Here is a 56,577-nt window from a genome sequence, read left to right as displayed (position 1 = left end):
AATCAATTCAACCACTTCACCCGCACCCACACCCGTCGTATCGATGGTGACGTGGGCAAATGAATAGGCATCCTTGCGTTCCTCCATGATCTTCCGCACCCGGCCTTCCACATCTCCTGCCAGCAGCGGTCTGTCCGCTGATGATCTGACGCGCTCCACGATGCTTTCCGCCCGGGCCGACAAGGCCACGACATAGCCGTTATTGAGCATTGCGCGGCAATTTCCCTCTCTCAGCACGACACCGCCTCCGGTCGCAACAACCTGGCCGTTACCTTCCAGTACCTTGTGCAGCACGGCGGTCTCCGCATCCCTGAAGTAGGCTTCACCTTCATTGGAGAAGATATCAGGTATGGTTCGACCCTCCCGGCGCTCCAGCTCCGTATCCAGATCCACCATGCGGTACCCCAGCTTGGCGGCAAGAAGAGCCCCAACGGTAGACTTTCCCGTTCCCATCATGCCGATCAGAATGAGGTTCCGGTTCTGAGCCGCATTTTCCACGTATGACACCCCTCTGATCGCTCCATAAATTATATAAAATAAAAATATGTAATAATCATAACACAGCGCTGAAACTTTAGACAATCCGGGTATACGAGCAAAATAAAGACCCGATGCGGCCTCTGCCTGTCAGGCTGCATCGGGTCTTGGTCAGAACATGGAGCTTAGAACCACTGATGGTGGAAGACGCCTTCCTTATCTACACGCTGGAATGTATGGGCACCGAAATAATCACGCTGCGCCTGCAGCAGGTTTGCCGGGAGGCGCTCTGTACGGTAGCTGTCATAATAAGCCAGCGCGCTGGAGAATCCAGGAACCGGAATGCCGTGCGCAACAGCAGCAGAGATAACCTTGCGCCATGCGTCCTGGTACGTTTCCACGATATTTTTGAAATACGGATCAAGCAGCAGGTTTTTCAGTCCAGAGTCTCGGTCATAGGCATCCTTGATGTTTTGCAGGAACTGGGAGCGGATAATGCAGCCGCCACGGAAAATCATGGCAATATTTCCGTATTTCAGATCCCAGCCATACTCATCGGAAGCTGCGCGCATTTGGGCGAAGCCTTGGGCATAAGATACGATCTTGCTTGCGAACAGCGCCTTGCGCACGTTCTCAATAAAATCCTTCTTATCGCCATCGAAGGCAGCTGTCTCTGGACCGCTGAGCACCTTGCTGGCGGCGACACGCTCTTCCTTCATGGCCGACAGGAAGCGGGAGAATACGGATTCGGTAATCATGGACAGCGGCACGCCCAGATCCAGCGCGCTTTGGCTTGTCCATTTGCCTGTACCCTTTTGGCCGGCAGAATCCAGAATGACATCCACCATCGGTTTGCCGGTTTCTTCATCGTATTTCGAGAAGATGTCGGCCGTTATTTCGATCAGGTAGCTGTCGAGCTCCCCTTTATTCCATTCCGTGAAAATTTCGTGCAGTTCCTCCGCGCCCACATTCAGCACGGATTTCAGCAAATGATACGCCTCGCAGATCAGCTGCATGTCGCCGTACTCAATGCCGTTGTGCACCATTTTCACATAATGTCCTGCACCGTCAGGACCGATATATGTACAGCATGGGTCCCCGTTTACTTTTGCCGAAATGGCCGTCAAAATCGGTTTTACCAGCTCATAAGCACTTTCCTGTCCCCCCGGCATAATGGACGGACCCTTCAAGGCTCCTTCTTCACCGCCGGATACGCCCGTGCCGATGAAACGCAGGCCCTTCTCCTCCAGCATTTTACTGCGGCGCTGTGTATCAGGGAAATAGGCGTTGCCGCCGTCAATAATGATGTCGCCTTCATCCAGATGAGGAATAAGCTGTTCAATGGTTGCATCTGTCGCTTTACCCGCCTGAACCATGATCAGAATTTTGCGGGGCGATTCCAGGGAAGCTACGAATTCCTCAATGGAAAAGGTTCCTGTCAGGTTCTTTCCTTCCGCTTCTTTTAACAGATCATGCGTTTTCTCGGGCGAGCGGTTGTATACCGAGACACTGAAACCTCTGCTCTCAATGTTAAGGGCCAGGTTTTTGCCCATTACGGCCAGACCAATCACACCAATTTGCTGTTTTGCCATCTGGTTCCTCATCCTTTGCAACATTATTTTGTGAAATCACGTACAACTATATTTTACCGTTTTTGCGCAAAGAAGTGAACCCCCGCTTCTGTGCAGAGGAAAACACCCCATTTGCATGAGGTGTAGTAAACTGCTGCTCATCCCTCCAGCATCAGCAGCTGTCTGGACAGTTCCTTCAGCCGGCTGCGGCAAATGTCAGCCTTTTCTTTGTTTCCGGCCTGTATCGCAGACCATAACTGCTCCAATTCGTCATCCACCTCCATCCTGGCCAGCTGAAGCCGCAATTCTCCCTCTTTTGAAGCGAGCAACTCCTCAAGCTTCTCGGTCGACAGCTGTACCCCTTTCTGAAACAGAACGCGCTGCCTGAACCCGTTCACTTCCACAAGCCGGATCACCTCGCCGAATAAAATATTTTTCACCAGGATGTGCTGATCCTTGATGCGCTTGACAATGGCATGACCGCGTGTAACCCCAATCAGATTTTCCAGCCATTCCGCCAGCTTCTCATCCTTGATCAAATAATCCCCCGCTAATTTGTAGTGACCGGTGCGCAGCAGCTGAAAACGGAGCTTCACCAGCTTGCGTCCCGTACGGACTGACAAAATAAGACTTTCCTCATCCTCGCTCCAATATAAAGAGTAGCCTTCCTGAATGAGGTCCTTGATCAGATTGTGGATATGCCGGCGGCTAAACCGGAGCTCCAAATTGCAGTATTCCACTTCGCAGCTCTTATTCACGGCATTCCCTCCTTTGTGAGATCCGGATCAAGACTGCGCGGCAGGAAACGGCTGCGCCGTATGATCTTTTCCTTACTCTATTTTATACTTCATATTATGTAAGGGTACTTGGTTATTTGACTAAATTTGCTTACCCATGCCCGGCTCATTTTTATGATACGGCCAAGCCCCCGGCTGTATGCTATAATCAGGATTGTTCCGGCTAAAAATAAGCGGAACCGGGTAAGACAGGAGGAGAAAGAATGACGTTCACCGGTTTTAACGAACAGGATTTCGACGTATTTGAAGTGCCCGGCCTGGAGGCCAGAATGGAAGTGCTGATCCGCAACGTGCGGCCGAAGCTGGAAGCCATCGGAGAAGAATTGGCCCCCTATATGACCGGCCTGTGCGGCGAAGAGATGTTCCCCCATGTCGCCAAGCATGCGCGCCGGACGGTAAATCCGCCCAAGGATACCTGGGTTGCATGGGCTCCGAGCAAGCGGGGGTATAAAGCGTATCCTCATTTTGAAGTAGGCATGTTCGCTTCCCACCTCTTCATTGTGTTCGCTATTATATATGAAAGCCCGAACAAGGAAGTGTTCGCCAAGCAGCTGGACAAGCAGCTCGGGGCCATCCGCAGCCGCTTGCCGGGCAATTATTACTGGTCCATGGATCATATGGCGCCGCAGGGCACTGCTCATACAGATATGACGGAGGAGCAATTCCAGACCTTGATCCACAAGCTCGCCAATGTTAAAAAATCCGAAGTGGTGTGTGGTCTCCGGCTTGAACGGGATGACCCTCGTGTACAGAACGGAGAACAGCTGCTGAAGCTGGTCCGCTCCACTTTCGAGCAGTTGCTGCCTCTGTACAAAATGGCTAACCATCCGGAATAACCCCGGGTACATACCGCAGCAACAAAAGAAGCGTTCTTTCCTGCCGGAAAATGAACGCTTCTTTTGTTTTGTCAGTTAGGAAGCCGTACTCTTGCCCCGGTATGGACGGCGCTCAAGCAGCAGATGGCAGATGAACAGCAGCAGCATTACAATGCCACTCGTGATGAAAGGGACTGTATGCCCGACATGGTCCCACAGCGTGCCGGAGACAATCGGTCCGACAACCAGCCCCGAGCCCTGCAGTGTAAGAAAAAAGCCCCATACCGTGCCGCGTTCGTTTCCCGGAACCAAACCTGCGAGAAACGTATTCCACGCCGGGAGAATCAGGGCATAACTAAAGCCGACTACACACACGGCCAGAAATATCATGGGAATCGTGGAAATACCCGCAAAGGTAAACAGCGTAAGGCCCGCAAGAGCAAAACCGATATGCAGAAAATAGCGCGGTCCGAACCGGTCCACCAGTTTGCCCAGCGGAATGAGCGCAAGTACGGTTATACCGCCGCCAGCAACGAGCAGTGCGCTGTACATATTGGGCGAAATGCCCAGATCTGTTCTGGCATAGAGAGTAAGCACCGGGCTAAGCAGCCCGAGGACAAAGGACTGCAAGAACAGCGCCGGATAAATAAGCGGGTTGACCTTCAGATTGGTTTTGATAAAATCCAGCGTGTTCTTCATGTTGTCCATGATTTGCTGCAGCTTTCCGCGCAGTGGCAAAGCCGAACTCTCCGGATTGGCCGTTTTTCCGTGTACGGCTGCTACCTTCGTCGGCTTGCGTCCAGGAAGCAGCAGCGCCACCAGGAGCATCAGAATGGAACAACCGGTCAAAACCATAAACACAATGCCGTACTCTTGCCCTGTGCTGGCTGTGACGAAGTTCATGACGATGGGTCCAAGCCCTGTTCCGCCCAGCACAGCAATTTCAAGTGTGCCCATCGCCCTTCCGTTGCTGTTGCTCGGCCCCGAGATCTCCGTTGTCCCGGTCATGGCGCAAGGCCAAAGCGGAGAGGTGCCGATTCCCAGCAGCAGACAGGCCAGTACCAGCCAGAAGGAGCTTGAAAAAAAACTCATCATCAGCACAGCCGCAATCGTCACGATGAGGGCCGCCGCCATCGTTCCCCTGTACCCCAGCCGCTCGGCCAGCCATCCCGCCGGCACGCGGAACAGATTATCGCCGAGATACTGCAGCGAGAAGGCAAGGCCGATCACCCCGGCGGAAAGGCCCAATGTGTCGCCCATATATACAGGCAATATGGAAACGAGCAGCGATCCCTTCAAAAACTCAACCAAAAAAACGAGTACCCATAGAGCTATAAAAAAGGGCGACAGCAGCCGCCCAGCTGCTTGTTTACTGATATTTTCCATCTTCTTCACATCCTGCTCCAGTTGTTCTATAATCCGCAAAAAGCATTTGCTTGCATTCCCGGTTCATTTTGCTATACTCAATTTTGTTTATAAACCGCGTATCGCTCCAAAATACGATACAAAAAGACAATAACAAGACGACGTGCCGCAAGCAAGCTTCAGGCACGCGTTCATAAGAAAGGTTGTGACAAAATCTGATGGACCACCGCCAGACACCGCTGTTTACTGCCTTAAAAAAGCATGCAGACAGCAATCCGATTCAATTTCACATCCCCGGTCATAAAAAGGGAATGGGAACCGACCGGGAATTCCGCGAGTTTATCGGGGATAACGCCCTTTCCATAGATTTGATCAATATCGCGCCGCTGGATGATCTGCATCAGCCGACCGGCGTCATTGAGCAATCACAGATTTTGGCTGCCGATGCGTTCGGCGCGGATTATACGTACTTCAGCGTGCAGGGCACCAGCGGTGCGATCATGACCATGATCCTGTCCGTCTGCTCGCCGGGCGATAAAATTATCGTGCCGCGCAATATTCATAAATCGATCATGTCCGCGATTATTTTCTCGGGCGCAAAGCCTGTCTTCGTCTCCCCTGCCAGAGATGAAAATCTCGGCATTGATCACGGCATTACGACAAGTTCGGTCCGCCGCGCCCTGGAACGCCATCCGGATGCCAAAGGCGTGCTGGTTATTAATCCGACCTATTTCGGCGTGTGTGCCAATCTTAAGGAAATTGTCGATCTTGCCCATAGCTTTGATGTGCCTGTGCTCGTAGACGAGGCCCACGGCGTGTTGATCCATTTCCACCCTGATCTGCCGATGTCGGCCATGCAGGCCGGAGCCGATATGGCAGCAACGAGTGTACACAAGCTTGGCGGCTCCATGACGCAGAGCTCCGTGCTGAATCTGAACACGAAAAACGGTTATGTGAACCCGCAGCGTGTGCAGACGATCATCAGTATGCTGACAACCACTTCTACGTCTTATATTTTGCTCGCATCCCTCGATACGTCACGGCGCAATCTGGCCCTGAACGGACACCAGATGGCGCAGCATGCCATCGACCTGGCCCAGTTCGCGCGCGGCGAAATCAATAAAATTCCGGGCTTGTACTGCTTCGGTGATGACATTCTCGGCGGAGAAGCGACCTTTGATTACGATCCGACGAAGGTGACCATCCACGTCCGTCATCTCGGCATCACCGGATATGAGACGGAAAACTGGCTGCGGGAGCATTACAATATCGAAGTCGAGCTTAGCGATATGTATAACATTCTCTGCCTGATTACTCCAGGTGATACACAGGAATCCGTTCAAACGCTGCTGAAAGCTCTTAAGGAACTGTCCTCCCAATACTACATGGATGGGCAGGCCCATGAGCTGATTGTAAAAATTCCGGAAATTCCACAGCTGTCTCTCATCCCTCGCGATGCATTTTATGCGGATACCGAGGTTATTCCTTTTAAAGAATCGGCTGGACGCATTATTGCCGAATTTATCTATGTGTATCCGCCGGGCATTCCGATTCTGCTGCCAGGGGAAGTAATTTCACAGGAAAATATCGACTACATTGTGGAGCACGTCGATGTCGGCCTTCCCGTTAAAGGCCCGGAAGACCGCTACATTAATCAGGTCAAAGTCATCGTTGAAGCCGATCCGATCTTCTGACCTTAAATTTAGAAAGAGCCAAGCCTGCGGGCTTGGCTCTTTGTGTAGCCGGCTTGTCTCCCGCGTGGTGCAGCGCGGGGTGGCGGCTTATGAAAAGAGGCCCCTTCACGGGGCCCCATCAGGCCGTACGGCCTGGTGCTGAATTAGTCGTTGTACTCCTGAACCAGCTCGTTAAACACTTCTTCAACACGCTTCCATTCTGCTTCGTCTTCAATATTATAAAACACCATCTCTTCGTTCTCTTCCTCAACACGAAGAATGATGCCATCCGCTTCAGGGTTTCCTCGTTCAAGCAAGAGAGCATAAAGCTGATCGTCGACATCAAACGTCTCAACCAGTACAACTTCCACGTCGTTGCCGTTCTCATCCGTCACGGTAAGAATCAGTTCTTCATGCTCGTGGTCATGATCATGGTCGTGGTCGTGATGATGTCCGTCATGCTCATGTTTGTGATCAGTCATCCATATACCTACCTTCAGTTGGTTTGTTCTTCCTTCCGTATCGTAACATGATCCGGGTGGGAAGGTCAATTTTACCATACTCCTCGAAGCTGTTCAGGAATCCAGTGCCGTAATGACCTTTTCGGAAATCAGCTTGAAGCTGCTAGTCGGCGTTTCTTTAATATAAAAGCCTACTCTGTATTTACCGGCCTTGTTGAAATCATACGTAAAGTCATTCGTACGGAACCAAAAGTTATCCTTCTGCTTGCCCGTAATCTCCTGGGACTGAATATCCTTCACGTTGCCATCCGGGTCTGTAATCGCGATTTTGACAGCTACAATATCGGTGGTCAGGCTGTCAATCTGGGAAAATACGTTAAATTTCAGTTTCCCCTTGTTCACATTCCCGAATACAGTATCTCCCTTAAACAGGAAAATATGAACGTTAGGCTGTTCAAATTGGACTTTGCCGGTAGATGAGTCGTAGCTTACCAAACCGTTAAAATCCCGGATCGGCACATAAGTTGTGCCGTCGATCACATATCCGCCCTCTCTGACTTCCTGTCCGTTTATAATTAATTTGACTGGCTCCTGACTACTAGCTTCGGCGGACAAGACAGATCCTCCCAATGTAGAAAAGGCCATAACCAAAACCAAAACTTTTGTCCACTTCATTTCCTTCATGTCCCTCCATCCATCTTCTGTTGTAAATTTATACTTTGCAAAACTCTACAAGTTGCGCTGTTCCGCTCACAAAATTGCCACTTTTGTCATGGATGGTTTTGCCTGTACCTGTAACCATGTTAATATAACAGGTAGTCCCGAATACCCGGATTGCCCGGATTTCGGTTAACAGAACGACAAGGAGGCTTACGGATGACATTAAAGCTGCAGATGCTGGGTACAGGCAGTGCCTTTGCCAAAACGTATTATAATAACAATGCGCTGCTGGACAGCGGTGAAGCGAAGCTGTTGATCGACTGCGGAATCACCGCCCCGCTCGCTCTACATCAGATGGGACTGCCGCTTACGGAGCTGGATGCCATTCTTATCACTCATATTCATGCCGATCATGTTGGAGGGCTTGAAGAAATGGGCTTTCGCATGAGCCTTATCTACGGTCGCAAGCCGGTACTGTATTTGGCGGAAGAGCTCGTCGAACCGCTCTGGGAGAATACCCTGAAGGGCGGGATGCTGCAAAAAGGCATGATTGAACGGATGGAGGACGTGTTCGAAATCAGGCCGCTCGTGCCGGAGCAGACTGTCGACCTTGTTCCGGGAATCCGGGCCGAGCTCATCCCCACCCGGCATATTCCCGGCAAGGACAGCTACTCCCTGTACATTAATGAGCGATTGTTCTACAGCGCGGATATGACCTTCAATCCGGGGCTGCTGAATAAGCTGGTACAGGAACGCAACTGCAAAGCGATACTGCATGAGGTGCAGCTGCTGGGCGAAGGTGTTGTACACACCACCCTGGACGAGCTGCTCAGCCTGCCGCCGGAACTGCAGCGAATGATTCATCTTATGCACTACAGCGATGAAATAGAGACGTTCCGGGGACGCACGGGTGAGATGAAAATTTTGGAGCAGCAGCGAGTTTATGATGTGGAGAAAGAGCTGGAAGTATAGTCGGGATGGAATTGTAATTGGGATTGTAGTGTGGTGGTCGGGATGATGATGGAAAGCCGCAGAAACGGTTCGTTTTCTGCGGCTTTCGTATTATTAGGTGGGATGAAGATTTCTTCCCCGAGCTGGGTTACAGCTTTTTACGCATCCGTACGTGCGGGATTCCCGCATCATCGAATGGATCGTCGGAGATCGTTTCATAACCGAGCTTCTTGTAGAACACCTCCGCCTGGCACTGGGCGTCCAGCAGCGAATAATGAAGACCAAGCTCCCGCGCCCTCTCCTCCATGGCGAGCAGCAGCACCCGTCCGTAGCCTTTAGAGCGGTAGTCCTGCAGAACGGCAATACGCTGCATTTTAGCCGTCTCGTCGTCATAAATCGTCACTCTTCCGGTCGCAACCATCTCCCCTTCGTCCTGAATCAGAAAATGGTGCGCAGTCCCGGTAAGGCGATCATGTTGGTCAATCTCCTCTTCCACCGGCACATTCTGTTCCTCGACGAACACCTTAGTGCGAATAGCCAGAGCCTGTTCGAGCTGCTCCTCGGTCGTTACAGTTACAATTTCAGCCGCCATGATTTTATCCTCCTACTGTCTATGTATGTATAGCATTAAACCGCGTAAGCTGAATTATAATACAAAACCGGCGGGGAAGGTAATGGTGTAATTTCATGGTTACCGCGGCGAAAGTGAATACAGAATTGCCTCGCATCTATATTAATCTGTTTGGGAAAATGAAATTTATTCAGATAGACTGTTGACACTTGGCAAGCTTTCGAGTAATATCAATCTTACCGCGATAAATAATTTGATCTGTTAGCTCAGCTGGGAGAGCACCATCTTGACAGGGTGGGGGTCAGTGGTTCGAGCCCACTACAGATCATACTTCTCAAAACGATAAAATCCCTTGCCCAGCAAGGGATTTTTTATTATTGACTTTAGCCAATAATAAAAGGATTGTCTTAAACAAGATATACACAATTAATTTCCCATCATCATCTTCAATTACTCTTCTACACAGCGCCCGTATATAAAGAGCCAAGCTATCGTAACCATCAAGCCGACAGATAAAGGTTTTATGACACAGGGAGGAGCGACTTGGACCAAGATTGAGTAGCGACAAGACCTTAGCAAAACAAGCCCCGGGCAGATCGGGGCTTGTTGAACATCTTCCTTATTCAGCTATTTCATCCGCCAATAGCTGTAGCCGTGAACACAATTGGTCCAATAACACGAGCTCTGGAGAAACGGTCTAGATTTTGAACAACAAGTTGATAGTTTTGAACACCAAGCGGTGCACCTTCAACCATTAAAACATTAATAATGTCGAAATCATTAAACACATTCTCTAATTCCACCAGCCCGTAGTATATTTCTTTTCCAGCCCTCAAGATACGAACCAGGATTTCAGGGGTACCTTCAAGTGCTTCTACCCCGATACTACCTTTAATTTCAACTCTATTTGAGAAAGAAGCCGGATTAGCCGGATCAATGAATACCGATACAGCAGCGATCTGCTGCCCTCCTTGAACTGGTATTGGGATATTTACACCGTTTGTAATAGGAGTTACAACTGTTGCACCATAGTTAATTACGGTTGCCATGCCTTTACAACCCCTTTCAATGTTATAGTTCATTCTATGTAGTAATTTAAATAGAGGCGTAGACTTAATACTCAGTGGTTTAGTACAAATTTTTAACGTTTAGAGCTCTCATAATAGTGCAATTTAGGAGTTTTACTTATAAAATACAGTTCTCTTTCAAAAAAAAGCCGCTTCGCAGCGACTTAATCTTTGCAGGCGGTCTTGATTTAACAAGAGTTGCTCTTTTCAGTTTGTCTCTTCTCCCGCATGCTCTCCAATCAATAGATTCACCTGATGAAACTCAACATACCCATATCTAATTGGTGCTGCAGGGGCATTTCCCCCGGAATTACTTTGAATGCCTTACCTAATAATTTATTATGTAACTGATCAAATCCATTTGAAGTGAGGTCGATTATGATGAAAAAGATAAAATGGCCTGGAAGAGCCAGGTTGGAAAACTCGGCAAACATCCTCACACTGGTGTCCGAAAGTATACAATATATCCCTTATTGGATCATCAAACTTTTTAAGTTAGGCAGTTTACTTCTGCATTACTTCAATTGTCAGGGAGATCATGGCCAATTAACATTATTGCCTCCGCATCTGTTACAAACTTATCATAATCGGTTTCTGATAACAGTAGCTTTTCGGAATCAAACAATAAATATGTAGGGCATTTGCTTATATCATATTTTTCTATCAGATTTTTCACTTCTGGTGATGAAGCCTTTAGTGCACCTAACACAGATATTTTCAGCGCATGCTCATTAAAAAACTAATTCTATATGTCTCATCAAGCCAGTCTTCGTCCTTTACTACCGAAATAACCGAAAATGTCTCTGGCCCCAAGGAGTAGAATTCTCGGACTTCTGGTACTCTTTGATTCTGGCACCCTGTTAATAAAATTAGGCCAATAAATGCCCATATTAATGGATGACTAATTTTCATCACAGCTCAGCCCTTTATTGGGAAATGGATTTTTCCTTTTCTTATGTAACAGCACAAAGACGTGCCCGGGCTGATCGCTTACACCGACCAGGGATTCCGGCACACGTCCCACGCTAACACAAAATGCAATTTATGGTCGACACTCCCCACTACTTCTCAAGCAATTACTACTTCTCAACTGTTTACTGATTATCCATCGCATATGCCTGCGCTGCATGCAGCGCCGACTGCCAGTCTCCGCAGGAGTATACCCAACGGTTCATGCTTGTGCCCGACAGCAGCTGCGTCACATCCAACGCATCGGTTACAACAAAGTCGCAGGCGTTGCCTTCCAGAATCCCGTAACCTTCACTGCCCACGATGCCGCCAGGTATGTCCGTAATCATCCGCAGAAGCTGCCGTAAATCCTCCGCGCCTCCCATATGGGCCGCATACGATGTAATCTGGGCGATCTGCATCAAGTCCCCGCGGCCAAACGGGTGAAACGGGTCCTGGATGTTGTCGGAAGCCGCGGCCAGGGGAATGCCGGCAGCGAGCAGTTCGCGGATTCGTGTGGTTCCCCGCCGAATCAGCCCGCGGTCCTCCCTTCCCTGCAGATACAGGTTAACGGCAGGCAGCGTGACCGCGTTCAGGCACGATTCTTTCATCTTCGTAATTACATACTGTGCGTCCTTTTCATCCATCGCGGATAGTGAACAAAGATGATCTGCCGTCACCCGCCCCTGATAAGCGTAACGAATCGTATGCTCCGTAATGCTCAGCACGGTCCTTTTTCCCGGATCATCACTTTCATCCGCATGCAGATCAACCGGTACGCCGTATTGTTCCGCCAGCCGGAAAATGCGGCTGATTTCGCCTTCCGGATCGGCCGCCAAATGTGGAGCGCCGCCAAGTACGTCGATGCCCATACGCAGCGCTTCTTCGACAGCTTCATCGACAGCGGCCTGGTCGCCGCGGAATGGAACCATCAGTGAATATTGGATGTTCATGCTGCCGCTCAGCTTCTCCCGCACCTCCAAAGCCGCTTCAATCGTTCGAAAAGCCACCTCTCTGCCCAAATGGACGGGGAAATCGAGGTGGCTTCTTATCATTGTCGTCCCGTGGCTCAAGGCCAGCCTGGCGGCCGCAAACATGCGGCCTGCCAGCTGCTCCTTGCTGAAGCTCGGTACTGCCTGGTTGTAGTTGTATATGGCTTCCTGAAGCGTGCCAGAACGGTTGGATACCTGCCCGAGCGAAAAGGCTTTATCCAGATGCATATGGCAGTCCACCAGGCCAGGCAGCATGATCCCGCCCTGCAGATCGATGCATTCCGCTTCGGCCAGCTTTTTCAGATCGGCCCCGGCCAACGCCGGAGCCATCGGCAGTGTCAATCCGGCGTCTGCAGCATCAAGAAACCCATTCTGCTGCCGGATGCTGACCCATTTGCCGCCCTCCGCCTTCAGTTCATACAATTGGTTGTCTTCCCTTAGCGGGAGGCGTACATTAATGAAATGCATGCGGCCGGCGGATGCGCTCATTGCGCTGTGGCCATAGCCTTGAGCACGGCCAAATCCTCCTCATCCAGCTCGGCGGCAGGGCCTGCTTTGATCAGATCCGAGAACATTTCGTCCGGCACCATGGTCGTCAGACAATATAAGCGGGTGCTGCCCGTGTTGATGATGTCATGATGGTTGCCCGGCGGGATGATGATGAATGAGCCCTGGCGGATCGGCGTCTCATATTCGCTGCCTACTTTGGCGAGCCCTTCCCCTTTAAGCACATAAAAATATTCATACGCTTCCCGGTGCTCATTGGACGGCGTCCTGCCCCCCACCTCGAAGATTTCCACAAATGACGTAAACAGCACCTGCTCCCTGTCGCATAGCAGCACGAATTTATTCGTATCCTTGGCGGAAATTTTGTGAACAGGACAATGCTCAAAGTTCCCGGCTACCAGTCCCGGAATATTCACCATATGCATTCAACCTCGCTTTTCAATTATTAATAAGAACTTCTCACTTTATTAAAAAAGGCGCCGGTTCCTCAAGTTCTTACAGGAAGCTTCAAATACGACGGGGCCTGCCCCGCACTGCGCAAGGCTGTGGTTGCGATGTTCAACCCGCTTGTGCCCGTCGTATTTACCTCACCCTTGACGCCGTTCGGATGGCGTGCGAACAACGGGAAGGCGCTGCCGGTCAATTCGAGCCGGACATACGTCCCTGCTGGCAGAGTCGCTGCCAACGGACGCAGACGGATTTGCGCCGTTCTCCATCCGTTCTCCATTTCCGCCTCATTGCTGCCAATTTCCGCTTCTTCACTGCAAATTTCCGCACGGCCCACACTCAACAGCCTTGCCGCTCCACTCTCGGAGACAGTCGTCAACACAGCCACCAGATCGGTAGGACCGCCCAGCGTCTGATACTGTACATACAACTCGGGGGCTCCGAACAGCTGGAGCTCCTCGGCGAGCGGTCCGCCCGTATATACCAGAATTTCATGCCGCTCCTGTATGGCGCTGCGGTCAGACGGCAAATAAGAATCCAGCCTCATCGGCAGGCGGGAATCATACACGAATACATCCGGGACAGCTTCCTCCACATCTTCAAGCCTTTTTTCGAGCCTTCCTCCACCGGATGCGCCGTTGGCTGGCGCCTGCGATCCGGACAGATAAAACACCTCGGACAGGGACGTCTCCCCTGCAAAGACGGAAGGCAGCCGTTCCGTCATATGCCATTCATGGCTCAATTGATCGAAATAGCGAACCGGCGGCTCTTCGGACAATTCAGCATCCCGCTTCCCCTTCAGCCAGTAATCAAACCAGCGGAGCTGCTCCAGATGGTGATCGCCATCCGCCTGCTCGCCATGGTCGATGCCGCCCGCTCTGCGCCCCCATGGAATATGGGCCCATGGTCCGACGACAAGCCGATGGAAACACTCCGGTGTGGCCCCGGACTGCAGCGCCTCGAACGTCTGCAGCGTCCCCATCAGATATCCGTCATACCAGCCGCCAATATGCAGGGCCGGCACCGGCTGAGCGGCAATATCGGCAATCCAGTTCATCTGCTCCCAGTATTCGTCATACGCCGCATGACCGATCCAGTCATAAAATGCGGGAAAGTACCGCTCCAGAATCGGATGCTTTTCATTCAGCGGCAGCTGCCAGAACATATCCTCCGGGCTGCGCATGTACCGCGAGCACTGCTCGGCAGCCGCAAAATCCCCTGCCCTCTGCGCCGTATCCCGGGCCAATTGAAATGCCCAAGGCAGATGATTGCCGAGCGCGAATGAGCCATGCGGGTAAAACAAGCCATGGTACAGGTCGGCCGGACACATGCTGGGCGCAATGGCCTTGAGCGCAGGCGGATGAAGCGATGCCGCCGCCCACTGCGTCAGTCCCTGGTAAGAGAAGCCGTACATGCCCACCTTCCCGGATGAGCCCGGCAGACCGGCCGCCCATGCAACGGTATCAAAGCCGTCCTCAGCTTCCCGCACAAACGGCTCGAATTCCCCTTCCGACTCTCCCCGGCCCCTGACATCCTGGATGACGACAATATATCCCCTGCTTGCATACCAGACAGGATGAGCATGCGTTACTGTTGAAGCAATCGCTCGACCATAGGGCTGGCGCATCAGCAGCACCGGATACTCTCCCGTTTCGTCCGGCATGTAGATATCGGCATACAGCGTGACCCCGTCACGCATGGTACAGGGAACCTTTCGACGGATAACCACATCTGCAAATTTCACAAGATCCGCTCCTCGTATCGTATTTCTTAAAGGCTGTTCTTTCACCGATCTCCAGTACCCTCTGCTGCGGATACGGACTTGCGATGAAAAACCTTTTAGAGGTAGTTCAAAAAGTCATCTTTTGATCACGAAGGAAGTCAGGAAGCGGATTCGACATCGAATCTTGAATTCAGCCGGGCCCAAGCGGATGCTTCCGAAGCATGTTTCCTTCGGAAACATTTCAGGTGCTCACGTACCTTAAGTACGCTCCGCTCCTCAGTCCCTAGCTTCATCCAACCTTCTCGGTGCTGAAAACCTAACTTTTTGAACACACACTTTTAGCATGATCTGCTGTTGCATGTTACGTTCCTTTTGAGAATTCGTCTTTTCAGACACTGCTTGCAGCGGGACGCTTCAGCTTCTCCTGATTCAAAATTCCTTTCGGATCGTTGCGGTGTTTGATCTCCCACAATCGGTCATGGGCGTAGGAACGTCCGCCATCCTTTAGATCCCAAGTATGCGGATTATTGACCCTGACCCCGTTTTGCCCATATCTGTCCATCAGCTGATTCAGGCCCTCTTCTGTCGAGAAGGGAACGAGCGGCAGGCCGGAAATGAGCAGCTTTCCGTTTTGGCGGGCAAATTCAATATGATTCATTACCTCCGGATATTCTGCTTTCATGATCACGATTTGCTCCAGGGCACAGGTTGGGTCAAAATTCAGCTGCAGATAGGTCAGGCCCGGATCCGCCTTTCTGGCCCACAGGGTGGTATGATTCCAGGTAAAATCGGATACGCCGACTCCTTTGTGGTACTGCTCGGCAGAAATCTTCATCGCCGTCTGTCCACCATACTCTGCTATGACACGCTCCTGCTGCATCTCGCAGTCCGTGTCGATTTCAAGCAGTACAACAGTCCGTCCGGCGGGGAGATCAAGCGGAACAAAATAGGAGGAAATGGGCCATTCGTGAATGGAAACGAGCCTTTTCACCAGGGAGGGATCTTCAGCAACCGTCTGTCCGAAACGAAATGCCTGCTCAAAGCTGTCGAAGGTCAGCGCCCACTGCATCCATTCCACACGCGGTGCAAGATTGATTTCCACCTCGGACAAAATGCCAATCGTACCATAGGTGTGAAGGTAAGGCAGAATCTCATCACCATGGAGCTCAATCGTGCGCGGCTCAACCTCGACCGTCTTGATTTTCAGAGAGCGTACGAGACCATCCCAGATCGTTCCCCAGCTGATGGAGCCAATACCGCCGAAGCCGCCACACAGAAAACCGCCGATCGTTGCCGACTGAAACGTAGAAGGCATCGTGCGCAGCTCATAACCCGCCTTGCGGGCTGTGGATTCCATTTTGCCGAGCCTTGCCCCGGCCTGGACTTTCATCACTCCCTCTCCCGTTTCGAGCACCTTGTTATACTTGGCCAGATTCAGCACAATTCCGCCCGTGACCGGGACACACTGGCCGTAGTTACCGGTTCCGTTCCCTCTGATGGTAACAGGCACACCCGTTTCCGCGGCAATCGATAGCAGAATATCCAACTCCTGCTCACTGCGCGGGCTGGCGATGCATTCCGCAAGCTTTCCCTGAAGCTGTCTCGTGAGGACAGGGGAGAAGTGATGATAATCCATCGAGTATTTGGCGAGCGCTGGCTCCTCCCACTGTAGCAGCTCAGGGTCGATCCGTTCTTTCACAACTGCGGTCCAATGTTCATTCATTCCGTTCCCTCCCATGTGTTTAAAAAATTAACCGGCTGATCGTCAACTTTCTAAGACTTCGGCAGGAACTCGTCAGTGAACACCTTGCTGACATCCGGCTCGGATTTCAACGCTCCAATCTCCACCAGCTGCCGTCCCAGCTCGGCCCAGCGCTCTTCTGTCATATAACCGAGACCATGCTCCGCCGCATCACCTTCATATACAAAAGGGATAAGCGTCTCCGCAGCGTAATTCAGCTTATCTTTGGTGAAATCCGGGTTTGCCTGCAAAATGACGTCATTCACCGTATCATAGTTGGTCTTGTAGTAATCCCAGCCCTTCATGGAGGCCTCTACATAAGCACGTACGATGTCAGGATGGTCCTGAATATACTGCTCTGTTGTAAAGAGCACATTGGAGTACGGATTATAACCGGCATCCTCCAGCAGCAGGAAATTGACGTCTACGTTCTGCTGCTTCATTTCATAGGGCTCACTTGTGACATATCCCTGAATAGCGGCCTTTTCATCCGCCACGAAAGGAGCAAGCGAACCGGTGTAGGCCATATCCCGTACCTGATCCAGATTGTATTTTTTCTTCACATAATCCCAGAATACCGACCCTGTTCCGACATAAACGGTACGGTTATTCAAATCAGCAAAGGATGAAATATTTGGGTTGGCATGGACCATCAGACCTTGCGGGCTTTTCTGAAAAATCGTTGCAATCGCGACCAGCGGAATTCCTTGCTCCCGGGCAACAAGCAGCTGATCCGCCGTCGTAAGTCCGAATTGAGCCTTGCCGGAGGCCACAATCTGTGTCGGAGATACCTGCGGGCCACCCGGCTGGATGGTCATATCCAGACCCGCCTCTTCGTAATAGCCCTGCTCCTTGGCTGCATACAGACCGCCATGCTCCGCCTGCGCAAACCAGTTCGTCACCTGGGTAACCGCCGTCAGCTTCCCGCTTCCCCCTGCGGAGCCGGATGTGCCAGCCGTGGCCTCCTGCTCAGACGGCTGATTGCCGCAAGCAGCCAATAATGTTGATAAAGAAAGAACTATGGACAGTAAAATAGCAGATCCGGATTTTCTGAACTTGTTCATCTCATTCCCACTCCCCAAGAAGAAATCTGAAGCTGTTTATTCGTCATCCGCTACCGGATTGCGAAGCGGCGCAAACCCGCTGATTCTGCATTCGGTCGTATCTCCGCGCTGAATCCGGACGGACCCAGGGGTGCCTGTCATAATGACGTCACCCGGATAGAGGGTCATCATTTGCGAAAAGTACGAAACGATGAACCATGGATGATAGATCATGCGGGCCACGGTATTGCTGTGAACGACCTCTTCGTTCAGAACGGTTTCGACGGTCAGGCTCTGCAAATCGCTGATTTCGTCAGGTGTGACCAGCTGTGAACCGAGACTGAAGAACGTATCAAACACCTTGGAGCGCTGCAGAAATCTCGGATTACGCGCGTGGATATCCTGGCTTGTCATATCCAGCGTTGCCGCAAACCCGGCGATGACGTCCTGCGCTCGCTCTTCCGGCACATGTTTGCAGGTTCGGCCAATAATAATGGCAAGCTCTGCTTCTGACGTCACATTTGCGGTTTGAGCAGGAATCCGGATATGCTCCTCCGGTCCGATCAGGCTTGTGTCCGGCTTCATGAAGCAAATTGGCTCGGCCTCTGGCGGAGTCGCCGCCAAATCGATCGCTTTCTGCATGTAATTCATGCCGATACCCCAAATTTTGCGGGGCTGACGGAAAAGCGGGGCAGGCATGGCATCCTCCGTCTGAACGGAAGGGATCGACGCGAGCTTGCTATCCCCGCGCTTCCTATACCAATGGATCAGCTGCTCAAGTTGCCCCTGCTGCAAAATCTCCATCACGGACAGCCCCCAATCGCTGCCTTCCGCCCGATTGATCTCCTCCATCAGAAAATACTGGCCGGCATGCTCCACCGCCGCCCGCTCTTCGCTGCCGGATTTCAGACTGACAAGCTTCATACAAGCTCTCCCGCCGCATGCTCCACCGATTTGTTCTTGAGCAGATCCGTAATTTCAAAATCACACAGCTCCTCAAGCGCCTCCGACAGGATGGCAGCAATTCTGTCCTGAATGATGCGCCCTTTCCCGGGCGTGGCCAGGGTCGCGTCACCGGCAATGCCGGTAGCGGAGATATCCGCCATTTTCCAGCCAAAGCGGATCTTGCCTTCCAGTGTAAGAAACCGGTATGGGGACATATCGGGAAGCTCCTTGACCAGAAACTCGTTTTGCACCCAGTCCGGCTTGATGGACATCACTACGGAAGTCTCATAATCGCCGCCATGAATCCCGTACTCCAGCTCCTCGGGAGAGATAAGGTCCTCCGCCACCTTGAGACTGCCGGGGCTGAGATAAAATACCATCATGCCCGTTCTGATCCGGATTTCACGGGAGGCCGTATTCAGCAGATCCACATTGCCGCCGTGGGTATTAAACAGCAGCAGCTTGCGGAATCCGCTCGCTTGCAGACTTTCTGCAATATCCAGCATGATGGCGAGCAGCGTATTCGCTGACAGAGAGATGGTGCCCGGCAGCCCGATATGCTCATTGCTCTTGCCATAGGAGACAGGGGGCAGCAGCCATATCTCTTTGTCCGGACTTACGCGCTCCAGCGTCTGCGTTAATGTCGCTTCCCCGATCAGGGTATCCGTGAATACCGGCAGATGCGGCCCGTGCTGCTCCACAGCCCCCACCGGCAAAATGACCAGCGCCTTGTCCTTCGCCATTTCCTTGATCTGTTTGCTTGTCAGGCGGGGCAAAAAGCGCTCCTCCCATGCCGTACCCTCATATCTTAAAAACATATTGGACACCTCTCTTGTGGCTTTTGATGTTCTGTTGCGACAGGGGCATATAACCCCAGCCTTATCGATTTCATGAATTGGCTTGTTTATCCTTGTACTGCCGAGGCAAGGGACGCGGCCCATTCCAGCAAACGCAAATCCTGTCCCGGACCGGCGATGACGGAAATCCCCACCGGACAGCCCTGCACCTCTGCAGCAGGAATCGTCAGCTGCGGCAGGCCCGCCAAACCGGCGATACAGGTCAGCCGCATCGTTTTCACCCGGCGCTCTTCAATCTGCGGTCCGCTCATGCCCAGCTTTGGCGCCGTTCCGGTTGTCGTCGGGATCACCAGCACCGTGTCGCTGCCGAGCAGCTCTGCCAAGTATTGTCGAACCTCCGCTCGGCGTGCAGCTTGCTTTTCCATCTCGGCGCGCTCAATGGTGCCGGCCCAGGAGAAGCGTGCGGCAATATCCGGTCCGAATACAGGCTGCTCTCGTTCGATCCAGGCACCATGCTCCTGCCATATTTCATAGCCCTGTATCGTTCTGAACATCGCCATCCATTCGGCCAACCCCTGCGGGGCAATGCGAATGGATCCATGTCTCGCTCCCGCCGCGCACAGCAGATTGAGACAGGGGGCCAGCGCCTCGCTGCTCTCCGCGTCAGCCAGCTCCCAGGCATCTTCCGCCGTAATCACCCGGCCGAACCCGGAAGCCGATGCCTCCTGATGCGGCAGCAGTATTTCGCCCGCCCGACGCAGCGTTTCGGGATCACAGGCCATCCAGCCCACAGTATCAAAACTGGCGGCGAGCGGAATGACACCTTGCACGGTTACGCTGCCATGTGTCGGACGCATCCCGTATACACCGCAGTATGAAGCGGGGACGCGCACCGATCCGCCCGTATCCGTTCCAAGCGCGAAGTCCGCGAGCCCCGCGGAGACGGCAACGGCCGAGCCGCTGGAAGACCCGCCCGGAATGCGGTCCGGTGCCTTTGGGTTGACTGGTGTGCCATAATGAAAATTTTCACCATTCAGGCTGAACATCAGCTCATCCGTATGTGTCGTACCGGTCAGCCGTGCTCCTTGGCGGAGCAGCAGATTGACCACTTCCGCGTGCTCCTGGGCAGGGCCGTGCGTTTCCAGCCAGCCCGGATTGCCCGCTCCATTCGTATAACCGTGTACAGCAAACACATCCTTAACCATAAAGCCGAGACCATCGAGCGTTCCCAGTCCTGTCGGTTCAACTGTCACATGGTTGACAATGGCGTTCCACTGATCTTTCATTTCATCCTCCCATCCCTTCCGCTCATCCTTCCAGAGGTGTCCATTGTTCAGGTGTAATTTTCAATTTTGCGTGTTCCCGATCCGGTCAGTTCATCCACCAGCCAGGCGGAATCAGCAACGAAGCCGTAGCATTGTTTAATATTGTAAAGCGCTGCTTCCGAGCAGAATGCCGGTGAGCTCGTCGCAGAGCAATCCTCCAGCAGGATGCCGTCATATCCCAGACAGGCCGCGTCCTGCAGCGTATGCATCACGCATTGGTCCAAATTCACCCCGGCAAACAGCACCGTCTGAACATTCAGATTGCGCAGAATACTGTCAAGCGGCGTATCCCAAAACCCGCTCATGCGATATTTATCCACATAAATATCGTCTGCAGCCGTATTCAGGCCATCGACAATGGCCGCTCCCCAGCTTCCTTTCTCCAGTACCTTCGAGCCATTCCAAGGCAGCGCATCCCCGATGCCCGTTCCACGGCCGTCCGAGTTGTACACATGCAGCACGGATGGCGGCACGTTCATGCGGTCTTCCCGGTTGCCCCAGTTTACCCAAATGACAGGCACACCTACCTTGCGCAGCTCGGGCAGCAGCCGGTTCAACCGGCTGACCGGACTCTGCAGCGGCGCTGTATCCACACCGATGGAATCCAGCCAGCCTCCGGGGGTACAGAAGTCATTTTGCATATCGATGACGATGACTGCCGTATGCTCAAGATCAAAGATCACCTTCTGCGGCTGCGCGGGCAGGGTTACAGGGGGGCCGGGCTTTTGCGTCCGCCGCAAATCCACCAGCGTTTCAGACACCCGCCAATAGTTCCTTCGATTTCCCAATTTGAACATATAAGTCCCTCATTTTCCTGTAGATTGTTGCTTCTCCGGTTCAGCGCTAAGGCTTGGCTAAATATTCTGTCGTGAACGCTTGGGTGGTATCCTGTTCCTTTGTCAAACCTCCGCTTTGCAGCATTTGCTTCTGCAGGGTACTCCACCGTTCCGCCGTCATATGTCCGATTCCATTAGCTTTTGTCTCCTCATTCAGAATGAAAGGCTTCTCTTGCTCAGCCTCATAATTCATCGCCTCCACCGTCATGTCCGGATTGTAGGTCTGAATAAAGGGGTTGACCGTTTCGTAGTTATCCAGATAGTAGCTCCAGCCCTTCTGGCTTGCCTGCACTACAGCCTCCACGATATCGGGATGTTCTTTCAGATAGTCTTCGGTTGTAAAAAGAACATCCGCATAGTTCGCATACCCGGAATCGGCAATTTTCAGAACATCGACATCGATACCCTGCTTGGCAAGTGCGTACGGCTCGTTGGTAATATAGCCCTGATTCAGCGAGCCGGGATCATTAATAAAATTGACAAGCTGACCGTTGTACTTCATTTCTTTGACATCCGTCAAATGGTACTGGCTCTTGATATATTCCCAATAAGGCACCGCCGTCCCGATGTATACGGTTCTGCCGTTCAGGTCGCTGAAATCGCTGATGTTCTGCCCTCTATGGAAAATGAGCACCTGCGGCGTATGCTGAAAGCCTGCAAGGATGCCAACCACAGGAATCCCCTGCTCTCGTGCCTTCAAAATTTCATCCGCATACGAGATGCCGAATTGGGCTTTGCCCGCAGCGACGAGCTGCATGCTGGACACCTCCGGCCCGCCGGGCTGGATCGTCATATCGATGCCCTTGTCTTTGTAATAATTCTGCTGTAATGCCGCAAAATAGCCGCCATCTTCCCCTTTGGCATACCATGCCTCAATCAGCCGGACCTTTTCCAAACGAGGGCTGTCTCCTTCTCCAGCCGCAGCTGAAGATTCCGGAGCAGAAGCATTGGAGCATGCGCTAAGAAGCAGCAGCAGCAAAGCCGTACCCGACAGCACCCATTTCCTGTAACTTAAATGCAGAAGATGCTTGGACATACCGTACCCCTCCCTGTTGTGATGTCATTTCATTGCTGATTCATGCCAGGACTGGAGCAGCCTGTTCGAAATCATATTGATGATCAGGAAAAAAGCGATGCCGAGGGCGGATGCCGCCAAACCGCAGGCGAACAGATACGGAGTTTGCAGGCGGGTGGCGGCGACGGTAATTCCGTATCCGAGTCCTCCCTGCCCGCCGCCGATGCCGGCAATGTATTCTCCCACAATGGCTCCAACCACCGAGCTTGAACAGGAAATTTTCAGACCTGCCATAATGTATGGGAGGGCCGCCGGAAAGCGCAGCTTCCAGATCGTTTGCAGCTTGCTGGCATTGTACAGATAAAACAGATTTTTCATGTTCTGATCCGTGGAATTCAGTCCGATCAGCGTATTTGACAAAATCGGGAAAAAGCTGATCAGAAATGAAATGATGACAATCGCATTGATGCCTGCCCCGAACCAGATTACAATGATCGGCGCGATCGCGACGACGGGAATAGTCTGCAGGATAATCGCATATGGATAAACGCTTTTTTCCACCGTCTTGGACAGGGCCAGCAGGATGGCGATGGATATCCCCAGCACGGTGCTGATGGCAAAACCGATCAACGCCTCTACAATGGTTGTGCTTACCGAGGTGATCAGGTTTGAGCTGTTCTCGATTGCGGCTGCTGCAATATCGGACGGCTTTGGCAAAATATACGGCGGCATTCCGATCAGCCGTACGATCCATTCCCAGCCGCCCATAAATAGGACAAAGACAACAAAGGGAGGAAAAATCTTCTTTAGCAGGCTCATAATCGCATTTCCGCCTGCTGCAGCACCGCTGCGGCCGCCCCTCTTGCTGGAAGTCCGGATAGCTGCCGTCGTTTCAACGGCCGGACTTGCTGCCATTTTTTCCATGTCTCATTCCACTCCTCTCGTTTCTCTCTATCAGTGCTTCAACACATCGGACACACTGCGCACATAATCACCGAATTCCGGACGGGTCCGGAATTCATCATCCCGCGGGTAAGCGAACGGAATATCGATGATGTCCGAAATTTTGCCCGGGCGCGGCGTCATGACTACAACCTTTGTCGATAGAAAGACACTTTCAAACACGTTATGGGTAATGAACAGAACCGACATTTTTTTGTCCTGTTCCCAAATATCCAGCAATTCATCCTGCAGGGTCTGCCGAGTGATTTCATCCAATGCGCCAAACGGCTCATCCATCAGCAGCAGCTTGGGTCTGGAGATCAACGCTCTTGCAATCGACACCCGCATCTTCATTCCGCCCGACAATTCACGGGGCAGCACCTTCGTGTAATCTTTCAAGCCTACCAGCTCAAGCACCCGCTCTCCTTCCGCGGCCCGTTCCTTCTTGGATATGCCGTGCAGCGTGAGAGGCATCGTTACATTATCAATGAGCTTTGCCCAGGGCAGCAGAGTATGCTCCTGAAATACAAAAGCGATCTCATTTTGCTTGCGCGCTTCTTTGGGTGAAGTGCCCAGCACGGACAGATGGCCGGAGGTCGGTTCCGTCAGACCGGCAATCATATTAAAAATCGTTGACTTGCCGCAGCCGGAGGGTCCGACAAAGCAGAGAAATTCTCCTTCTCCCACCTGCAGCTCCGCATGCTGAACCGCAATCGTCCCGTTGGGGTATATTTTGCCGACATCATTGATCACAAGCATGGAACGGCTCCCCTTCCCAGCGGCTGCCGCTTGATTTTGAGTAAGCTGCATCCTCATCCCCCTCTTCTCCTTGAAGTTGTGTCCCATCATAAAGCCAAAACTCCGGTATGTAAATATTTCTGACACAATTTTGGTTTATGATCTAATGATATGGACTTCATACTGTTTTGAAAACAGAATTTATATATTTCGTGTCATTTTATATGACTTTTAATGTAACTGAATATTTGCAGAAAGCTACGGAGAGCTTATATAATTTCCTAAAAACCTGTGTCTGAGATCACAGGAGCGAACTTGTCTGCGGTTTACGCATCATTATTGAGAAGGAGCGATCTGGCATGCATTTAACCGTAGAGGACGCTTTAACGATCTATCCGTTATCGGAAGGGAAGCTGGCGGCTGGCAAAAAAGGAGTGACCCGCACGATCAGCTCCATTAATTTAATGGATGCGCCGGATGTCATTAACTGGATGAAGGAAGGGGAACTGCTGCTGACGACGGCTTATGCCATCAGGGATTCACCAGAGGAATTTGTCACTTTGCTGCGCAAGCTGAATGAACGGGGGTCTTCGGGACTTGGCATCAAACTTGGCCGGTACTGGTCGGAAATCCCCGAGATCGTTCTGCGCGAAGCCGACCGGCTGAGCTTTCCCCTGATCGAGCTGCCCTTTGAATTCACCTTTTCCGAACAAATCACTGCACTCTTTCAGTCCGAGTTTCAACGTGATACACGAAGACTGAACGAGCTGCTGGAAACACAGAAAAAGCTTGTTGATTTTGCCATGCAGGCGGATGAATATACCGATTATTTCCAGGAAATCACAAGCATTTTGGGGCGTCCTGTCGCCGTGGTGACTGCCGATGGAATGGTTTTGTACAATGTGATCGGCTGTTCTGAACAAGAATTGCTGAGCGATTGGCCCTGGCATCTGGACAACCGGTTTTATAAAGCGGCGGGCAAGCTGCTGTATCGGACTCCACTGCTGAAAAGCGGAACATCTTACGGTTATCTGCTGGTGCAGACCGGGAATTTGCAGGAAGCGAATGAAATGGAGGGGATTTTTCATCAGGCCGCCGTCATCCTCTCCTATCATTTAGAGGTCATCCGGAACCAGGAGGCTGCCGCCGCAGGAAGACGGCTCGGTATGACGATGGAGCGTTACCTGAAAGGAAACGCCTCCCGGCAAATCGTGCTTGAATTCGCGGAGGTGCTGGGGAGCGGCTTCTGGGACGGCCCTTATGTATGCATGATATCTTCAGCGGATACAAGCGCATGGGACCAGGACAGACAGCGCCGCCGGCTGCGGGAAATTCAGGAGAGGCTGCAGGAGCATCCGAAGACGGCCTCCCTAGAATCGCATCATTTTTATGTGATGAATCGTGTGTATTCCCTTTTGCGGATTCCGGAGGGGGAAGCCAGGGAGCGCAAGCTGTATGAGCAGACCGCACGCTTGTATTCGGATCTGATGAACACATGGGGTTATGGAAACGGAGCAAACGCATGTTATATCAGCAAAATCAGAACGGGTGTCGATTCGTTGATCGACGGCTTCCGGGAGTGTGCAGATGCCGAAAGAATCAGCGGGGAGCTGGGCTTAATCGAACCGGTTGTCCTGTTCGCCGATCTGGAATTCGTGTATCTCTTCCGGCATACTCCGCCGGAAGTCATGAACAGGTACTGTTCTTATTTATTCCATCCTCTGCTGGATAAAGACGAGGAATACGCCGGCGAAATGATGCGTACGCTTGAAGCTTATTTTGCCAACAACGGGCAGGTGAATGAAACCGCGCGCGAGCTGTTCATCCACCGTAACACAGTTCTGTATCGGCTGGAGAAAATCACGGGACTGCTGAATCTGGATTTAAAGAAAACCGATGATTTGCTGAAGTTGAAGCTTGGGTTGATGTTTCGGCATCTGTTGCCGAACGGCGGAAAGGCTTAATTCTGATACTACTTTCGTAGGTTGTGAGACGCTCCGAGAACGAAGCATTCCTCCAATCACTGTTGACCCTTCGGGCCAAAGGTGAACGCTCCGCTTTTCCGGAATCGCTTCGTCCTCTCCGCTGCTTCGTGCGTGCACAGACTTAAAGCATCAAGAAGAAATCGCTGATTTCCTGCGATCTTTATGGCAGAAAAGGCCGGGAACAGGAGCAAGTTCCCTGTTCTCGGCCTTTGTCCTTCCGGTCATCGAATAGCATTAATTCGAGATTTAATCTTATTTCGACCGCGCCAAACCTTCTAATTTCTTCTATATGCAAACTGACGTTTAAGTTTAATATTATCACACTTAACATCTATTATTATTTATCTGTTATTAATCGAAATGCCATGATTCATAAAACGGCTGAAATTATTCACTGAACCAATTTACTTGATTCTTTTCAGTTCAGCTTCCTGCTGGATGGAGCGGGCAGAGAGCAGTTCAATGATTTTATGTTGGTTATCCAAGATGGCTTCCATCTTTATAACACGTTCATTGGTATCCAGTACTGCTTGCTTAATCAACCCTTGCTCGGTTTTCAACTGGTCCAATCGATTATCCACCTGGTTCAACCGATTATCTACCTGGTCCAACCGATTGTGAATAGGGACGAATTCTCCCTTAATCCCCTCTTGCTCAGTTTTCAGATAGTTCAATTGATCATTAATAGGAACAAGTTCTTCCTTAATGACTGAACGCAGCAGCTCTTTTAATTCATTGTTCATAAGTTCCGCTCCCTCAACATGAAGATTTTGATAGTCTCGCACATCACTTATTTAAGATATACACCAAGAGCAAGATGATAATGCAACGAGAAACTTGAATGATGATTATTGTCTAATTTCACAGATACAATAGAACTTTCAATTATTTAAGCTGATTATATCACAACACGTAAAAAAGTAACAACTTAAAAAATTCAGACTTCGCCTACCTAATCCAGCCTACATTTTCATTAAGCTTCACTTGAGTTAGAAGCGGGGAACTTCTTTGGGGGGAAGGCAAAGCTCGAACCACTGACCCCCACCCTGTCAAGCTGGCGCTCTCCCAACAACCAACAGATTAAGTCATCTATCACTGCAGAAAATGATATTACCCGACCATGCAAAAAACCTCGGACATGAAAATCCGAGGTTTTTAAAAGCACTGCTGCTTCAAAGAACGATTGCTCTCAAAAGCTATTTTTACAGATCGTCCATCAAATCCAAAATATATTGCGGAACCTCGCGGCCATACTTCTCGGTGCCGTCCGTGCTCACAATCAAGGGCTCTCCATCCAGAAGCGGGTAACCCCCGCCGAATTCAAAGTCCACTTCCGCAACTCTGCCGCGGCCGTACTTTCTTGCCGTTGCCTCCTCACTCACCACATGGAGCACGGATCTCATGTCAATATACGCGTAACCTGTTGCCATTTGTTCATCACTCCTTTTCTCTGTCCATTATACGGTGACAGCTCCCCATACCGCAAAGGCGGGGCTTCTCGGATCATCCGGACACCTGTCTGTTGCCTACTAAGTACCATTAATTCTTCTCCTGCGCTGCCATCCATTCCTCATGCAAAATGCCCATGATGATGAGGTCATAACGGCGACCGTCCCGCCTTACCGCTTCCCGTTCTCTTCCTTCCAGCCGAAAACCGGCCTTCTCATAAGCGCGAATGGCTCCGGGATTGTATTCGATCACATTCAGTCCTACCCGGTTCAGATTCAGCTCATGGAAGGCATAACGCAGAATCAGATGAAGCGCGTCCGTTCCGTACCCTTTGCCTCGGTTCCTAGCCTCTCCTATGCCGATCGCAAGCTTTCCGGCTCCATTATTCCACTCAATGCTGTGAATGGCTGCAAAGCCAATGAGCTCGTCATCTGTAACCGTTCTCAGCCTGAAATAGACTTCATTGGGATTGGGTGTCCCTTCCTGCTCAATCCGGCTGCGCTGAAAGGGCAAGGCGATGTCGGTATCCACGTTGCGCAGGTAATCAGGGTCTTCTCCCCAGCGGAGAATAATATCGGTATCCTCTTCTCGTATTCCGGTTAGCTTTACCAGCTTGCCCTGAAAAAAGTTAGATGTCAATCCCATGAAGCTCTCTCCTTCTTAGTACGGATTTCTCTATGTTATAGGCACACGTATGTAAAATCAATCCCCTGCGTTAAAGCATATGGAAAACCACCGCTGCTTCAATCCGAAACAGCGGCGGCCCGTGAGCGTGTCTATTCAATGTTCTGCCTTACAGAACAAGGTTCAGTTTGTAAACGTATGTCTGCCAAGTGTCAGCACAGCGGGACGGGCCATGCTCCACTTTGAAGTGGCGATTGCCGGATTGTAATAATAGAGCGAGCCGTTGGTCGGATCCACACCGTTCAGCGCCTGGCGGGCTGCTGCGTAGGCCGTTTTATTCGGAGTCAGATAATACTGTCCGTCCTGTACGGCTGTAAACTGTCCCGGCTGCATAATAATATCAGGAATGGAGCTCGGAAATTCGTTCGACTGGACGCGGTTCAGAACGACGGCGCCGACAGCCACCTGTCCCTTAAAGGACTCTCCCCGTGCTTCTGCATATATAATTCGTGCAAGCTGCTCAAGAGTCGTATGGCGCGCAGGAGATAATGCGTTCAGCTTGGCTTTCGTAGCCGGGCCTACTACACCATCCGCGGCTAACCCGTAGTCACGCTGAAAGCGCTTGACGGCCGAGTCAGTAATAGAGCCGAAATAACCTGTGAAGCCAGCCTTGAAATAACCAAGCGTCGCTAGCTGCTCCTGCAGTTGCAGCACATGCTCGCTTTGCGTTCCTTTCGAAATAGCTTGCGCGCTTGCCTCGGCAGGCGCGAAGGTTAGACCCAAAGCACAGGCACAGGATAAGATAAGAGCGGATAATTTCTTCATTGGTCGAGACAACCCCCACATTCATTTTCTGTCCGGGCACATGACCCGGCTAGTCCAACTCATGGCGTTCATCCGATAGTGAAGCTGCCGTACACGCTCGGAACGGCGGATTAACATAAACCCAAATGAAAAGCATCGGACAAAGCTGATTCCGTAGAAGTGTATCATATTTAAAGTAACTGGATAACCCGGCTCCAGACCTATCATAAAATGTTGTCACAGCAGCATTTTTTGCATTTTTCCGCTAACGGCGCACAAAAATTTAGGGCTTTGGTTACATTTTTGTAACCGCCCGTTTCTATTCGAATTGACCGAGTTATAAGAACGAGTTGGCGTCAAAGTTAACCATCTTCTTTAACAAAATTGAAAAAGAGGCCCTCCCAAAGCCATTTTTAATGACTAATGGGAGAGCCCCGTTTTAATAGGATAAAAGATGAAAGCATCAAGCCCGAACTTTTAATTTCTTTTTGATTTGCGTAGCCAGAAGCTCAAGTAAGATCGCAAATGCCAATATAAGATAAGTTATAGCCCCAATTTCTCTGACATCATAATAAAAGCTGCTGGCCATGAACATATCAAAACCAATGCCCCCGGCTCCGGCCGCTGCACCCATGGCGACAGCAACAGCAAAGTTGATCTCGAATCGCATAAACGTCCAGGAGAGCAGGTAGGTCATCGATGACGGAATGACGGCCTGGAATACGATCATCCACCAGCCGGCGCCACTCGCCTTCAAGGCTTCAATGACTCCTTTATCCAATTCCTCAAAGGACTCGGAGTAAGCCTTCACCAGGTAGCTGACCGAATGGAACGTCATGCCGATGACGGCCGCTACACCGCCAAGACCTGCCGCAACGGCGAATATCAATACCCACAGCACTGTAGGCACGGCGCGAATGAAGGATACGGCTGCCTTGACAGCCACGGAGACTCCATTTGAAGACAGATTTCTAGCTGCAAAAAGTCCCAGAAACAAGGCAATAACCGCACCGAACAATGTGGTCAGAAATGCGAGACCCAGCGTGATGCCGACCTGTTTCAGCGCTTCCCCAAACGTAAAGTGATTCATCTGCGGCTCCAGGAACATAACTCGTACGGTATCCATCGTCGAGACAACCGCATCCCGGAACTGAATATCCTTGTAATCAAACGTCAAAAATCCATATATCGTCAGCAGCACCAGCAAAATGAGCGTAACCGAAATGACGAAGGACGATTTACTGAACGGCTTTGCCTTGATGCGCTCCCCGGACAAAGCCTTGGAGGTCATCGGTTCAGATAGAGGATGTTCCATCACTACAAAATGACCCTCCTTACATAGTTGGATACCGTCTCAATGAGCAGAATGGCTGCAACGATCACCAGGACGACCAAAGAGGCCGAGCTATAATTCAGACTCTTGTAATACAGACTGAACAAAAAGCCGATTCCCGTTCCGGTCAGAATGCCGATAAGCGTCGCATGCCTGATATTTGTTTCAATCGTAAACAGGACCCAGCTCAGCAATTGCGGAAGGCTTGAAGGAATAACCGACTTGAAAATAATGAGTAAATAGCCGGCCCCCGTCGCACGCAGCGCCTCCACGGAATGGCTGCTCACTTCATCAATAGACTCGATAAAGGCGCGCGTCAAAAATCCGAATGAGCCAAAAAACAGGGCAAAGTAGCCTGTCAGCACACTTTGGCCGAAAGAAAACAGCAGAATCATGGACCATGCGGCAACATCAATATTGCGAAACAATGTCGCGACAAAGCGCCCGATAAAGCTGAAAATACCGCCCCCGCCCGTTGCTTGAGAACCCATAATGGCGAAAAAGAGTGCGAAAACCGCGGCGACCGTCGTTGCCGCAATCGATACCAGGAGGGTCTCGAGCAGTGACGTGATCATTTCAGGCAACTTGTCCATCGCTTTCCCATTCGGATAAAAATTGTGCACGGCCCATTCCGCCGCCTTCGGAATCGAGGTAAATCCCTTGATGACATCGAATTCGGTTACGGCAATCGCTGCGTAAGTGATGATCAGCAGCAAGGCGCAGTACAGCAAAGAATTTCTTCTTTTACGCGCAAAGAAATTAGCCTGCATGCTGACCTCCTTCACCTGTCATATAATCCTCAAGCCTTGATCCGTAGATACGATGCAGCTCTTCCGGTCCGACATCACCTGGCGCTCCGTCATACACGATCTTTCCCTCGTTTACGCCGATAATCCGGCCGGAATATTTCAAGGCGACATCCACCTGATGCAGGTTGACCAGTACCGTAATGCCCATGGACGAACAGACGTTGCGCAGATGCTCCATAATCGTCCGGGAAGCGTTCGGGTCAAGTGAGGCAATCGGCTCGTCGCATAAAAGCAGTTTCGGGTTCTGGATCAGCGCGCGTGCAATGCCCACCCGCTGCTTCTGTCCGCCGCTCAATTGATCACAGCGCTTGTAGATTTGCTGCTCCAGACCGAGCAGCTTGAGAATGGCATGGGCCTGTCTTTTCTCTTCCTCTGAATAAAGTCCAAGAATACCCGCAAAAGTTGACTTGTAGCCAAGCCTGCCATGCAGCACATTTTCGATGACACTTAAGCGTTCGACAAGATTATAATGCTGAAAGATCATGCCGATCCGGGTTCTCAGTTTTTTCAGTTCATTTTTCTTGAGGCTGTTCACACGAAGCCCGTCGAACATGATGTCACCGCTGCTTGCGTCGATCATCCGGTTAATGCATCTGAGCAGTGTTGATTTTCCCGCTCCGGAAGGGCCTATAATGGATACGAATTCACCCTCACCTACGGTAAAGCTCACATTTGACAAAGCCTGGGTATCCTCGCCGTACTTCTTGGCAACCTGCTTCAGGTGAAGTAACTGCGTCATAACAGAAGTGCACCCTCCTAACGTTTACATCGTAACCCTCATTTTACTTAGCTGACAGCTCGCGAATCGGATTGAACCATTCGTCCTCCACAGGCAGAAACTTTTCATTTCCCGACTTTTGCTTGAGCAAACCGGAATCCTTGGAATCGGCAGGCAACAGAATTTTCTCGTTTTTCGCAAATTTATCGGAGGTAAACAGCTCCTTCAGCTTGGTCACCTCTTCTTCGCTTACCGTATCGGTGTTCACCACGAATGGGGAATTCAGCACCGGTGTTACGGAAATAAGTGAAAATTGTTTGCCGGCAAGCGTATTGAAAGGTTCAGCCGCACCGTCTTTTACCGTATAAACCGCTCCCGGTGTGTTGTCTTCTCCTTCGGTCAGATCTACGTAATTATCTACGCATGTATTACAGAAGGCAGCCACGTCCGCTTTCCCTGTAAGCAGGTTGACAGCCGATCCCTGGTGGGAACCGCCAAACAGAACTTCACTGAAAAACTTGTCCTTGCCGCCCTGCAGCAAATCCTCGGCAGTCAGATCCTTATACTGATCCATGCTGCTGAAGTGGGTCACGATGCCGGCAGAAGGCACCTTGAAGCCGGAGGTTGAAGAGTTTGAAACAAAGGAGAATTTTTTACCAGCAATGTTGTCGATGGAAAACTGGTCGCCGTTTTTATACTCGCCCTCTTCTCCCTTGCGGACGTTCAGCCAGCTGTAATAGACAGCATCATCCAATGTTCCCGACTCTCCGCTCAAAACAACCATAGGCAATACTTTCTCATTTTTCTGATGGGCTTCGATGTATCCCTGAGGTCCCATAAAAGCAAGGTCTGCATTTCCGTTCGCAATCGCTTCGATCGCAATGATATAGTCCGTCGTCGTCTGTTGCACCACTTTCTTGCCGGTCGCCTCTTCGATCATTTTTCCGATTTCCTCCCGCGCTCCCTTGAGCTCTGCGCCGGATTCATTCGGATACCAAACCATGGTGAGCGTATCAGATTCAGCCGTAGCTCCTTGCCCCCCGTTACCACAACCCGACATGACCAAGATCACAGAGAGAAACAGAATGATCGCCAGTGATTTCTTCATGAATTGGACTCCTCCCGAAATCAAAACTATAAAATGATTCTAATTCAGTATAAAAGAGGTGTATTTTCAGCATGTTAGAGTAATTTTAAGTTATCACCATAATTTTCAGAAAATTCTGCTACGATCAATGTTATTGTAAACGAACGAACATATTAGCTGGAGGCCAACGCGCCACCCGCAATCTTGTACTCTCTTGTGCAGAGGCTCTCCATAAATTCCAGGTCGTGAAAAATGCCCAGCATCGTCGTGCCTTCCTGCATCAGCTGCTCAATGAGCAGCTTGACCTTTTGCTTGGACGCATCATCAAGACTCGCCGTCGGCTCATCCAGCAGCAAAAGCCGTGGACGCTTGACCATCGCTCTGGCGATGTTCAGCCTCAGCTTCTCCCCTCCGGAAAAGGTGGCCGGATAGCTGTCCCACAATTCCCTGCTCAATTCGAAATGGGTCAGCATGTTTACCGCTTCCGCTGCGGCGAATTGCGCATCATGTCCCATTTCGAGAACAGCCTGATGAACGAGCTCCCTGGCCGAGGTTCGGGGCATGACGTTCAGAAACTGGGATACATAACCGATCTCGGAGCGGCGGAGATGGATGATCGTTCTTTCGGAGGCGGCAGCCAAATTGATGTTCCCGAATTGTGTGGAGTCATACCAGATCTCCCCTTCATGCGGAAGGTAAGTACGGTAAATGCATCGCAGGATCGTCGACTTTCCGCTGCCGCTTTTTCCTGTAATGCCGACGAATTCACCCTCCTTCACATACAGATTGATGTTGTTCAGCGCCGTAATTTCCTGATTCATGTGATGCAGTGTAAATGATTTGGACAGCCCTTCGATCGACAACAGATTTTGTCCCATGTTGGCTCCTCCTTTCGCGGGTAAGCATCAGATTCTGTAATTCGTTTGCTGGATCAGCTTTCCGTCAACCATTACGGTCGTAATGACGGGAAAGTCATCAGGCTCTAGGCGTTCTATGATCAGCACGTCGGCCTTTTTGCCCTCCCTGATCGAACCGACTTCATCATCGATGCGCACGGCCTTCGCCGGATTCAGGCTGACAAGCTTGAACATTTCGGCAAAATCCTTCCCCAGCTCGCTTGAAAGCTGAAAAACGGCATGCAGCATGGACGCAGGATAATAATCACTGCACAAAATATCGATAGACCCATCGCTGACCGCCTCCTGTGCAGACAAATTTCCGCTGTGCGACCCGCCCAGGATGACGTTCGGGGCGCCGGCAATCGTGTACATGCCCTTCTTCTTCGCTTCGCGCGCAATCTCCAGCGTGATCGGAAATTCGCTGATCGTTGCGCCGAAGCTTTGCACCAGCTCCAGCTTGTCCAGGGAGTCATCATCATGCGATGCAATAGCAATTCCCCTTGCCGCCGCTATTTCCGCAATCTCGCGTATGCTTTCGACCGTAAGCTTTTCCTTGGTCAGATGGTTGGCAATAAGTACGTTCATGCCTTCTTCCGTAATGTGGTCATATCCGCGAACCGTTTTTTTATAGACCTCCAGATCCCTGTACTGTCCCTGGCCGGGAGTATGATCCATAAAGGATATGAGATGAACTTTATCCTCCTCAATATAACCCTTCAGGTCATTAACCTCGCTCAGATTGTCAATCTCGAACCTTGCATGAAAGCGGTGACGGATCAGATGCTTTGTTTGATGCGTTTGGCTAATCAGCTCAAGCAGCTTGCGCACATTCTCCGGCTCGCGGATCGGCCGGTATTTATAGTCCACCGATTTAAAGAGGGACAACGAATGATACATCGTCGTAATGCCGTGCGAGATCAGCTCTTTCTCCGTTTCCCGCAAACTGAGTCCGAAATGAATGAGTGAGGTCGGACGCGGAGCGGTCATGTGCTCAATGTAATCGGAGTGAATGTCGATCATGCCTGGAGTAACATATCCGCCCTTGGCGTCGATGATCTGCACTTCCGGACCGTTCTCCCATTCGCCGGCCCGCACAATTCCGGCAATCCTGCCGTGTTCGATCAGAAGGTCAAAGCCTTCAAGAAGAGCCTCCTCCGTAACCATAATTCCACCTGTAATCACATACATAGGAACGACTCCCTTTCTTTAATTGCGTGTTCAAAAAGTCAGGTTTTCAGCACCGAGAAGGTTGGATGAAGCCAGGGACTGAGGAGCGGAGCGTACGTTGGGTACGTGAGCACCGGAAGGCCCGGCTGAATTCAAGATTCGATGTCGAGTCCGCTCCCTGACTTCCTTCGTGATCAAAAGATGACTTTTTGAACTACCTCTTTAAATTCGTCACAGCAGAGAATGTACCAGTTGCTGGGTATAAGCATGCTGCGGATCTTCAAGAATCTGATCCGTTAGCCCCTGCTCAACGATTTGCCCGTCAAGCATGACCAGTGTCCTGTCGGCCAGCATGCGGATGACGCCGAGGTCATGGGATACCAGCAAAATGCTGATGTTCAGCTCTCTTTGCAAATGCCTGATCAGGTCAAGCACACTCGCCTGCACGGAAAGATCAAGCCCTGTTGTCACCTCGTCCAGCAGCAGAATGGGCGGGTTGTTCGACAATGCCTTGCCAATCTGAACTCTCTGCTGCATGCCGCCGGAGAAGTTTTGCGGTGCTTCCTTCATTCTGTGGACCGGGATATGAACCTTGGCGAGCAGCTCGCTGCCGCGCCCTTCCATGGCGGCGGCATTGCGGCTGCCGGCCGCGATCATCTTCTCGGCAATGTTGCCTACCGAAGAAAAGTTAAGCCGCAGTCCGAGCACCGGATTTTGATACACCTTGCCCATCAGCTGATTGCGGACGAATCTTTTTTGCTGGGACGATTCCTCGAACAAATTGCGCGTTCCTTCTTTATAGGAGCTCAGGTAAGCTTTACCGCCCGTAACGTCCTGATCAAAGTACAGGCATTTCATCAAGGTCGACTTCCCGCTGCCGCTTTCTCCAACGATTCCCAGCACTTCTCCTGGATATAAATCGAAATTAATGTTCTGGCAGGAGTAGACGGTGCCGCAGGCGGGGCAGTAATTCCGGTCCAACCGGCGGTCATACGGGCTGCTGCATCGCGGGCATCCTGTCCCAAACTGCTTGTTTAAATCTTGTATACTTAAAATAGGTTCAGCTGCTGTAATCATGTGATTTCACCCCTTCTTTAGGAAGACTTCCTGTTCAATCGGGACAGGCAATAGCTTGTGTCATTGCACTGGTAATAAGTGGTGTCCGTATTGGCGTCGTACAGCTCATCCATGAACACATGCTCTGCCCCGCACTGTATGCAGCTTTTGCCAGCGAAGCTTTCCGGCGCAAACGGCACGTCCTCAAAGTCAAGCGACACAACCTTGGTATGCGGTGGAACGGCGTAAATCTTCTTTTCCCTGCCCGCCCCGAGCAGTATAAGCGCGTCCGAGCTGTGCAGCTTGGGATTGTCGAATTTCGGAATCGGACTTGGCGCCATGACGTAACGGTCATGGACCATGACCGGGTGATCCGCGCCGGTTGAAATGCCACCATACTTCATCAGCTGTTCGAACAGCATGAGCCAGGCGCCGCTGTATTCTTTTTCCCCATGCAGGCGTTTGGTCTGCCGTTCGCTGGACTCGTATCTGCGCAAGGGCTCAGGCATCGGCACCTGAAGGACTAAAATCTGTCCATCACGCAGCGGCACTTCCGGAATACGGTGGCGGGATTGAATCAGCGTCGCTTCCTCGGTAGCCTCCACCGTACGTACCGACGTCGTCTTCTGGATCAGCTTCTTGATGTTGACGGCGTTCACGGATTCGTCCGAGCCCTGATCGATGACTTTCAGCACATCATTCTCCCCGATCAGCGACAGTGTAAGCTGAAGACCGCCCGTGCCCCATCCGCGCCCGATCGGCATCTCCCGGGAAGCAAACGGTACCTGATACCCCGGTATGGCGATGGCTTTCAGTGTTGCCCGGCGAATTTCCCTTTTGGACCCTTCATCTAAAAAGGCAAAATGATATGAATTATGCATACTGATTCTCCTCTTCCGTGCTCGCTGATTCTGCCTGCCTGATCTTGCGTATATCGTTCAGCTTGGACTGGAACGTAACGTAATGCGGTAGCTTCAAATGAGAGATAAAACCTGTCGATTCCACGGAATCGATATGAAAGAGCACAAATTCTTCATTCTGGGTCGGTATGGCCTTATCTCCGGCAGCAAGGCTTTTGTCCAATATGCTCATGGCGATCGCTTTCGTCTCGTTTTGTCCATAACAAAGGCCGTAGCCGAAATCGAGCTGAAGCTCCTTTTTGCCGTTTCTTTTATCCACGGTGTCCGGAACGACCATCTCCACCTCTGTCACTTGAATTTCCCCGATATAGTAAGCATCCTCCTCAGAATCCGCAGCCTCTAACGGACTGTCCACGCACACAGGCAGATATCCTACACGAAGCTCTCCCACCGTTGGATGGACGTTGCCATACCCCCGAATGACAGCGTAAGCGAGAGAGGTTACAGCCCCTGTCTGTCCGCGTGACAAAATTTGCAGCTTTTCGCTCCGGCTTGCCGGGAATGTCAGGCTCTTTCGCGTAATATCGTCCGGTTCGGCATCATCGATAGGACATTCCGGGATCAGCCCTTCCCTGCGCAGATAATCCAGCACTTTGGGAAGCTGTTCATGTGGGGCCTGCTCCGGGCGTACATCTTCCTGAGACGCATCCTCAAGACTGCCCTCGCCCCCATTTTCAAAATGAGCAAGCCATTCCCTGACACTCTCCTCCGTCTCGTCCCCCAGCTCGAAATCAAGCAGACGATGCGAGTAGTCGGTCGTGGCTCCAAGCATTTGTCCGCCGGGGATGTCCTTGAATGAGGCAGATATTCTGCGCTCGACCCGCATCTGATCCGAGGTGACTGTTCTCGAATAATGCTTGCGGGCAAGCGTTGAGCGATAGGCTCTCAGCAAAAATACCGCTTCTTCGGGGCTACCCTCCGCCTGCTTGATCGCAAGCGCCGCCAATGATTCACTGTACACGCTGCTTTCAGACATTACCTGATCGATCAACTGCCTCATTCCGGCCTGAATGTCCCGGATATCCAGCGTTCTCCCATGCTTTAGCCGCTCATACTGAATGCGTCTAAGCGATTCCTCAATGGCTTTAGTTCCGCCCTTGACTGCAACGTATCCCATTAATGCTGCACCTCCATCTCAATCCGGGTCGTGCGGGGCAGGGCAAGCAGCAACTGGGCAGCATCCGTAAAGATCAGATCAACACCCAGTGGATACTCCAGATTACGCTCCTCACGGACCCGTTCCCATCCGGCAGGAGCCTGCGCCGCACAGACAGCAGTGTGCTCAATGCCGGGTCCCTTCAGGATACGCTGCTCTCCACCGTATACGCTCGGCAATTCAACGATCAGAGTCGCCGACTGGTGAGGATTGTCCAGGTCTCCGATTTTCGCCATATGCAGCGCTTCGTTCAAATGATCGTCAAGCGCGGTGTGAGCGATGAAAATATAATCCGCATCGCTTGCCCCGGCTTGTTTGGCGTAGGTCAACCTGCGGATAAGCTGTGTCAGCTCCTCCTCATTTTCTGCGAATACTTTAAATGTGACCTCCGTATCGAGCAGCATTCGGGCCAGCACCAGCGTTGCCGGGTAGATGTCCTTGCGCCGCTCTTCTTTTCCAGCCACGTCGGAAAGATCCTGCACTCTCCCCGGTCTGGATAAAGCGTCCACTACTTTTCGATAAACCTGTTGTATGTCGTGCACCTGATTCAGCATGAATGAGCTCCCCCCTTAATCGCTGTCCATCGTTTCAAAATTGACCTTGGTCAGCTGCAGCTTCCGCTGCCTGTGCGTCCGCTCCACGGCCTGCTTTTCCTGCTCCATTCCCAGAAGCTCCTCCCAACGCACCGTTTCCTTCAAGCCTGCCGCATAGGCCGCATCGATAACCGCCAGAAAATAAGCTTTTTCACTGTCATCTCCCTTGATCAGACCGATCCCGGTCGCCCCCTGAACCTGCACCTTGCACTCCGTGACCAAGACTTCTCCGAGATAGAAAAGACTTTGCTTTGCCGTTTCCCTCACCTTAACCATCACCAGCCCCGGATTCGGCTCTTCAATCACGGAGGTTTCGTAGTTGTTCACGATTTCCTCCGCAAGTGCCTTCATGAAGCCTGACGGACTGCCGATAAGTATTTCCGTTCTCTGCTTTCGTTTCATGTGCAACCTCCAGTCCTGCGTCATTCTAATGGTTGTTTCCAATGACGTACGTAAATGAATCTCCCCTGTACAAAGTTCTGCTGTATTCCAGCATGCGTCCCGAGGCTTTATCGGCACAGGACGATTCCAGCACAAGCAGGGGAACGAGGATCGGGCAATCAAGCAGCTCCCGTTCATGCCTGCCCGGATAAGTCACGCTGAGCCGGGTCCCATCAGATTGAAACTCGGTGTACCCCTTGCTGTTGTAATATTGGAACATGGATTTTATTTCTTTGCCGGCATGTCTGATATCCGGAAAAAGAGCTTCCGGGACGTATGAGCTATGCAGCGCGATAGGCTGATCATTAATGATTCGGAGCCGGTCGATTCTGTAGACAGCGTCATGCTCCGAGACTCCCAGCAGCGCAAAGATTTGCGGATTGAAGCCCACTTTTTCACACAACACATTCCTGGACAAATAATTGAACCCGAGCTCCACCATTTTCTGGCTGAAGCTTTTGGCATTGCTGAGTATGAGGGGGATCTGCTGCTGTCTGTCCTTCACGAAGCTGCCCTTGCCCTGCATGGAGTAGATGTATCCAAGCTCCTGCAGTCTTTCGTAGGCTCGGCGTGCCGTCATGCGCGGAACCTTGAGACGGTCGGCAAGCTCGTTTTCGGAAGGCAGCTTGTCATTCGGCTCGTATTTTCCAGCTTGAATCGCTGCAATGAAATGATCCATAATTTCAATCTCTTCAGACATCGTCAGATCCCCCATTCATGTTCAGAATATAGTCAGGTAGTCGCGTGCAGACGTCGTTTTCGCTCCCTGATCACTTGTACTGTTTCGAGTCCAGGACTTTTACTGCCCAGCCGGACCTGCTTTTCACCGTAAAATCCATGAAAATCCGATCCGCCCGTCATGATCAAATCATATTTCCTGGCCAACTCCTTCGCCCTCTGTTCATCCTTCGGTTCATGCAGCGGGTGAAGCACCTCTATCCCCTGCAATCCGCAGGCCACCAGCTCGGGTAGGATATCAAAGCTGTCATATTGCCCCGGATGCGCGAGAACGGGAATGCCGCCGGCCTGGAGTATGGCCCGGACCGCCTGCTCTGCGCCGACGTATTCCATCGGCATGTACGCAAGACCGGGGGCCTCTCCATTTTTGCCGCGGGAGAACAATGTTTTATACAGGTCGCCATAAATGGAGTCCGTATACCCCGCGTCGATGAGCGCATGCATAATGTGCTGCTTGTATACGCCTGTACCGCCTTCCGCATACGCCAAGACCTGTTCCCAGGAAATGTCGTATCCGTGCTGCTCAAGCACTTTTACTGCACGTCTGCAGCCCTCATGGCGCCGTTCAATGAGCGGATTGCATAATTCAGCTATTCCGCTGTCCCCCGTCTCAATCTCGTAGCCTAAAATATGGACTCTGCGGCCTCTGTCGAAATCGTAGGCCGAAATCTCGATACCCGGAATGATTTCAATCCCGCGCTCTCTGCCTTGAGCCGCCATTTCTTGCAGACCTGCCGTAGTGTCATGATTCGTTATCGCCAAATGAGTAACCGACTCGGCAGCCGCCAACTCCATCACTTCTGCAAAAGTAAAGGAGCCATCCGAAAGGCGGGTATGACAGTGCAATTCCACCTTCATTTCAAATCCCCCTAAAAGTTTTGTGAGCGTTACTTCCTTGAATATCTCTTCGTACAAAACTACTTCGGAAGCATACGCTAAGTTTTGTGAGCGTTACTTCCTCGATATCTCTTCGTACAAAACTACTTCGGAAGCATAATCCTGGTCTCGTACCGCTTTACGGACATAGTCTAACTTGATGCCAAGTTGCCATGGTCAGGGGAGTGTAAATTGTAGGTTCAGTTTTGTAAGATTTCCGGCAAACAAAAAAAACGGCTGTTCGATTGAAATCAGCCGTTTTTCCTTTTATCTCCAAAATTATATGCAGTTTTTGAAGATACATCTTAATCCACTTTGGCCCCATAGGAACGCAAAAAGGCCACCGCCTGATGCATATCCATTCGCGCTCCTTTCACATCCATGGAGCGGAAATCGATGGCCTCCATTATGGCCCCACGCAGATCGGCCCCCTGCAGCTTGGCTTGCGCCATCTGTGCCCGGGTCAGATCAGCCTTGCGCAAGTCGGCCTTTTCGAGATTGGCTCCATACAGATCCGCTTCTTCCAGTCGTAATCCGCGCAAATCCTGTTTGGCCAGCTGCGCTCCCCGAAAATTCGCGTAAGACCAGTCTCCCGCCACGAACGTGACACCATCCAGGTTGGCTTTTACAAAGTCCGAGCCCGTCATTTTACACTGTTCAAACTTGGCGACGAACAAATTCGCTTCCATGAACTTGCAGTTCACAAAGGCCGATTCCGTATGAATGGATGCATTCAACTGCGCGCCGCTGAAATCACATTCCTCAAAACGGCAGCCCTCTGTTGTAATTTCCTCAAGGGACGCGCCCCTGAAGCGGCAGCGGATAAAGGTGCAGCGGATGAGCTCTCCTTCTCTTAATTCCTTGTTGCTAAAATCAACCTCACTATATGCTTCGTCTATGTACTGGTACATGTCATCTCTCCCCGCGCAAGCTGAATTTGTACGGTCCATTGTCCATTTGCCCGTAACGTTATTCTAATTATTCCGCATTGGAAAAAGGGAGTCAAATCACAAAAGGAGAACCGCTTAACGCGGATCTCCTCCATATAGGGCTGCTGCAGCTTAATGCCAGATACACCATGTAGTGCTTATTCCAATAGGATCGTATTAAATGACTCAGGCTCCATTTCGATTTGGAACACGCTGTTACCGTCTGACAGACCAAGAACACGCTTGTCTTTGAACGGGTTCATAATCACCACGGCTTTGCGCCCGTCCGGCAGGAGGAATGCGGAAGCTTTGCCCGACCAAGGTCCTTTGAGGCCTATCTTTTTTGAGCCCGGGGAGACAAAATGGGAGTAATGCTTCATTACATAATATTCGGGATTTTCTGTTATTGCAGCAGTGGCAGGATCAACCGTGAGCATGGAATTCTGCTCCCATCCCCATGTGCTGCGCCCTTTGGGTTCAAGCACCATGTTCCAGTAGATGTAGGCATTCACTCCGTTATTAAAATAATGCTGAAACAGGTTAAACACGTATTTGGCATAATCCCAGGAATTATTTCCGTCCCCGCATTCATTCTCGGTCTGCATGTACCGAAGCTCCGGATAGCTCTGCACCGTACGCTGGATGGCATGTTTTCCTGCCCATTGGTAGCCCACGCCGGTAATATATCTGTAGGCTTCAAGATCACTCAGCACCGTGAAGGCATAGTCATCAAAGTCGGTCGTTCTTTTCTTGATCAGCTCTTCCCACGGATCGGGAGCATTGATCGTACCCAGCCATATTTCCGTGTTCAGCCCATGCTCTGCAAAAGCAGGGCCCAGATAATCGCGGATAAACTCCTTTAATTGCTCGCCAGTCCAGACACAGGACGGAAACTTCTGGTCTGCAATGACCTCATTTTGCACATGAATCTGGTGGATGGTAATGCCTTCTTCCTGATAAGCCTGCACAAATTTCACAAAATAGAGCGCATATGCTTGCAAAATATCCTTTTCCCAGCGGAGTGTTCCGTAATTATAGGCTCTGGGAGATTTCATCCACGTCGGCGGGCTCCATGGAGAGGCAAAAAGCTTCAGGTCCGGATTGAATTGCATCGCTTCTTTAATATATGGAATGAGATATTTACGATCCCGTTCAATGGAGAAATGCTCCATCGTCAGGTCGCCGTCCGTTTCGTTATGGCTGTACCATTCCAGTGCGTAATCACTTGCACCGATGGGCAGCCTGCAGATGCTGAACCGGTGCTCTCCCTCCGGATGGAACAGCGAGTGAAAGACCTGTCTGCGGTCTTCATCACTTAAATGCTGCAATGCCACGTATCCCAGTTCGTTGAAGCATCCTCCGAAACCGTCCACTTCCTGAAACAGTTCCCCGGTCAGCTCCAGATTGGTGGACACGCCCGGGGCTTCAGAGGCCTCTTTCTCCATCCATCTATGCTGCTGTGAAGTCGAAATCCAGCGGATATTTTTCTTTGTCATAACCTGTCCTCCCGGTTAGATCAAGTGGGCGCCGCTGCTATGTTAGCCCATTTCTTTTGTGGCTTTACAAGCATGGCGTCGTTCTTTAGCTTGATCTAATTTTAATGCAGAAGCCGGGAAAAACAGATGATCTAAACCGCGTGAAATTTGCCCAAATCCAAGGTGATTTCGTCGCATGGCAAGAAGCTTTGCTGCAAAAAAAATCCGCGCTGAACCAGCACGGATGTGAACTCATTATAACAGGGGCAATTTATTCTGCCAAACGCTTTACCGAAAGGTTGAATCTATGGCAGATCTGTCTGTGACTGTTTTTTATTCGATGGCGCAAACCATCCGAGAAGTGCTATCGCAACCAAGACACCATAAAAGACAAGGGTCCAGCCTGTACTATGCGGGAAATGATGATCCAACACACCAATATCTTCATGAGCCAGAGTAATCACGGCGAGTTTGACACCGACCCATGCCACAATTGCATAAGCCGTGGTCTCCAGTGCTGGCCGTTGAGCGAGCAGTTTTACAAACCATGTGGCCGCGAATTTGATCAGGACGAGCCCGGCGATTCCGCCAAGCAATACAACGATGAATTGTCCGCCGTCCATACCACCGAAATCCCCAAGCGGTGAATCGGGAAGCCCCAGTGCCAGAGCCACTGCAGCAAGAATGGAATCAATCGCAAAGGCGAGATCCGCAATAGCAATTTTTCCTACGGTTGGCCAAAAGCCTTTTCCTGCCGCATCTTTCTTTACGTCCTCGCGAATATTCTCGTTTTTCTTGCCGAAACGTGCTTTGATGATGTGCTTTAACCCCAGGTATAGCAGATAAGCAGCCCCGATCGCCTGTATTTGCCAGACGTTGGCAATAAACGATATCGCAAACAGTGCGACAAAGCGAAAAACAAAAGCCATAATGATCCCATAATTGATGGCTTTCTTCTTCTGGTCCTCCGGTAAATGCTTTGCGATAACCGCCAGCACCAGGGCATTATCCGCCGATAGCAAACCCTCCAATGCAATAAGAATCAGTAATGCCCATGCATACTCCAGCCAAATGGATTCCAACAGTACTTCTCCTCTCTTATTAAGAGTATGTTCATTACGACAAACTTCCCGCTTTAAACCTAAGTTTCGGTTAAAACAGAGGATTTTGATCCGGCTTTAGTTGTACCGTCATTCCCTTCCCTATTTACGCTGTCAAGTTATGGCTCGTTTCATTCATTAAATATATAAAAAAGAAGATATCATGCCCGAAGCTGAAACCGTGTCCCAGCCAACACAACAAACCCACCTTAAAGCGGCAGGTTTGTGTTGTTCATATTTTGTTACTTTACTGAAAACGCTCGAACCGGTAAGGCAGAAGATTGGCCGGCAGCTCCAGCAGCTTGTCCTGATCCCGCGAGGCGATCGCCCATTCCAGTAATTCATCATAAAGGTCTTCCTCTTTAATACCACCGAACCACACCGGACCATCCGGCGTCTGAATCGATACGACATTGGCAATATCGCAAGGACCAAGACAGCCGGTTACCGTCAGCTGGATGCTCTTAAGCAGCTTCTCTTCCTTCCATCTGCTCTTCAGCCTGTCGAGCGGGATGCCCGGTTTTCCCTTCTCTGTCCGACCACAGCAGCAGCCGTTGCAGATCATAACCTGGCCGAGCACTCTTCTTTTCGTTGCCACTTGCTCCATTCATATCCTCTCCCATGCACCGTGATCTCGCATAAGCCTCTCCGTGTCCGGCTTCATGTTGACCCAAAAAAGCCCTCAGACCGCAAAAGGCAGAGGGCAAGAGTACATAAGAGAACAGACCGCAGACCACATACGGGTCCCGATCTCCATATTATGTACACCGTTCCTTAACCGCGAAGGGCTGATGCGAACCTGCAGGCAGGTCTTCTGGCTCCCGGATCGGCGCCTGTCTTCCGTCTTCCCCAGTAATGCTGAGTGACATGTATGGAAGGAGGCTCCCCGGTTACAGCGGCGCGACCGCTAGGGATTTTCACCCTATTCCCTTTTAACCCCTGCCTTACGGCCGGGGCACCTGCGAGATGCTTCCATTATAACGGACCCGGGACAGAATGACGAGCATTTATACGGACTCACTGAACTGACTGTTGTACAGCTTTGCTCATCTCCTCCCTACAAAACAAATAGAATACGATATCGTTAAATACATTTTGTATCCTTACTTATGGTCAATCCAATTTTCAACTACTGGTTGTCAAGTCTTCGGCCTTTATTTTCGGTTGCATATCCATCTAGGTCTACAAAGAACCTTTCAGCAAATTTCCAGTAAATTCTTTCTTACATTTCAGAAAAATGCGTTTTAATGAAATGGCACTTAGAAACCGAAAGGACATGATTCGTGTATGAGCACTGCTAAGAAAGAAAAAGTCCCTGAGCTGCAGGTTGTCAGGGCATTTGCGATTATGGGAGTCATTATAGTCCATTCTACGTCGTCTGCCACACTGCAATTGACTGGATCTCACTATTATTTCTTCTATAACTTTCTGAACATCTTCCTGAAATTCGGAACATCCACGTTTATTGCGCTTAGCGCATTTGTGCTTTTTTACAACTATTTGGACCGGCCGCTCAGCAGCAGTTTGATCAAGCATTTTTATAAGCAAAGGCTGTTGTATATCCTGGTGCCGTATTTCGTTTTTTCTTTGATTTATTTCGGCCTGCTGCAGGCATCCGCTGGAGGCCCCGGCATGGATGCGGGAGAACTGATCCGCTCCTTCTTCACCAAGCTTGTTACCGGCAAGGCCTACACCCATCTGTACTTTGTATTTATAAATGCGCAGTTTTATCTGCTGTTCCCGCTGTTCCTGTGGCTGTTCAAAAGGTTTCGCAGATTGCGCAGCTGGACGGTTGTGATTGGCTTTGTGCTGCAGTGGGCTTTTGTGATCGCCAACAAGTATTACTTTCAGGTGGAGAACCGCGGCAGCTGGGTACTTTCTTACATGGCATATTACATGCTCGGCTCTGCGCTCGGCATCTACTATCCGAAAATCAAACAATGGCTCATTGTGCGCAAAGAACATGCTTCAGGAACACGAATCGCTGTCTGGGGCCTCCTCTGGACTCTATGGTTGGCGGTAGGGCTGGCCCATGTGTACATCTGGTATGAGACGGTCTGAACGGTGTTTTGTACAATTCGCTTCTTTACGAGCTGCTGTACAACATTTACGCTTCGCTAAGCGTACTTGTACTGCTGCAAATCGCCTCCGTGGTATACCATCAGGGGCGTTTCGCCCTTGGGCGCGGGCTGGCGCAGCTGGGCTCGGTTTCATTCGGCGTGTATTTGCTGCACCCACTCGTTCTGCTGCTGTACCGTCATTTCTCGCCGCAAACCGGCACGGCCTGGCTGCTCCATCTCTGGTATGCAGGCGGCTTCATACTGGCGCTGACCCTTGCCTGGTTCGTGGTATCCATGGCCGGACGCTATCTTCCTTATGCCTCCATTTTCTTCGGTCCCCTACCCAAACCAAAGCGGCCTAAACTCAGACGGGAAGCAAGAAGCTCTGCTGCTTTTCCTGGGAAATAATCGAAACTGTTAAAAGCCTTAAGCGAGAGTGGGTTCCGCTTAAGGCTTAAACTTCTCTGAATAAGCTTCCTAAATATCACAATAAAAACTTCTGCTAAACGCGGCTGTCTTTATTGAATGTACGTCGATAGACGTTACTCTTTTATTTACGGCTATTGATCACGAGCCCCCGATGATCAAAGCATAGACAATCCCCGGCCCATGTACGCCGATTGTCAGGTCATTCTCGATATCCGAGGATCGGCTCGGGCCTGAAATAAAGTGAATGCCCGCCGGCAGCTGCTCACGCCCTGCCCGATCAAATTCCGTGAGGATTTCTCCCAATCGGGTCTTCAACCGCTCCACCGGAATAAGAATCATAAGTACGGTGGGAAGCAGACTTACGGAGCGGCCTTTATGCGGTGCAGAAAGCACAGTCACCGAACCGGTATAAGCAGCAGCATAATCCGCTAGAACAACACCGAAGTCCGCGTCGGCTGCTTTGGTTTTCCATGAATCCGCAGGCTCCGCGTTCCAGACAGAGATGTCCACGCCGGGAATGGCGGATTCCAGTTCAAGCGCCGCCAGCTCCGGCTGGTCCTGCCTGAGAACGTTTCTTGCCCCCATTTCAGCAGCCTTGTCGGCGATGAAGGAAGCTGCGTCCTGCATCGTTGCCAGTCTGGCCACATGTCCGCCCACACTGCTGAAATTGGCGGCAAATCGGTCGATTCGCTCCTGCTCGCTCCACTCGAACGCCTGCCAGAACTCCGGCGCTCCCCGCAGCGGATGGGGCGGTGGTTCGGTCAGGCGCGGCCTCTTCAGTCTCGCAGCAATGCCGTTTATAAACTGCTCCTGCTTCACGCGCGACTGGGATTCCATTCGCTCCAGCCATTCCTGATGCGGGCTATTCATGCCGCTCCCCCCTTTCCCGCTGCTGCAAAATAGCTTCCATCCGGCTTTGCAGCGCCGGGTCCGGCTGTGGAAGCGAGCTTCGTACGTCACGCTCCAGCTCCTCCCACCGCTGACGGAAGCTCTGCTTCGCAAGAGACGGTGCAACCCTGTAGTTGTTCCAGCCTTTTAGCGGGCCAAGCTTCAGGAAAATGCCCCCTTCCCTGATGAGCGGTTTTTGGCCTAGCTGGCCCATCCGCACCGCCGTGCTGAACCGCTTCGAGTTGGCGACCACGGCCGCAAAGCCCTTCATGCCAATCCCTTCCAGCCTGTTGCCATGTCCGCTCTCGACCTTGCGCCGCCGCAGATAGACAAGCATATCGTGCAGGGGGATTTTTACGGGACAGGCTTCGTAACACGCGCCGCACAGGCTGGATGCGCTGGCGATGTCGTTCCATTCGGCCACGTTGCCGTTCAGCGCCGGGGTCAGCACCGCACCGATCGGCCCGCTGTAGGTTCCGCCATAGGCATGGCCACCGATGTGCCGATACACCGGACAGGCATTGAGGCAGGCGCCACAGCGGATGCAGTTCAGCAGCTCCTGGAATTCCGGATCGCCAAGCTGGTTGGAGCGTCCGTTGTCCACAATGATGATATGCATCTCCTCCGGACCATCCGCATCCCCAGTTCGACGCGGGCCCGTAATGCCTGACATATACATCGTCAGCTTCTGGCCTGTTGCCGAGCGCGGCAGCAGCGTCGCCATGACTTCCAGATCAGCCCAGGAAGGGATGATACGCTCCATGCCCATAAGGGTGATCTGTATCCGCGGCACGGTGGACACCATACGCGCATTGCCTTCATTTTCAAACAGCACCATCGATCCGGTCTCCGCAACCGCAAAGTTGCAGCCGGTCATGCCGATATCTGCCGCGAGAAATTTTTCCCGCAGCTTTCTGCGCACAAATCCCGCCAGTACGGTCGTGTCTGCCTCCAACTGCTCGCCCGCTTCCTTCGACAGCAGCTCGGCGATCTGATACCTGTTCTTATGAATAGCGGGGATGACAATATGAGAGGGCGCTTCGCCCGCGAGCTGAATAATATACTCCCCCAGATCCGTCTCGATCGTTTCAATGCCAGTCTGCTCAAAAGCTTCGTTCAGATGCAGCTCTTCGGATACCATCGATTTTGATTTGACCGCGCTGCGAGCCTCGTTATGTGCCGCAATGTCCAAGGATATCTTCACCGCATCGGCCGCCGTATCGGCAAAATGAATGTGAACCCCGTTGGCGCGGGCATTTTCCACAAACAAGTTCAGATAATAATCAAGATGGGCGATCGTATGCAGCCGGATCTGTCGTCCCCGCTCCCGCCATTCCTCCCAGTTACCGTGCTCCTCCGAAGCCATTTTTTTGCCGTTGCGCAGCCGCTCGGTCGTAAATTTCACCGCATTGCGCAGAAATTCATCCTTCAGCGCCTGACTGGCTCGATCCTTCACGTCAACGGCCATCGAGTTACCTGCGCTCATGCTGTATCACTCCTTCGTAAAGCAGTTCTGCCAGGTGCATCACCCGGACAGGCTCGTTCCGGTAGCGTAAATTACCGGCAATATTCATCAGGCAGGCCATATCCAAGCCAACCAGCACGGAGGCTTCCGTCTCCAGAACATGATCCGCCTTCTCCGTGACCATAGCCCCCGAAATATCGGACATTTTCACAGCAAACGTGCCGCCAAAGCCGCAGCAATCCTCCGCAAAAGGAAGCGGTACCAACTCAAGTCCCTGCACACTACTCAGCAGCTGCATGGGTTCATCTTTGACACCGAGCAGGCGGCTGCCGTGGCAGGATGGATGATAAGTCACTTTATGCGGAAAAACCGCCCCCATATCGGTCATGCCCAGGACTTGCACCAGAAACTGTGTAAACTCATATGTTTTTTCTTCCAGACGCTGCGCCTTCTCCAGCCAATACGGATCATCCTTGAATAACTCCGGATAGTGATGAATCATGTAGGTGCATGACCCTGAAGGGGAGACAACAAAATCGCTGTCATCAAACGCTTCCAGCAATGTTTTGGCGGCTGTGCGTGTCTCCTCCCAGTACCCGCTATTGTAGGAAGGCTGTCCGCAGCATGTCTGCACCTTAGGGAACTCCAGCCGAATCCCGTACCTTGCCAGCAGTCGCACCATCGCTTCTCCGACCTGCGGGTATATAGCATCACTCAAACAAGTGATAAATAACGAAACCTTCATATGATCACACCTCTTTTGTAAAAACGTCCCGAAATGGAGAAAAAGCCAAAACCCGGACCGTTCCGGGCTTGGCTCAGACTGTATAGCTATACTATCGTCACGGGAATGGAAAGCTCGGCCAGCCCGGCCAGCACCTTGTCCTCGATTCCCCGGTCCGTAATCATGCTGTCGGCCTGCTTCAGGTCCATCACATGGGTGAAGGCCTGCTGTCCGAATTTACTTGCATCAGCCAGCAAAATGACCTGATCCGCGATTCCCACCATTTTCTGCTTCACCCTCGCCTGCAGCTCGTTGGATTCGCTCACCCCGCGGGTGAGATGCACTCCTTTGCACGACAGAAACAGTTTATCCACGTAATAAGCGTCCAGGGAACGCTCGGCCAGGGGACCGACATAAGACAGGGAGCGCTTAGCGAGCAGGCCGCCGGTGGATATGACATCAACTTTTTCCTTGCCGCTCAGCTCAGTCGCCACCCGAATCGAATTCGTCAGTACGGTCAGCGGAACATCGGGCAGTCTGGATGCCATATACCATGCCGTCGAGCTCGCATCGAGCAGGATGCGGTCATTCGGCTGAATCAGCTTCACCGCTTCCTCCGCAATACGCCGCTTCTCTTCAGCATGCATAATCTCACGCTCTGAAAAAGGAAGCTCCGGCTGCTCATCCTTCACACTGACCGCGCCGCCATGCGAACGCCGCAGCTTGCCCGCTTCCTCCAGCCGGTCCAGATCCCTGCGGATCGTTTCCTCCGTCACCTCGCACAGCGCGCTCAGCTCCGATACCCGTATACTTCCTCTTTCGTTAACCAGCTGCACTATTTTTTCATATCGTTCTGCGACCAGCATGTTACACTTCACTCCAAACCGTTAATCTGCAAGCCCTGCAATCTGCCGAAAACGGCCATATGCCTCTTCCCACGCCTCCCTGCCGGAAGGCTCATAAGTCACCACCGGGAAAGATTCACGGATCACCTTCCGCGCCTCCCAAATATCCGAGAAGACACCCTGTGCGATCCATTGCACCGCCAAATTGCCGATGGCGCTTCCTTCCGCCGGCCCGGCCCATACCGGCTTGCCGATGGAATCGGCCGTCCATTGACAGAGCAGGGCATTCTGAATGCCGCCGCCCACCATATGAAGACCGTTAAAGTGCTGATTGGACAGCTTTTCCGTCAGCTCCAAAACATAGCGGTATTTCAAAGCCAGGCTTTCAAATATGCAGCGGGCCAGCTCGCCCGGTCCGTCCGGCAGGCTTTGACCTGTTGTCCGGCAGTATTGCCGGATGCGTGACCTCATATCACCTGCGTGCAAAAACAATTCGTCATCAGGATCAATAAATGCGGCAAATGCAGGGGCTTGTTCTGCTAACTGGACTATTTCGGTAAAGGAGTAAGCAAGTCCTTCCCGCTCCCATTCTCTTTTTAGTTCCTGAATGATCCAAAGGCCCATAATGTTTTTCAATAAACGGAAGCTGCGTCCTACGCCGCCTTCATTGGTAAAATTAAAACGCAGCGTTTCTTCGTTGATTACAGGGCGGTCCACCTCTGTTCCCATCAAGGACCAGGTGCCGCAGCTCAGATAAGCGAATGAGCGTTCAAGTGCAGGCACGGCCGCAACGGCGGAGGCTGTATCATGCTCAGCGGCAGTAAGTACAGGAATGGCCTCAATACCGAGGTCTGTCATGACAGAGGAGCGGATTCTCCCCGCTTCTGTCCCGGGATCAGCCACCCGCCCGAACCAGGAGCCAGGTATTCCGATACGGTTGATAAGCTCCCAATCCCAGTCTCCAGTCAATGGATTAAACAGCTGCGTGCTGGTGGCATTCGTGAACTCATTCAGCATTTCTCCGGTCAGAAAGTAGCGCAGCAGATCAGGGATCATGAGAAAACGGTCTGTCTCTCTCAATAAAGGCGATCCCGCCTGCTTCATGGCGGCCAGCTGATAAATCGTATTAAACGCAAGAAATTGGATACCCGTTCTTTCGAAAATATATTGCTTCGGGACCGACTGAAACATGCTCTCCATAACCCCGTGCGTGTGCCAGTCCCGGTAATGATAAGGATTGCCAAGCAGCTCCCCGTCTCTGCCGATCAGACCAAAGTCCACCGCCCATGAATCGATGGCAAGGCTCTGCGGCTGCACTCCCATATGCTTCGTCTTTAGCAGCCCCTGTTTGATTTCATGATAAAGTCGCAAAATGTCCCACTGCAGCCGTTCTCCGACTTTGACAGGGTCATTGGCAAAACGGTGAACCTCCTCCACCTCGATCCTCGAGCCGGTCAGGCGGCCGAGCAGCGCCCTGCCGCTGCTCGCCCCCAGGTCGTAGGCCAGAATATTCACCAGCTTGCACCGCCTCTGCCTCTGGCCAGAATGTCGTTCGGATAGCTGCTCGAGTGATAAGCCTTCATCGGATCAACCGGCAGTCCCTGTTCCTCGCGCACCGCCTGCAGCAGCGGGGTTACGTCAAATTCAAACGCTTTGCGTACGGCATCCTCCGCGCCCAGCACATCCCCCCGGCCAGCCGCATCAGCCACCTCGTCATGATTGATTAGCAGCGCCTTTGCATACTGGGTCTGCACATTCAGCACGGAGCGGATCATGGCAGGTATTTTCTGCTCGATATTATGGGATTGATCGATCATATAGGCGATGCCGTCCACCGTGCTCCGTATAGCTGCGTCCTCGTCACCCGCTGCGTTCAGGATCTGATAAAAGATCAGAAACAGCTCATAAGGATTTACCGAGCCGACGACCAGATCATCGTCCGCATACTTATAGCTGTTAAAATGGAAGCCCCCTAGCCGCTGCTCGTCAATCAGATAAGCGACAATATGCTCGATATTCGCGCCGGGAAGATGATGCCCGGTGTCCACCAGCACCGCCGCCTGCGGCCCCAGCTTGACGGCATAATTGTAAGCCATGCCCCAGTCCGCAATGTCTGTATGATAAAATGCAGGCTCAAACGCCTTATATTCGATCAACATGCGCATTTCAGGTGTAAGCGCTTTATACATTTCGCTGAGCGCTTCCAGCATCCAGCGTTTGCGGCGGCGGATGTCTCCCTGTCCCGGATAGTTCGTACCGTCCGCAAACCACAGGCTTAAATCCTTCGAGCCCGTCTCCTTGGCGATATCCACACACTCCAGCAAATGACCGATCGCTTTGCGGCGGATCGCCTCGTCACTATTGGTCACGCTCCCCAGCATATAATCATCGTCCTGGAACAGATTCGGGTTCACGGCCCCGATACGCAGGCCAAGACTTTCCGCATGACTGCGCAGCTTACTGTAGTCCTCCACTTTATCCCATGGAATATGAATGGCTACCGAGGGGCATAATCCAGTGACCTTGTGCACCTGCGCGGCATCCTCGAACTTCTCGAAGGGATTTCGCGGCACCCCTGTTTTTTGAAAAACCTTAAAGCGTGTACCGGAATCCCCGTACCCCCAGGAAGGGGTCTCAATCTTAAGCTCCTTCAACCGGGCTTTCACTTCTTCAAGACGGATACCTCGTGCCTGCTGCTGCTCTTCAAACAAGGCGTAAGCTTTGTCGCTCATATTGAATCCTCCTGAATCTTCGTAATATTAAATCAACTGTCCGGCGGTTTCAGCAACTAAAGCGCGTCAACCGCCGGTGCAAGGATGTATTTGCGCCTTTCACCTGTGCCTGCTCAGCGGGTAAACGCCGCCGGCACCCCTCCGTCAATGGTCAGCATACAGCCTGTCGTCTTCTCCGCTTTGGAGGAAGCAAAGAAGGCGATGCCCTCCGCGATGTCGCGCGGGTAAATATTGACCAGCAGTGTCGTACGCTTCCGGTAGTACTCTTCAAGCTGATCAGGCTCAATGCCATAGGCTGCTGCCCGTTCATTGCGCCAATTGGAATTCCAGATTGTAGAGCCCTGCAGAATGGCATCGGGCAGAATCGTATTGACCCGGATTCCGTACTGCCCGCCTTCCGCCGCGATACAGCGGGCCAGATGCGCCTCCAGCGCTTTGACGGAGCTGTAAGCCGTTGCGTTTTTGCCTGCATAGACGGAGTTTTTGGAGCCTACAAACACCATGCTTCCACCTAGCTCCTGCTCCTTCATCAGCTTGAACGCTTCGCGTGCCACCAGGAAATAACCTGTGCCCAGCACATTGATATTCAGATTCCATTCTTTTAATGAGGTCTCATCAAACGGGCTTGAGGTTGCCAGCCCTGCATTGTTGACGATGATATCCAACCCGCCATACGCTAGCGAGGCTGCTGCGTACGCTGCCTTCACCTGCTCCTCATCCGTGACGTCCATCTTAACGGCGAGCGCCCTCATTTCCCCGTATTTGGCATTAATTTCAGCCGCCACCTTCTCGGCCCCCTCCAAATTGAGGTCGGCCAGCACAACATGAGCCCCTTCCTCGACAAGCCGGCGTGCAGTCTCACTGCCGATACCTCCGGCTCCGCCCGTAATAAAAGCGACCTTGCGGGAAAACTCCGCTTCAGCAGGTGCCAGGGACAGCTTATACAGTTCCAGCGGCCAATATTCAACGTTGTAGGATTCATTTTCGCTTAAAGAGACGAAGCTTCCCAGGGCTGTTGCGCCGTGCATAACTGCAATGGCTCTGTGATACAAAGCGCCGCTGACTTTGGAGTTGGCCCAGCTTTTGCCCGTGTTGATCATGCCGAGTCCCGGGATAAGAATTACACGCGGCGCAGCCTCAAACATGACGTCACCTTCATTTTTGTTGCGTTCAAAATAAGCTTTATACTGTTCTTTATATGCCGCAATGCCTTCAGCCAGCAGCTTTTTTAATCCTTCTATATCCGCGGCGTCCGGTGTCCAGTTGATATACAGAGGCACCACCTTGGTATGTACAAGATGATCCGGGCAAGCCGCACCGACCTGGGAAAGCTCTGCCGCGTCACGGCTGCAGACAAATTGCAGCACATCCTCTTCATCGTCAAAGGTAAGAATCATTTTCTTCTCGTCGCTGACTGCTCCGCGTACGGACGGCAAAATCTGTCCAGCAATGCGTTTGCGTTCATCGCCTGACAATACCGCATGCTGTCTGCCGCCAAACAGCTTCTCTTCATTCACACGAGCTTCGATATAACTCTCGGCTTCGTTAATGATCTGGATCGTTTTGGCGTAGCACGCGTCCGAGGTATCTCCCCATGTTACGAGGCCATGCTTCTCCATTAATACCAGCTCAGCCTTCGGGTTATCCAGCACGCCCTGGGCAATCATTTTGGACAGTGTAAAGCCTGGCCTTACGTATGGCACCCATACAAATCGGTCTCCGAAAATTTCTGCGGCAATCTCGCGGCCATTATCCGCGCAGCAAATGCTGATAATCGCGTCCGGATGCGTATGATCCACATGCTTGAACGGAAGAAAGGCATGCAGCAGCGTCTCGATCGAAGGGCGCGGATGCTTGGCATCCACCATGCAGTTGGCCAGGTAAGCAACCATCTCCTCGTCAGACATTTCATCCCGCTCGAACAAGGGACGAATATCCTCCATGCGCAAACCTGTAAAATTACCTGCTTTCATGGTGGCCAAATCGGAGCCGCTTCCCTTGACATACATCACCTCTATTTCACGGCCGCGGAAATCGCGAATGACCGTTTTGCTGGACGTATTGCCGCCGCCCCAGTTACATACCCGGCGGTCTGCGCCGATCAGGTTGGAACGGTAAACCAGTTGCTCCAGCCCTTCCGGAATTTCGGATGCTTTAGATGAGTCCCATAAGCTCTGTACCATGATTATACCTCCGAATATCTGTTTTGTAATCGTTATCAAGCGCTTGATATGACTATATCATCTTTGTTTACTTTTGAAAATATAAAATAACAAAATAATTCAAAAATAAATAAAGTATTCTCAATAAAAAAAGTAACTCAATAGATTCTCGCCGATGTGAAAACAACCCTAATGTAGTGTTTTATTTTTGGAATACGATAAAGTGAAGCCAGTCCATAAATCATTACAAGCTTGACAGGGCGGATTGGATGGCTCTGTTCAATCAAGTCTGAAAAAAATGCCGATCGACGCGCTTTCAAAGAAGACAGACCACCGTGCAGAAGAAAGTTATTCTTGTATGCTTCATTTCCGTTGAAAATAAAAACAAAGCTGCTGGATGCCGGGACAGGCAATACAGCAGCTTTGCTGGCAATAACGTTTTCCGTTTTATTTTGGGCTCAAAAACCGAAATCGGTGCTTGACCGGGGGACAGGTGCGCAACAGCGTAAAAGAGCGAAAAAAATCTAACGGTTGTAAGCGACCCTATTTGGGTAAAAACAAGAGGGTGCCAAATGTAAACATTCCTGTGTATGCTAAGATTTCGTCTTTGAAAAAAACAGGAGCGCCTCGTATGATAGGGGTGTGACGGGTCAAAAGCCCTTAGAAAACCTATCAGGAGGCGCTTACTATGAAGTCTACTCGAATT

The 56,577-nt window shown here is 51.5% G+C and carries 56 protein-coding genes, 1 tRNA gene and 1 riboswitch (1 of these 58 only partly in view); of the genes, 9 read left to right on the top strand and 48 right to left on the bottom strand.

Going from position 1 to position 56,577, the window contains the following annotated elements:
* The 3 genes from ACI1P2_RS10075 to ACI1P2_RS10065 all read right to left on the bottom strand — a co-directional run.
* Nucleotides 1-498: the 5' portion of a shikimate kinase gene (locus tag ACI1P2_RS10075; protein ID WP_408976192.1), read on the bottom strand. 21 nt of this gene lie to the left of the window's left edge; the window shows 498 of its 519 coding nt (coding positions 1-498); its start codon is at nt 496-498; its stop codon lies off the left edge, out of view.
* Nucleotides 499-662: 164 nt separating this feature from the next.
* Nucleotides 663-2,069 (bottom strand): NADP-dependent phosphogluconate dehydrogenase, encoded by a 1,407-nt coding sequence (gene gndA, locus ACI1P2_RS10070; protein ID WP_355319291.1) that lies wholly within the window; start codon nt 2,067-2,069, stop codon nt 663-665.
* Nucleotides 2,070-2,206: 137 nt separating this feature from the next.
* Nucleotides 2,207-2,806, bottom strand: coding sequence for a type III secretion system chaperone family protein (locus ACI1P2_RS10065; protein WP_355319289.1), 600 nt, complete (start codon nt 2,804-2,806; stop codon nt 2,207-2,209).
* 242 nt (nt 2,807-3,048) lie between these two features.
* Here ACI1P2_RS10065 and ACI1P2_RS10060 point away from each other — a divergent pair, with 242 nt between their 5' ends.
* A complete protein-coding gene (locus tag ACI1P2_RS10060) occupies nt 3,049-3,681 on the top strand; it encodes a YktB family protein (RefSeq protein ID WP_355319287.1) in 633 nt (210 codons plus the stop codon).
* Nucleotides 3,682-3,756: 75 nt separating this feature from the next.
* Here ACI1P2_RS10060 and ACI1P2_RS10055 read toward each other — a convergent pair whose 3' ends face one another.
* Entirely contained in the window at nt 3,757-5,085 is a 1,329-nt protein-coding gene (locus ACI1P2_RS10055) for an MFS transporter (protein WP_408976191.1), read from the bottom strand.
* A 158-nt stretch (nt 5,086-5,243) separates the two neighbouring features.
* Here ACI1P2_RS10055 and ACI1P2_RS10050 point away from each other — a divergent pair, with 158 nt between their 5' ends.
* Complete coding sequence (locus tag ACI1P2_RS10050) at nt 5,244-6,719, top strand: aminotransferase class I/II-fold pyridoxal phosphate-dependent enzyme (protein ID WP_355319285.1); 1,476 nt, start codon at nt 5,244-5,246, stop codon at nt 6,717-6,719.
* A 143-nt stretch (nt 6,720-6,862) separates the two neighbouring features.
* Here the strand turns inward: ACI1P2_RS10050 and ACI1P2_RS10045 are convergent, their stop codons facing one another.
* Together ACI1P2_RS10045 and ACI1P2_RS10040 are read right to left on the bottom strand one after the other, a co-directional pair.
* Nucleotides 6,863-7,180 (bottom strand): DUF1292 domain-containing protein, encoded by a 318-nt coding sequence (locus tag ACI1P2_RS10045; RefSeq protein ID WP_355319283.1) that lies wholly within the window; start codon nt 7,178-7,180, stop codon nt 6,863-6,865.
* A 93-nt stretch (nt 7,181-7,273) separates the two neighbouring features.
* Entirely contained in the window at nt 7,274-7,834 is a 561-nt protein-coding gene (locus ACI1P2_RS10040; protein WP_355319281.1) for a copper amine oxidase, read from the bottom strand.
* A 201-nt stretch (nt 7,835-8,035) separates the two neighbouring features.
* Here ACI1P2_RS10040 and ACI1P2_RS10035 point away from each other — a divergent pair, with 201 nt between their 5' ends.
* Nucleotides 8,036-8,791: an MBL fold metallo-hydrolase gene (locus ACI1P2_RS10035; protein WP_355319280.1), complete on the top strand. Its 756-nt coding sequence runs from the start codon at nt 8,036-8,038 to the stop codon at nt 8,789-8,791.
* A gap of 127 nt (nt 8,792-8,918) precedes the next feature.
* Here the strand turns inward: ACI1P2_RS10035 and ACI1P2_RS10030 are convergent, their stop codons facing one another.
* Nucleotides 8,919-9,362, bottom strand: coding sequence for a GNAT family N-acetyltransferase (locus ACI1P2_RS10030; protein ID WP_355319278.1), 444 nt, complete (start codon nt 9,360-9,362; stop codon nt 8,919-8,921).
* A 234-nt stretch (nt 9,363-9,596) separates the two neighbouring features.
* On the opposite strand from ACI1P2_RS10030, the gene ACI1P2_RS10025 reads away from it, so the two are divergent.
* Nucleotides 9,597-9,669: transfer RNA gene (locus ACI1P2_RS10025), tRNA-Val, on the top strand.
* Between the two features lie 304 nt (nt 9,670-9,973).
* Here the strand turns inward: ACI1P2_RS10025 and ACI1P2_RS10020 are convergent.
* The 13 genes from ACI1P2_RS10020 to ACI1P2_RS09960 form a co-directional block, all read right to left on the bottom strand.
* Entirely contained in the window at nt 9,974-10,390 is a 417-nt protein-coding gene (locus ACI1P2_RS10020) for a hypothetical protein (RefSeq protein WP_355319276.1), read from the bottom strand.
* 1,112 nt (nt 10,391-11,502) lie between these two features.
* Nucleotides 11,503-12,837, bottom strand: a complete 1,335-nt coding sequence (locus tag ACI1P2_RS10015; protein WP_408976190.1) for an amidohydrolase family protein — start codon at nt 12,835-12,837, stop codon at nt 11,503-11,505.
* Nucleotides 12,834-13,274, bottom strand: coding sequence for a cupin domain-containing protein (locus ACI1P2_RS10010; protein WP_355319274.1), 441 nt, complete (start codon nt 13,272-13,274; stop codon nt 12,834-12,836). The genes ACI1P2_RS10015 and ACI1P2_RS10010 overlap by 4 nt, the downstream gene beginning before the upstream one ends.
* 68 nt (nt 13,275-13,342) lie before the next feature.
* A complete protein-coding gene (locus tag ACI1P2_RS10005) occupies nt 13,343-15,046 on the bottom strand; it encodes a CocE/NonD family hydrolase (RefSeq protein ID WP_355319272.1) in 1,704 nt (567 codons plus the stop codon).
* Between the two features lie 367 nt (nt 15,047-15,413).
* Nucleotides 15,414-16,748, bottom strand: coding sequence for an FAD-binding oxidoreductase (locus ACI1P2_RS10000; protein ID WP_355319270.1), 1,335 nt, complete (start codon nt 16,746-16,748; stop codon nt 15,414-15,416).
* Nucleotides 16,749-16,798: 50 nt separating this feature from the next.
* The gene (locus ACI1P2_RS09995; protein ID WP_355319268.1) at nt 16,799-17,830 is read right to left on the bottom strand and encodes an ABC transporter substrate-binding protein; all 1,032 of its coding nucleotides are present in this window, start codon (nt 17,828-17,830) and stop codon (nt 16,799-16,801) included.
* Between the two features lie 36 nt (nt 17,831-17,866).
* The gene (locus ACI1P2_RS09990; RefSeq protein ID WP_355319266.1) at nt 17,867-18,733 is read right to left on the bottom strand and encodes a fumarylacetoacetate hydrolase family protein; all 867 of its coding nucleotides are present in this window, start codon (nt 18,731-18,733) and stop codon (nt 17,867-17,869) included.
* Nucleotides 18,730-19,572: a creatininase family protein gene (locus tag ACI1P2_RS09985; protein ID WP_355319264.1), complete on the bottom strand. Its 843-nt coding sequence runs from the start codon at nt 19,570-19,572 to the stop codon at nt 18,730-18,732. Before ACI1P2_RS09985 ends, ACI1P2_RS09990 begins: the two co-directional genes overlap by 4 nt.
* Before the next feature lie 86 nt (nt 19,573-19,658).
* Nucleotides 19,659-20,837, bottom strand: a complete 1,179-nt coding sequence (locus ACI1P2_RS09980; RefSeq protein ID WP_355319262.1) for an amidase — start codon at nt 20,835-20,837, stop codon at nt 19,659-19,661.
* A gap of 47 nt (nt 20,838-20,884) precedes the next feature.
* Nucleotides 20,885-21,673: a cysteine hydrolase family protein gene (locus ACI1P2_RS09975; RefSeq protein ID WP_355319260.1), complete on the bottom strand. Its 789-nt coding sequence runs from the start codon at nt 21,671-21,673 to the stop codon at nt 20,885-20,887.
* Nucleotides 21,674-21,719: 46 nt separating this feature from the next.
* Nucleotides 21,720-22,748, bottom strand: coding sequence for an ABC transporter substrate-binding protein (locus ACI1P2_RS09970; protein ID WP_355319258.1), 1,029 nt, complete (start codon nt 22,746-22,748; stop codon nt 21,720-21,722).
* A gap of 24 nt (nt 22,749-22,772) precedes the next feature.
* Entirely contained in the window at nt 22,773-23,651 is an 879-nt protein-coding gene (locus tag ACI1P2_RS09965; RefSeq protein WP_408976189.1) for an ABC transporter permease, read from the bottom strand.
* A gap of 30 nt (nt 23,652-23,681) precedes the next feature.
* Nucleotides 23,682-24,479, bottom strand: a complete 798-nt coding sequence (locus ACI1P2_RS09960) for an ABC transporter ATP-binding protein (protein WP_355319256.1) — start codon at nt 24,477-24,479, stop codon at nt 23,682-23,684.
* A gap of 287 nt (nt 24,480-24,766) precedes the next feature.
* Here ACI1P2_RS09960 and ACI1P2_RS09955 point away from each other — a divergent pair, with 287 nt between their 5' ends.
* Nucleotides 24,767-26,371, top strand: a complete 1,605-nt coding sequence (locus tag ACI1P2_RS09955; RefSeq protein WP_355319254.1) for a PucR family transcriptional regulator — start codon at nt 24,767-24,769, stop codon at nt 26,369-26,371.
* Between the two features lie 425 nt (nt 26,372-26,796).
* On the opposite strand, the gene ACI1P2_RS09950 is transcribed toward ACI1P2_RS09955, so the two are convergent.
* From ACI1P2_RS09950 to ACI1P2_RS09860, 19 genes are all read right to left on the bottom strand, one after another.
* Nucleotides 26,797-27,135, bottom strand: a complete 339-nt coding sequence (locus ACI1P2_RS09950) for a hypothetical protein (protein ID WP_355319252.1) — start codon at nt 27,133-27,135, stop codon at nt 26,797-26,799.
* A 459-nt stretch (nt 27,136-27,594) separates the two neighbouring features.
* Nucleotides 27,595-27,822 (bottom strand): hypothetical protein, encoded by a 228-nt coding sequence (locus ACI1P2_RS09945; protein WP_355319250.1) that lies wholly within the window; start codon nt 27,820-27,822, stop codon nt 27,595-27,597.
* 109 nt (nt 27,823-27,931) lie between these two features.
* Nucleotides 27,932-28,480 carry a GNAT family N-acetyltransferase gene (locus tag ACI1P2_RS09940; protein WP_355319498.1) on the bottom strand — a complete coding sequence of 183 codons (549 nt, stop codon included), beginning with the start codon at nt 28,478-28,480 and terminating at the stop codon, nt 27,932-27,934.
* Between the two features lie 168 nt (nt 28,481-28,648).
* On the bottom strand, nt 28,649-29,290 hold the full coding sequence (locus ACI1P2_RS09935; RefSeq protein ID WP_355319248.1) for a cell wall hydrolase: 642 nt from the start codon (nt 29,288-29,290) through the stop codon (nt 28,649-28,651).
* 442 nt (nt 29,291-29,732) lie between these two features.
* Nucleotides 29,733-30,584, bottom strand: coding sequence for a PhnE/PtxC family ABC transporter permease (locus ACI1P2_RS09930; protein WP_355319496.1), 852 nt, complete (start codon nt 30,582-30,584; stop codon nt 29,733-29,735).
* Nucleotides 30,585-30,586: 2 nt separating this feature from the next.
* Nucleotides 30,587-31,372: a PhnE/PtxC family ABC transporter permease gene (locus ACI1P2_RS09925; RefSeq protein WP_355319246.1), complete on the bottom strand. Its 786-nt coding sequence runs from the start codon at nt 31,370-31,372 to the stop codon at nt 30,587-30,589.
* Nucleotides 31,362-32,150: a phosphonate ABC transporter ATP-binding protein gene (phnC, locus tag ACI1P2_RS09920; RefSeq protein ID WP_355319244.1), complete on the bottom strand. Its 789-nt coding sequence runs from the start codon at nt 32,148-32,150 to the stop codon at nt 31,362-31,364. Before phnC ends, ACI1P2_RS09925 begins: the two co-directional genes overlap by 11 nt.
* Before the next feature lie 43 nt (nt 32,151-32,193).
* Nucleotides 32,194-33,237, bottom strand: a complete 1,044-nt coding sequence (gene phnD, locus ACI1P2_RS09915) for a phosphate/phosphite/phosphonate ABC transporter substrate-binding protein (RefSeq protein WP_355319242.1) — start codon at nt 33,235-33,237, stop codon at nt 32,194-32,196.
* 152 nt (nt 33,238-33,389) lie between these two features.
* On the bottom strand, nt 33,390-34,094 hold the full coding sequence (gene phnL, locus ACI1P2_RS09910) for a phosphonate C-P lyase system protein PhnL (protein ID WP_355319240.1): 705 nt from the start codon (nt 34,092-34,094) through the stop codon (nt 33,390-33,392).
* A 27-nt stretch (nt 34,095-34,121) separates the two neighbouring features.
* Nucleotides 34,122-35,303 carry a phosphonate metabolism protein PhnM gene (gene phnM / locus ACI1P2_RS09905; RefSeq protein WP_355319238.1) on the bottom strand — a complete coding sequence of 394 codons (1,182 nt, stop codon included), beginning with the start codon at nt 35,301-35,303 and terminating at the stop codon, nt 34,122-34,124.
* Between the two features lie 210 nt (nt 35,304-35,513).
* The gene (locus ACI1P2_RS09900) at nt 35,514-36,359 is read right to left on the bottom strand and encodes an ATP-binding cassette domain-containing protein (protein WP_355319236.1); all 846 of its coding nucleotides are present in this window, start codon (nt 36,357-36,359) and stop codon (nt 35,514-35,516) included.
* A gap of 17 nt (nt 36,360-36,376) precedes the next feature.
* The gene (locus tag ACI1P2_RS09895) at nt 36,377-37,219 is read right to left on the bottom strand and encodes an alpha-D-ribose 1-methylphosphonate 5-phosphate C-P-lyase PhnJ (RefSeq protein WP_355319234.1); all 843 of its coding nucleotides are present in this window, start codon (nt 37,217-37,219) and stop codon (nt 36,377-36,379) included.
* Nucleotides 37,212-38,375 (bottom strand): carbon-phosphorus lyase complex subunit PhnI, encoded by a 1,164-nt coding sequence (locus ACI1P2_RS09890; protein WP_355319232.1) that lies wholly within the window; start codon nt 38,373-38,375, stop codon nt 37,212-37,214. Before ACI1P2_RS09890 ends, ACI1P2_RS09895 begins: the two co-directional genes overlap by 8 nt.
* Nucleotides 38,375-38,968: a phosphonate C-P lyase system protein PhnH gene (gene phnH, locus ACI1P2_RS09885; protein ID WP_355319230.1), complete on the bottom strand. Its 594-nt coding sequence runs from the start codon at nt 38,966-38,968 to the stop codon at nt 38,375-38,377. The genes ACI1P2_RS09890 and phnH overlap by 1 nt, the downstream gene beginning before the upstream one ends.
* 15 nt (nt 38,969-38,983) lie before the next feature.
* Nucleotides 38,984-39,409, bottom strand: coding sequence for a phosphonate C-P lyase system protein PhnG (gene phnG, locus ACI1P2_RS09880; protein WP_355319228.1), 426 nt, complete (start codon nt 39,407-39,409; stop codon nt 38,984-38,986).
* A gap of 25 nt (nt 39,410-39,434) precedes the next feature.
* Nucleotides 39,435-40,148, bottom strand: a complete 714-nt coding sequence (locus ACI1P2_RS09875) for a GntR family transcriptional regulator (RefSeq protein ID WP_355319226.1) — start codon at nt 40,146-40,148, stop codon at nt 39,435-39,437.
* 32 nt (nt 40,149-40,180) lie between these two features.
* Nucleotides 40,181-41,044 carry a PHP domain-containing protein gene (locus ACI1P2_RS09870; protein ID WP_355319224.1) on the bottom strand — a complete coding sequence of 288 codons (864 nt, stop codon included), beginning with the start codon at nt 41,042-41,044 and terminating at the stop codon, nt 40,181-40,183.
* A 323-nt stretch (nt 41,045-41,367) separates the two neighbouring features.
* On the bottom strand, nt 41,368-41,973 hold the full coding sequence (locus tag ACI1P2_RS09865) for a pentapeptide repeat-containing protein (RefSeq protein ID WP_355319222.1): 606 nt from the start codon (nt 41,971-41,973) through the stop codon (nt 41,368-41,370).
* Nucleotides 41,974-42,149: 176 nt separating this feature from the next.
* On the bottom strand, nt 42,150-43,436 hold the full coding sequence (locus ACI1P2_RS09860; protein WP_408976195.1) for a glycoside hydrolase family 30 protein: 1,287 nt from the start codon (nt 43,434-43,436) through the stop codon (nt 42,150-42,152).
* 155 nt (nt 43,437-43,591) lie between these two features.
* On the opposite strand from ACI1P2_RS09860, the gene ACI1P2_RS09855 reads away from it, so the two are divergent.
* Nucleotides 43,592-43,792, top strand: a complete 201-nt coding sequence (locus ACI1P2_RS09855; RefSeq protein ID WP_355319218.1) for a hypothetical protein — start codon at nt 43,592-43,594, stop codon at nt 43,790-43,792.
* On the opposite strand, the gene ACI1P2_RS09850 is transcribed toward ACI1P2_RS09855, so the two are convergent.
* Nucleotides 43,772-44,548, bottom strand: coding sequence for a TerC family protein (locus ACI1P2_RS09850; protein ID WP_355319216.1), 777 nt, complete (start codon nt 44,546-44,548; stop codon nt 43,772-43,774). The two genes, ACI1P2_RS09855 and ACI1P2_RS09850, sit on opposite strands and share 21 nt — an antisense overlap.
* Nucleotides 44,549-44,813: 265 nt before the next feature.
* Nucleotides 44,814-45,173: a (2Fe-2S) ferredoxin domain-containing protein gene (locus ACI1P2_RS09845; protein ID WP_355319214.1), complete on the bottom strand. Its 360-nt coding sequence runs from the start codon at nt 45,171-45,173 to the stop codon at nt 44,814-44,816.
* 180 nt (nt 45,174-45,353) lie between these two features.
* A riboswitch (cobalamin riboswitch) is annotated at nt 45,354-45,544 on the bottom strand.
* A 309-nt stretch (nt 45,545-45,853) separates the two neighbouring features.
* Between ACI1P2_RS09845 and ACI1P2_RS09840 the strand changes: the two genes are divergently transcribed.
* Together ACI1P2_RS09840 and ACI1P2_RS09835 are read left to right on the top strand one after the other, a co-directional pair.
* Nucleotides 45,854-46,627 (top strand): acyltransferase, encoded by a 774-nt coding sequence (locus ACI1P2_RS09840; RefSeq protein WP_355319212.1) that lies wholly within the window; start codon nt 45,854-45,856, stop codon nt 46,625-46,627.
* A gap of 8 nt (nt 46,628-46,635) precedes the next feature.
* Nucleotides 46,636-47,034 (top strand): hypothetical protein, encoded by a 399-nt coding sequence (locus ACI1P2_RS09835; protein WP_355319210.1) that lies wholly within the window; start codon nt 46,636-46,638, stop codon nt 47,032-47,034.
* A gap of 159 nt (nt 47,035-47,193) precedes the next feature.
* Here the strand turns inward: ACI1P2_RS09835 and ACI1P2_RS09830 are convergent, their stop codons facing one another.
* The 7 genes from ACI1P2_RS09830 to ACI1P2_RS09800 all read right to left on the bottom strand — a co-directional run bounded on the left by ACI1P2_RS09830 (nt 47,194) and on the right by ACI1P2_RS09800 (nt 55,892).
* Nucleotides 47,194-47,925, bottom strand: a complete 732-nt coding sequence (locus ACI1P2_RS09830) for a LutC/YkgG family protein (protein WP_355319208.1) — start codon at nt 47,923-47,925, stop codon at nt 47,194-47,196.
* Nucleotides 47,918-49,429, bottom strand: coding sequence for a LutB/LldF family L-lactate oxidation iron-sulfur protein (locus ACI1P2_RS09825; RefSeq protein WP_355319206.1), 1,512 nt, complete (start codon nt 49,427-49,429; stop codon nt 47,918-47,920). The genes ACI1P2_RS09830 and ACI1P2_RS09825 overlap by 8 nt, the downstream gene beginning before the upstream one ends.
* Nucleotides 49,416-50,153, bottom strand: a complete 738-nt coding sequence (locus ACI1P2_RS09820) for a (Fe-S)-binding protein (RefSeq protein WP_355319204.1) — start codon at nt 50,151-50,153, stop codon at nt 49,416-49,418. Before ACI1P2_RS09820 ends, ACI1P2_RS09825 begins: the two co-directional genes overlap by 14 nt.
* An 86-nt stretch (nt 50,154-50,239) precedes the next feature.
* The gene (locus ACI1P2_RS09815; protein ID WP_355319494.1) at nt 50,240-50,998 is read right to left on the bottom strand and encodes a DeoR/GlpR family DNA-binding transcription regulator; all 759 of its coding nucleotides are present in this window, start codon (nt 50,996-50,998) and stop codon (nt 50,240-50,242) included.
* Between the two features lie 21 nt (nt 50,999-51,019).
* Nucleotides 51,020-52,492: a rhamnulokinase gene (locus tag ACI1P2_RS09810; protein WP_355319202.1), complete on the bottom strand. Its 1,473-nt coding sequence runs from the start codon at nt 52,490-52,492 to the stop codon at nt 51,020-51,022.
* On the bottom strand, nt 52,489-53,709 hold the full coding sequence (gene rhaI, locus ACI1P2_RS09805) for an L-rhamnose isomerase (protein ID WP_355319200.1): 1,221 nt from the start codon (nt 53,707-53,709) through the stop codon (nt 52,489-52,491). Before rhaI ends, ACI1P2_RS09810 begins: the two co-directional genes overlap by 4 nt.
* A 113-nt stretch (nt 53,710-53,822) precedes the next feature.
* Entirely contained in the window at nt 53,823-55,892 is a 2,070-nt protein-coding gene (locus ACI1P2_RS09800; RefSeq protein WP_355319198.1) for a bifunctional aldolase/short-chain dehydrogenase, read from the bottom strand.
* A 231-nt stretch (nt 55,893-56,123) separates the two neighbouring features.
* On the opposite strand from ACI1P2_RS09800, the gene ACI1P2_RS09795 reads away from it, so the two are divergent.
* Nucleotides 56,124-56,399: a hypothetical protein gene (locus ACI1P2_RS09795; protein ID WP_355319196.1), complete on the top strand. Its 276-nt coding sequence runs from the start codon at nt 56,124-56,126 to the stop codon at nt 56,397-56,399.
* Nucleotides 56,400-56,577 lie beyond the last annotated feature (178 nt).

This window comes from Paenibacillus jiangxiensis (genome assembly GCF_046098255.1).
GTDB classification, from domain to species: domain Bacteria; phylum Bacillota; class Bacilli; order Paenibacillales; family Paenibacillaceae; genus Paenibacillus; species Paenibacillus jiagnxiensis.
The sequence above is the reverse complement of the archived record's forward strand: the minus strand, read 5'-3'. Positions and strand labels throughout refer to the sequence as shown.

Excerpts from the sequence above, each read along its gene's own strand:
- ACI1P2_RS09975 (WP_355319260.1), bottom strand. The coding sequence starts at position 21,673 with ATGTTCAAATTGGGAAATCGAAGGAACTATTGGCGGGTGTCTGAAACG.
- ACI1P2_RS09995 (WP_355319268.1), bottom strand. The coding sequence starts at position 17,830 with ATGAACAAGTTCAGAAAATCCGGATCTGCTATTTTACTGTCCATAGTT.
- phnG (WP_355319228.1), bottom strand. The coding sequence starts at position 39,409 with ATGAAACGAAAGCAGAGAACGGAAATACTTATCGGCAGTCCGTCAGGC.
- ACI1P2_RS09890 (WP_355319232.1), bottom strand. The coding sequence starts at position 38,375 with ATGGGATACGTTGCAGTCAAGGGCGGAACTAAAGCCATTGAGGAATCG.
- ACI1P2_RS09960 (WP_355319256.1), bottom strand. The coding sequence starts at position 24,479 with ATGCAGCTTACTCAAAATCAAGCGGCAGCCGCTGGGAAGGGGAGCCGT.
- rhaI (WP_355319200.1), bottom strand. The coding sequence starts at position 53,709 with ATGAGCGACAAAGCTTACGCCTTGTTTGAAGAGCAGCAGCAGGCACGA.
- ACI1P2_RS10030 (WP_355319278.1), bottom strand. The coding sequence starts at position 9,362 with ATGGCGGCTGAAATTGTAACTGTAACGACCGAGGAGCAGCTCGAACAG.
- ACI1P2_RS09830 (WP_355319208.1), bottom strand. The coding sequence starts at position 47,925 with ATGAATAGCCCGCATCAGGAATGGCTGGAGCGAATGGAATCCCAGTCG.
- ACI1P2_RS10045 (WP_355319283.1), bottom strand. The coding sequence starts at position 7,180 with ATGACTGATCACAAACATGAGCATGACGGACATCATCACGACCACGAC.
- ACI1P2_RS09900 (WP_355319236.1), bottom strand. The coding sequence starts at position 36,359 with ATGATTACAGCAGCTGAACCTATTTTAAGTATACAAGATTTAAACAAG.
- ACI1P2_RS10035 (WP_355319280.1), top strand. The coding sequence starts at position 8,036 with ATGACATTAAAGCTGCAGATGCTGGGTACAGGCAGTGCCTTTGCCAAA.
- ACI1P2_RS09930 (WP_355319496.1), bottom strand. The coding sequence starts at position 30,584 with ATGGAACATCCTCTATCTGAACCGATGACCTCCAAGGCTTTGTCCGGG.
- ACI1P2_RS09860 (WP_408976195.1), bottom strand. The coding sequence starts at position 43,436 with ATGGAGAAAGAGGCCTCTGAAGCCCCGGGCGTGTCCACCAATCTGGAG.
- ACI1P2_RS09825 (WP_355319206.1), bottom strand. The coding sequence starts at position 49,429 with ATGAGCGCAGGTAACTCGATGGCCGTTGACGTGAAGGATCGAGCCAGT.
- ACI1P2_RS10020 (WP_355319276.1), bottom strand. The coding sequence starts at position 10,390 with ATGGCAACCGTAATTAACTATGGTGCAACAGTTGTAACTCCTATTACA.
- ACI1P2_RS09970 (WP_355319258.1), bottom strand. The coding sequence starts at position 22,748 with ATGTCCAAGCATCTTCTGCATTTAAGTTACAGGAAATGGGTGCTGTCG.
- ACI1P2_RS09865 (WP_355319222.1), bottom strand. The coding sequence starts at position 41,973 with ATGTACCAGTACATAGACGAAGCATATAGTGAGGTTGATTTTAGCAAC.
- ACI1P2_RS09870 (WP_355319224.1), bottom strand. The coding sequence starts at position 41,044 with ATGAAGGTGGAATTGCACTGTCATACCCGCCTTTCGGATGGCTCCTTT.
- ACI1P2_RS09855 (WP_355319218.1), top strand. The coding sequence starts at position 43,592 with ATGCAGAAGCCGGGAAAAACAGATGATCTAAACCGCGTGAAATTTGCC.
- ACI1P2_RS09980 (WP_355319262.1), bottom strand. The coding sequence starts at position 20,837 with ATGAAAGATCAGTGGAACGCCATTGTCAACCATGTGACAGTTGAACCG.
- ACI1P2_RS09925 (WP_355319246.1), bottom strand. The coding sequence starts at position 31,372 with ATGCAGGCTAATTTCTTTGCGCGTAAAAGAAGAAATTCTTTGCTGTAC.
- ACI1P2_RS10060 (WP_355319287.1), top strand. The coding sequence starts at position 3,049 with ATGACGTTCACCGGTTTTAACGAACAGGATTTCGACGTATTTGAAGTG.
- ACI1P2_RS09945 (WP_355319250.1), bottom strand. The coding sequence starts at position 27,822 with ATGGCAACAGGTTACGCGTATATTGACATGAGATCCGTGCTCCATGTG.
- phnH (WP_355319230.1), bottom strand. The coding sequence starts at position 38,968 with ATGCTGAATCAGGTGCACGACATACAACAGGTTTATCGAAAAGTAGTG.
- ACI1P2_RS10015 (WP_408976190.1), bottom strand. The coding sequence starts at position 12,837 with ATGAGCGCATCCGCCGGCCGCATGCATTTCATTAATGTACGCCTCCCG.
- ACI1P2_RS09875 (WP_355319226.1), bottom strand. The coding sequence starts at position 40,148 with ATGTCTGAAGAGATTGAAATTATGGATCATTTCATTGCAGCGATTCAA.
- ACI1P2_RS09815 (WP_355319494.1), bottom strand. The coding sequence starts at position 50,998 with ATGCTGGTCGCAGAACGATATGAAAAAATAGTGCAGCTGGTTAACGAA.
- phnM (WP_355319238.1), bottom strand. The coding sequence starts at position 35,303 with ATGTATGTGATTACAGGTGGAATTATGGTTACGGAGGAGGCTCTTCTT.
- phnL (WP_355319240.1), bottom strand. The coding sequence starts at position 34,094 with ATGGGACAAAATCTGTTGTCGATCGAAGGGCTGTCCAAATCATTTACA.
- ACI1P2_RS10010 (WP_355319274.1), bottom strand. The coding sequence starts at position 13,274 with ATGGTGAATATTCCGGGACTGGTAGCCGGGAACTTTGAGCATTGTCCT.
- ACI1P2_RS09965 (WP_408976189.1), bottom strand. The coding sequence starts at position 23,651 with ATGGAAAAAATGGCAGCAAGTCCGGCCGTTGAAACGACGGCAGCTATC.
- ACI1P2_RS10050 (WP_355319285.1), top strand. The coding sequence starts at position 5,244 with ATGGACCACCGCCAGACACCGCTGTTTACTGCCTTAAAAAAGCATGCA.
- ACI1P2_RS09935 (WP_355319248.1), bottom strand. The coding sequence starts at position 29,290 with ATGAAGAAATTATCCGCTCTTATCTTATCCTGTGCCTGTGCTTTGGGT.
- phnC (WP_355319244.1), bottom strand. The coding sequence starts at position 32,150 with ATGACGCAGTTACTTCACCTGAAGCAGGTTGCCAAGAAGTACGGCGAG.
- ACI1P2_RS09950 (WP_355319252.1), bottom strand. The coding sequence starts at position 27,135 with ATGAACAATGAATTAAAAGAGCTGCTGCGTTCAGTCATTAAGGAAGAA.
- ACI1P2_RS09895 (WP_355319234.1), bottom strand. The coding sequence starts at position 37,219 with ATGCATAATTCATATCATTTTGCCTTTTTAGATGAAGGGTCCAAAAGG.
- ACI1P2_RS10040 (WP_355319281.1), bottom strand. The coding sequence starts at position 7,834 with ATGAAGTGGACAAAAGTTTTGGTTTTGGTTATGGCCTTTTCTACATTG.
- ACI1P2_RS09840 (WP_355319212.1), top strand. The coding sequence starts at position 45,854 with ATGAGCACTGCTAAGAAAGAAAAAGTCCCTGAGCTGCAGGTTGTCAGG.
- ACI1P2_RS09985 (WP_355319264.1), bottom strand. The coding sequence starts at position 19,572 with ATGTTTTTAAGATATGAGGGTACGGCATGGGAGGAGCGCTTTTTGCCC.
- phnD (WP_355319242.1), bottom strand. The coding sequence starts at position 33,237 with ATGAAGAAATCACTGGCGATCATTCTGTTTCTCTCTGTGATCTTGGTC.
- ACI1P2_RS09820 (WP_355319204.1), bottom strand. The coding sequence starts at position 50,153 with ATGAAGGTTTCGTTATTTATCACTTGTTTGAGTGATGCTATATACCCG.
- ACI1P2_RS09845 (WP_355319214.1), bottom strand. The coding sequence starts at position 45,173 with ATGGAGCAAGTGGCAACGAAAAGAAGAGTGCTCGGCCAGGTTATGATC.
- ACI1P2_RS09955 (WP_355319254.1), top strand. The coding sequence starts at position 24,767 with ATGCATTTAACCGTAGAGGACGCTTTAACGATCTATCCGTTATCGGAA.
- gndA (WP_355319291.1), bottom strand. The coding sequence starts at position 2,069 with ATGGCAAAACAGCAAATTGGTGTGATTGGTCTGGCCGTAATGGGCAAA.
- ACI1P2_RS09800 (WP_355319198.1), bottom strand. The coding sequence starts at position 55,892 with ATGGTACAGAGCTTATGGGACTCATCTAAAGCATCCGAAATTCCGGAA.
- ACI1P2_RS10000 (WP_355319270.1), bottom strand. The coding sequence starts at position 16,748 with ATGAATGAACATTGGACCGCAGTTGTGAAAGAACGGATCGACCCTGAG.
- ACI1P2_RS09990 (WP_355319266.1), bottom strand. The coding sequence starts at position 18,733 with ATGAAGCTTGTCAGTCTGAAATCCGGCAGCGAAGAGCGGGCGGCGGTG.